The sequence below is a fragment of the Brevibacillus reuszeri genome, assembly GCF_002897295.1.
GTDB classification, from domain to species: domain Bacteria; phylum Bacillota; class Bacilli; order Brevibacillales; family Brevibacillaceae; genus Brevibacillus; species Brevibacillus reuszeri_A.
Genome location: NZ_BEXF01000036.1, coordinates 1 through 41,608 on the forward strand (window position 1 = coordinate 1; position 41,608 = coordinate 41,608).

Sequence of the window (41,608 nt, forward strand, 5' to 3'; positions counted from 1 at the left end):
TTCATTACTATAACTTAATTCGCATTCAAACGAAACTAAACAACCAGTCGCCGATTCAATTTCGGCAACTGGCTGCTTAATTGGCTAAGGTGTTTTGATCCCTGTCCTACAGACGGGGGTCAGTCCCAGGAGCGTTGGCTTGCTTTTATTTCATCATTTTCCCCATACGATACGCTGCCTCCATAATATATGGCGCGTAATCGCTCATTTTTTCTGGAGTGAGACGATTCGATGGCCCCGAAGCAGCAATAGAAGCCACTAATTGTCCATTCCTGTTAAAAATGGGAGCAGCAACTGCCGCCGTCCCCAGCTCCCTCTCTTCTACACTCGTAGCAAAGCCTTGCTGCTTGATTTGAGTCAGCTGCTCGACATAGACTTCTTTATTGACAAAATCCGGCCAGTCCTGATCATTTAGCAGCTCCTGCAAGAAATATGGCTCAGCATACGCTACCAGCACCTTGCTTGATGCCCCTACCGCGAGTGGCATACGCGCACCAATTGGCGCCACCCTGCGAATGGGCTGCTTGCTTTGTACAGCCTGTATACGTATCCGCTCACTTCCATCACGTACATACAGACTAATTGTTTCTTCTACTAAATCCCGTAGCCGCTCCATCTCTGGCAAAAGCAATGTTGCAGGGTCGTCGTTATGAGTTAAATTTGCCGATAGCTCCCATATCCGAAAACCTAAGCGATATTTCTCCGTTTCGATATCCCGGATGAGAAATCCTTTGTTTTCCAACGTTGCCAATAATCGATGCACAGTGCTTTTATGCAGGGAGAGTCGGCTGGAAATCTCACTTAGCCCTAAGTCCGTGGAATCCGTAAAACAGAGCAGGATATCCAAAGCCCGTTCGACGGCTCGAACGTTCGCTTTTTGTTCTTCCATCTGTTATTACACCTGCTTCCTGAATGAATCCGTCTGTTTCATCTGATGAAACAAATATGCTACTTTTCAGTATACGAAAAAATAAAGCATAGTAAAGAGTGAATCCGCAAAGAGAATACAAATCCTACCTATTTTTTTCTGAGGATGACATTCCCACAAGCGCTGAAACGAACAGGACGTACATTAGTAAAAGAGCGTTCTTGTTTCACAACACGATTGGGGGAATGACCTCAAGTGGCTAAAAAAAGTGAATCAAAGCTGACGAAATATGCTGTGTTGCGTAAAAGCTCTGCATTGGCAGGTACTTTGCCAAACACGCGCCGTTTTTCCAAGCGTTCGCTGTACGAATTCCTGGACCGATACAAAAAAGTGATCGCCAAGCCTGCCTCTGGAAGTGGAGGAGCCGGCGTCATCCTGGTTACTGGTCGCAGTCACAGCAAGTACCGCGTCCAAAGAGGGGCCAACCGCCGCACCACACATGGCAAAAAAGAAACCTACCGTTATTTACGCAAAAAAATCAAATCAAGTTACTTGGTGCAACGAGGAATCTCGTTGGCACGCATCAGTGGCTCTCCCTTTGATGTAAGGGTTATGGTACAAAGAAAGCCCGGCGGCGCTTGGGTGGTAACCGGCATGCTCGCAAAGGTAGCAGGCAGGGGCTATATCATCACTAATGTAAAAAGAAGTGGCGGCAGTGTTCTTCCTCTCGCTACCGCCATCCGCCGTTCCACGATCAAAGGCGCCTCGTGGGCAGCCATCATGGCTCGCTTGCGACGGGTCGCCCTGCTTGCAGCACATCGGCTAGCCAGCTATTATACCAAACAACGCGTTTTTGGACTGGATATGGGCATCGATTCAAGTGGCAAGGTTTGGATTATTGAAGCAAACCTGCGGCCAGACATCACGCTCTTTCTCAAGCTGGCTGACAAAGCCATGTATCATACCATCGTCAGCTATCGCAAATAAATGCCTTTGGCAAAACCACACTTCACTCTGTAAAAAAAAGGGTAGCCGTCCAAAGCGGCTTCCCTTTTCCCTTATCTGCTGTTCCTAGAAATCAAAATTGTCCGGGTCTGGTCCAATTCGCTTGTTTTCATTCAAGGCGCTGATTTTCTCTACATCCTCTGCGCTCAGCGTGAAGTCAAACACATCAGCGTTTTGACGAATCCGCTCAGGCGTAATAGATTTTGGAATGGTCACTACCTTATTTTCCAAATCCCAGCGAATGACGATTTGAGCTGGAGACTTGCCATATTTTTGTCCCAATTCCACCAGCAGTGGATGGTCCAGATTTCCTTGCATCAGCGGGCTCCATGCTTCGAGCTGGATTTGACGCTCCTGGCAGTAAGCAAGCAGCTCTTTTTGGGTAAGCATTGGGTGATATTCCACCTGATTGACCACAGGTGTGATTTCGCTGTTCTGGCGCAATTCCTCCAGATGATGGATGTTGAAATTGCTGACGCCGATCGCGCGAACATATCCGTCACGATACAGCTTCTCCATTGCTTTCCATGTATCTACAAACTTGCCTTTTACCGGCCAGTGAACGAGGTACAGGTCCAGCGTATCGAGCCCCAGCTTTTTCATACTGGTATCAAAAGCCTTCAGCGTTGTCTCATAACCTTGATCTGCATTCCACACCTTGGTCGTGATGAACAGCTGATCGCGATCGATTCCGGATTGGCGGATTCCTTCGGCTACACCTTCTTCATTCCCATAGACAGCTGCCGTGTCTACGCTGCGGTAACCTGCTTCAATCGCAGAGCGGACTGCCACTGTTTCATTGCCTTCCTTTGCTTTCCAAACTCCCAGGCCAAGCCACGGCATTTTGACGCCGTTATTCAATACCGAGCTATCTGTGATATGTGTTGCCATCCGATCTCCTCCCGACTAACGCTGATTTTATGTACGTACCAATCAAATTTTAGCATAGATTACCTAGCTTAGAAAACCTGACTATGCCACGTCCTTTGGCACAGCCATTGCTTCCCTTGTATCAAATCTAGTACAGACGGTTCTTGTAGCTATCTTCCAAGCCTTCTGCTACTTCTTTTGCCGTTACTCCAGGCAGCTTCACATGGTCTGCCAAAATTTGCGATACATTCGGAGTAGTTCCTGCTTCTGGCCACGACTCCGGCTTCCAAAGACCCGAGCGCATGAATGCTTTGGCACAATGCATGAAGCATTCTTCGACCTGCACTCCGATTCCGATCGATGGCACCTTCCCTTTTACCGCCATCTTCTCTAGCAGCTCAGCATCGCGAATAATGCAGGCACGTCCATTGATTCGCAATGTTTCTTCTAGTGTCGGAATCATAAAAATGAGACCGATCTGCGGATTGGATAAAATATTGGAAATCGAATCCATGCGTTTGTTTCCTGGACGCTCTGGAATGACGAGATGGTTGTCATCGATGATATGCACAAAGCCCGGAGCATCTCCACGCGGGGAAGCATCACATTTTCCCTCTGCATCCGCCGTTGCGATGATGAGAAAAGGCGCTTGTGCGATAAAGTTACGCACATGACTATCCATTTGTGCAATCGCCTTGTTCTGGACTAACTTGCTTGGTTCTCCATACATTTCTCGAAGCTCGCTCTCAGACGAGATCACTTCGCGGAATATTCCGAAACCAGTCATGGCAGACACCTCGCTTTCTTAAGATCATTGTCTTATGTTCATCATACCATATTTTTAGGCCAGTCACTTCCCATTGTCAGTCCAATGTGCTGGACGAGCAAGTGATAATGGGAGCTTGGTGCTTGCATCTCCTTTTGCTGCATTAAGCTGTGCTTGCGTGAGAAAAAGGCTTCCCATAAGGTCAGCGCCCCTGATATCTGCATCTCGAAAATCTGCCCCGATGAGATCAGCTACGCGCAAATCTGCTCCTCTGAGGTCAGCAGCAATCAAATAGGCGCCTCGTAAATTGGTGTACCGCAGATCTGCCCCTTTGAGCTTGGCTCCGATCAAATCTGCCCCTCGCCCGTAGTTTTTTTGACGTCCGAGCTGACCTTTGTGCTGCCTGCGGGCTTCATCGCGCACGAGCTCGCTGGTCCGCAGCAGTAGGAAATTAACTTCTGCCCGGTGAGCAGCCACGTCAACTTTTAGCAAAGAGTCTGGGGGAAGCTGCGTGTATTGCTCCGTCTTGGCGAGCGCCTGACTCAGCTCACTGTGGATCGGACAGGCTTCTTCTCGCATAAGCGCTTCAGACAAGTACCAAAGCAGTTCATGGAGCTGCCACATGATCGGGAATACCTCGTACATTTGTTTCGCCGATCCTGGTGCCTCCCTCCAGTCCTTCCCCCCGTAAGTTACTTGCGACACCTTTTGTCCCGCTCCAAAGCAATCATAGACCGTACAGCCACGATAGCCGATCTGCCGCAGGGTAGTATGCACACCACAGCGAAAGTCCGCTTGCAAGTTATGACAGGGCTGACCCGCTACTTTGTCTATGGCAAAGTCTACGGAAGCTGCAAACGGCAAGGCCACGCAGCACAAGCCAAAGCACTGCTCGCAATTTCCTCGTAAGTCACGACGACTCTTCTCTATAACAAATCCTTCATTTTCACTATTTTGTTCCATCCTTCGTTCTCCTTTGTTCACGGTTACCTTTTCTTTTCGGATTACCTATTACAATTCCTGTATGGTATTACTGAATATTTTATTTGTCAATCGAATCCGCAGCGAGACAGAAACGACAAAAAAACTGCGTTTTTACGGGCAGTTTTTCAGATTACCAGGTTACTTTTCATGGACGCGCTGGCGATACCCCGTCAAAAAGGAGAGCATGACATGGACAGCAGTCTTGACTGTTGCTTCTCGTTGATCCTTGAACGGGTCGAGGCAGACAATGTCCATCGCTTTTACTTTGGGGTAAAGACCCGCTGTATAAACCGCTTCAAACAATTCATCACTGTGCATCCCGCCAGGCGTAGAAGCAGGGACACCCGGTCCGTAGCTGCTGTCTAGTACATCCATATCAACAGTGAGGTAAATCGTATCTACGTGTTGTCCAAGATGCTGAAGTGCTTCTGCTACGGTTTCACCCACACCCTTTTTTCGTGCCTGGCGAAGGGTTGTATAGCGCACACCTGTTTCATCAGCGTACGTTTTGAGCGAACGGGCATTGAAAAAGCCGTGCAGCCCGATGTTGTGCACATCCTCTGCCCGAATGGTCCCACTCTCAATCAAATTGCGAATGGGAGTCCCATTTGACGGTCCGTTGTCTGCTAAGTCACGCAGGTCAAAATGTGTATCGAGCTGCAGAATTCCGACTCGCTGCTCTGGATGGGCATCCTTGTAGCCTTTGATCAGCATCGCCGTGATGGAATGATCGCCACCCATCATCAGCGGCAGCAACTCAGGATGGTGCGTGCGCATCTGTTCCATCGCTTCGCGGATGTTTCGATGACACTGGGCGATGTCCGTCACATGCTGACGCACATCCCCGAGATCGACTACACGCAGATCAGACAAATCCACATCATAGTCGAGGTTGTACGTGGTGAAGTACTTCCAGGCGCGCCGCATCGCATCCGGATTTTCGCTTGCCGCTGATGCGGAAATGGAGGAGCGGGATAGCGGCACGCCAAGAATCGCCACATCGTATGCGGACCAATCTGTGCTAGCCGCATTGCTGACTTCCAGCGTAGTAATCCATTCGTTTACTTTTGGCTCGGCTGGGGCGTGGCTTCTATCCCAGGCAAAGCTCGGCGGTTTTAGCAGTGGATATGGATAGCCGCTCATGCCAATCTTCCTTCCCTGACTACGACAGCTCCGTTTTTCACTACCGTATCGACATGATTGATGCCATAGCGATATTGCAGCGTCATAAAGTCAGGTACATCAAAGATCGTGATATCGGCTTTTTTACCTGCTTCAATACTGCCTATTTCGTGGGCGCGGCGAATGGCATGAGCCGCATTAATCGTAGCGGCTGTCAGGACCTCTGCAGGTGTCATTCCCATTTTCAGGCAGCCCAAATTCATAATCAGTGGCAGCGATACTGTCGGAGAAGAACCTGGATTGCAATCGGTCGAAATGGCTACCGCTACACCCGTGTCAATCATTTTTCGACCATTTGCTGATTCCGCCATCAGGAAGAAAGCAGTCCCTGGCAGCAGCACAGCAATTACGCCTGCCTCTGCCATCATCTGAATCCCGCGATCTGATGCACGCAACAGATGGTCGGCGGATACAGCCCCAATCGTTGCTGCCATCTCCGCTCCTTCATACGGCTCGATTTCGTCCGCATGTATTTTCGGGAGCAGACCATGCTTTGCCCCTGCTTCGAGAATTCGCTTGGACTGCTCCGGGGTGAATACACCGCGCTCGCAAAAAACGTCATTAAACTCTGCAAGCTGGCGCCTCGCCACCTCCGGAATCATCTCATTGATTACCAGCTGGATAAATGCTTCCGGGTCCTCACGATATTCACGGGGAACGGCATGAGCGCCCATGAAAGTGCTGACAATATCAATTGGATGTGCCTCGTGCAGCTGTTTGGCTACCTCCAGCTGCTTGATTTCATCAGCAAGAGTAAGTCCATACCCGCTTTTTGCCTCGACGGTTGTCACACCATGCAGCAGAAACTGATCCAGTCTGCGCTTGCTCTGTGTAAACAGCTCCTCGTGACTCGCCTCTCTGGTCGCAGCCGTCGTGGAGTGAATCCCTCCGCCGTTGTTCATGATTTCCATATAAGTAGCGCCATTTAGCCGCATATTGAATTCGTTTTGCCTGCTGCCCGCATGCACCAGATGCGTATGCGGATCAACCAGACCGGGAGTGACAAGCTTGCCTGTGGCGTCGATAATTTGTGCCTCATGAGCACGCTGTCGGTACACCTCTTCAAGCTCCTCATCGGTCCCGACTCTCTGGATGACCCCTTCTTCCAGCCAGACGCTACCGTTTTCAATAATAGACAGCTCATTCATCCGCTCACCGACTACAGGTGCCTCTGAACCGCCAGCCAGTGTAGCAAGCTGGCTGGCATGGCGAATCCATACAGGTTTGGTCATGGCTCTTACTCCTTCATCATTGGAATATGAACGCCTTTTTCCTTGGCGGTCTGAATAGCCAGATCGTAGCCGGCATCCACGTGACGAACGATGCCCATTCCTGGATCAGTAGTCAATACGCGCTCCAGGCGACGCGCTGCTTCTGGCGTACCGTCAGCAACGATGACCATCCCTGCATGCAAGGAGTAGCCCATTCCTACACCGCCTCCATGGTGAACAGAAACCCAGCTTGCGCCACCTACTGCATTGACCATTGCATTGAGGATCGGCCAGTCTGCTACTGCATCGCTGCCATCCTTCATCGCTTCTGTCTCGCGATTCGGCGATGCAACCGATCCGGAATCGAGATGATCGCGTCCAATGACAATCGGTGCCTTCAATTCGCCACGTGCCACCATGTCATTGATGATTTGACCAAAACGCGCGCGCTCCCCATAGCCCAGCCAGCAAATGCGCGAAGGCAATCCCTGGAACTGAATGCGTTCTTGTGCCATCCGAATCCAGTTGCACAAATGCGTATTATACGAAAACTCGCGCAGGATGACCTCATCTGTTTTGTAAATATCCTCAGGATCACCGGAGAGCGCTACCCAACGGAATGGCCCCTTGCCCTCGCAAAATTGTGGACGAATATAGGCAGGTACAAAGCCTGGAAAGCGGAATGCTTCCTCTACCCCTTCGTTTTTCGCTACCTGACGGATGTTATTTCCGTAGTCAAATGTGATCGCTCCCTTTTCTTGCAGAGCGAGCATGGCGCGAACGTGCTCGGCGATGCTTGCTTTCGAACGAGCTTCATACTCTTTTGGATCACTGCCCCTCAGCTGCGCTGCTTCCTCCAGGCTCATACCAACCGGGATATAGCCATTCAGAGGATCATGCGAGGAGGTTTGATCTGTCAAAACATCCGGGATAAAATTGCGTGCCAGCATCTCTTTCAATACTTCTGCCGCATTTCCTAAAAGGCCGATGGAGATACCTTTTTTCTCACGCTTCGCCGCTTCTGCCAGACGGATGGCCTCATCCAGACTTTCGGTCATCTCATCCAAATATCTCGTGTCCAATCGACGCTGGATTCGTGTGCGATCTACCTCAATATTGATGCTTACACCGCCATTGAGGGACACTGCAAGCGGCTGTGCTCCGCCCATACCACCCAGACCAGCTGTAACTGTAATCGTCCCTGCAAGCGTTCCCTCAAAATGCTGTCTGGCACATTCTGCAAAAGTCTCATATGTCCCTTGTACAATTCCTTGGCTGCCGATATAAATCCAGCTTCCAGCGGTCATTTGCCCGTACATCATCAGCCCTTTTTTGTCGAGCTCGTGGAAATGCTCCCAATTCGCCCACGCAGGAACGAGATTGGAGTTTGCCAAAAGAACTCGCGGTGCATCTGTATGTGATTTAAATACCGCCACTGGCTTGCCGGATTGGATCAATAACGTCTCATCACTCTCTAAGTTTTTCAATGTTTCGACAATAGCATCGAAGCATTCCCAGTTGCGTGCAGCTTTCCCGATTCCTCCATATACAACCAGGTCATCGGTCCGCTCTGCTACATCAGGATTCAGGTTATTTAACAGCATACGCAGCGCCGCTTCCTGCACCCAGCCCTTTGTATGCAGCTTGGTACCAGAATACGATTGAATCATTTGCTGAATAGTTTGTGTTTTCGTCATAAATTCCACCTGCTTTTCTCCAGATTGAATAGCTTATATCTAGTATAGAAAAGCGAAACGATGCAAAAAAGGCACCACTCTTTCGATTTGGTGCCACTTCTTTCGGTATGAATCGGCTCAGCAGATCACTTTTTAAGAAATTCTCTCTTTTTATTCGATTTCTATCTTTTCTTTTGATTTCGAAACAGACGTGGAGTTGTACCCGTCTTTTCCTTGAATATTTTGCTGAAATAATTGGCGTTTACAAAGCCAGTTTGTTGCGCAATCTCTCCGACAGACAAAGATGTCTCCATCAGCAGGCGACTTGCCTCCTTTACGCGCAGAGTGGTCAGCAGATGCCGAAAGGAAACGCCTTGCTTTTGAGTAAACAGCGTACTGAAATAGGCAGGACTGCGATCGACGTGACGCGCGACATCCTCCAGGCGCAGATCAGAATCGGAATAGCGTCTCTCCATGTACCGAATAGCTTGTTCGATGACATCCAGTCTGACCTCATCTCGCTGATTTTGAACCAGGTCCATCAGTGCTTGAATAAACAACAGGAGCTCCACAACAATCCGGTATAGAATCGGCGAATACAGGATGGTTTCAAATACCTGGTGGTACTCCTGCTCGAGCTCTCCCTGCTCCAGCCCATGAGATTTCATATAGCGTCGCACCTGTGCGAGTATGCTCGTCAAACGAATCCGCAATAGGCCTGGCTCCGGAAAAGGCTCTTCTTTATAGGAAAAGTGCTTATACATCCACTGCTTCAGCTCTTCTGGATCGCCTCCATGCAGCATGTCTACCCACAGGCGTTGTTCCGACGGAGTCAAAAAAGGATCGATCGTCGCCCAATTGACCTGATTCTCCACTACCCAAAGCTGCCTGTACCCTTTAAAAAAGCGGATAGACAAAGCCTCACTCGCTTCTTTATATTTCTCATACAAGCTTTGCTCCGGCTCCTGTGAATCATACACCACCAGAAACAGGGGGGAATCACCCGTTGTCTCCCAATCCATCAATAGTCGCTTAGCTGTTTGCTGCAGAAGGGCCGATGCTTCAGGATCTTCTACAGAAAACACGCCTACGATTACTTCACTTGTCGGAAGCAGGATAGGCTTGTCTCGAAAAGGATAGTCCTCAAAGAAGCGAAGAAGCTCCGGATGACGCTTTGGGTCCTCCAGTTGCGCAAGCATCAACGCATATGTGCTCCCCTGCAAAGGACGAGGAAAAAACAGATCCTGATACGATACCTCTCTGACTCCTCCAGTCGCACCACTCTCCTCCTGATTCAGCTGGTTGTGTCTGCTCCTCTCCTGACAGCAGCGGGTCAAAACACGTCTGATATACTCGGGCGTTTGGGGCTTAATCCATAAATCCCGTGCATTCAGCTCAATTCCTTGCATCGCACGTTCAAAGGTAGCTTCTGCTGTCGTAACCAGTACAGTAGGCTTATACTGCTCCACCAACAGCTTGAGCCGCTCCCATTGACCTTTTCCAATCATGTCCAATTCGAGGCAGATTACATCCGGCGTCTGGGATTCCATCAGTTGAAATACCTCTGCCATCGTCCCCGCAGAGAGTACTTTTTTATACGGAATTGCACAGCTAGATACGAGCCAGCCCATTCCAGTCCGTTCATTCGGATCACGGTCGGCAATCATGATGCTGGGCATGGACAGCCCCTCCTTTGCAATGCCAGAAGATTTAGACGAAATGAGGTACAAAACCCTATTCGTAGAAACAAAGGTTGCCCGCAATTGGACAACCTCGTACGATAGTGGCTTTTTACGATGTAAAAGGATTTTCAATCATTGTTCCCATGATGTGATCAACCGGAATAAATCCGATTTCCCGCGAATCCGTACTGTGATTACGATTATCTCCCATCACGAAGATGTGATTTTCAGGAACAGTCAGCTTGCCGTCTGCGACAAACTGCATCGTTTCCTTAATGTACGGCTCTTCCAAAGCAACGCCGTTGCGGTAAACCTTGTTGTCCTTGAATTCAAGCACGTCTCCTGGTTTTCCGATGACACGTTTGACGTACATAGAGTGATCTTCTTGTGTTCCTGTCAAAAGAGAGACCAGTGGGTGGCTTGTGAGATCGTCCATAAAGGAACGGTCTCTTTGGACACGACTGTCAATAACGACGATATCTCCATAGTTCGGTAAATAGGAAAACGTATGTGAAAGTTTAGACACGTAAATTCGCTGTTGATCCTGCAAGGTAGGGTCCATGGAATGACCATCAACCTTATATGGTTGGAATACAAAGATTCCTAAGACCAGGGCAAAAACTACTGCAAAGGCAATCGAACGAACCCATCCCATAATCTCTTTCACTCTCATTTGACACTCCTCTCATTACCTTCTTCCAAAAACCTTCCCACACATCATACCACAAACGATAGACAGACGCCAAAAAGCCAGCCCCATATAACGGAGCTGACTCTGCCATCCCATCTTATTTGGACAAGCCGTACTCTTTCATTTTGCGGAAAAGACTCGCTCGACTGATTCCAAGCAACTCTGCCGCGTCTTCTTTTCTGCCTTTTCTTTTCTGGACGCGCTGAATTGCCTTCGTAATCGCCATGCGCTCCATTTCCTTTAGCGAAAGCAGTTCGTCCTGTTGTTCCTCGCTTCCCACCGTCCGTGAAGATCGCAACGACTCGCTATTGTTTTTCACTATCGCGCCTGGTAAACTAGCTGGTTGAATCGAGGTATCGACCTCCATGTTGACGGCATACTCCACGACGTTAGCTAGTTCCCTGACATTACCAGGCCAATCATGATGAAACAAAATCGCCTGTGTTTCCTGTGAAAATCCAGAAACAGGCTTGCCTAATCGTGCCGCACATTCTGCCAGACAGCCATTTGCCAAGGTCAGTATATCCTCGCGGCGACTCTTTAGCGAAGGCAAATGTATCGGAATCACATGCAATCGATAAAACAAATCCATGCGAAACAGTCCCTGGTAGACCCGTTCTTGCAAATCCATATGGGTTGCCGCAATGATTCGGGCATGAACAGGAATCACCTTTCCGGCTCCTCCTACCCGCTGAAGCTCTTTTTCTTGAAGTACGCGAAGCAGCTTCGATTGCAGATGAAGCGGCATGTCTCCGATTTCGTCCAAAAAAAGCGTACCTTTTCCAGCCAGTTCAAAAAGACCCGGCTTTCCTCCCTTTCGCGCACCTGTAAAAGAGCCTTCCTCATAACCAAAGAGCTCGCTTTCCAGCAAATGCTCGGGGATCGCAGCGCAATTAATGGAGATAAAAGGCTGCGCATTTCGCCTGCTCGCTTGGTGGATCGCTTTGGCAAACAGCTCCTTGCCTGTCCCGCTCTCTCCCTGGAGCAGTACGGTAGAATCACTGTCTGCGACTCGCCTTGCCATGTCTTTAGCGCGCTGGATGGCAGGACTGCTTCCTAGGATGACCGAAAAAGCATCCTCACGTTCATAGCCGCCTACCTGTCTGGCAATTTCTACGACTTCCCGCACGTCATCAAGGGTAATGACCCATTCACGAATGTCGCCGTCGAGTTCAATCGGCTTCATCGAAAACAAAAACTCCTTCGCTTCCTGTCCGATCACCAGAGTGACCTTTTTCGGAGTGCCCTGCACCTGATCCGCTTCTCTGATCGCCGCAAGCCAAGCTGTTGCATCTATGTCTGCAAAGCTGTCATCAGCCCCGAGCTGTAAAAACTGACGTGCTCTCTGGTTGACCTGAACGATTCGATCGGCCTGATCCACTGTAAGCATCGCTTTGTCCAAATCATCCATTACAACACGAAGCTTGGCTAGCGCGAGCTGCTGCTCGACATACATGTTGTGTTCTTTCAGCTTGATCGAGATCAGCTCAGCCATTTTTTGCAAAAAGTTGAGGATCGAGCTGACATCAGAGAATAACCGCTCTCTTTGCTCCTGATCAAATGCGAGCAAACCGATGACACCAACCTTTTGTCCATCCAGCATAATCGGGCAACAGATTTCACCCGTCTCAGCACAATTGCCAAAGTGGGCACACGGTCGGCAGCGATCATCCTCGCCGGGACGAGTAATTACCACGGGTTGTCCAGCAAACAAGGAGGAGCGATAGACGTGATCATGGCCCGCCATCGTGTGCAATACACCTGCCTGCGTGCGTCCCGTTCCGGCTATCCGCATCAAATCTGTGTCGGCAATTTCTACCTCTACGCGCAGAACGGACGCTACTGCCCAAGCAATTTGCTGAACACTCTCCTGTATCTCACGCAAGGACATGCGGATTCCCCCCTCTGTCGTATCATCTGCCTCTATTATACCGCAGACGTGGGGAGAGCCCAGTTATTATGCATTCGCTTCTTCATCCTCTGCAGATGGCCATCCGCCCCACAGATTGGTGATATGCCCATCCAGATCACGCAGCGTAAAGCTGTAGCCCCCGCTCTTCTTATAGCTCATCTCACTCGTTTCAATCCCTTTGCTGCGCAGCTCTTCATAAACGGCGTGAATTTGATCTACCTGAAGCGAGATGATCGGCTGTTCCTGCCCCGCCATATTGGTGAAGTCGAGGCATGGTACGTTTGGGCTTTGAACCAGACCAAGCCCTACCCCTCCGACATTCAGCCATGCTTCATAATCTCCCGGCGTATACTCAAAGGTAAACGGAATTCCCAGAACATCCCGGTACCACTTCACCGATACCTCCACATTTTTTACTGGCACCTGAATTACTGCAAAATGACGTACGAATGTACTCATAACATTCACTCCTTCTGTAAGATATGGATGAACCACTACTAGCCTTTCATGCTCTTAAACGAGAAGTTGGGTCAAAAAGAAACGGGCATGCTACCATTTTTGAATAAAATGGATCAAATGGCCGTCTGGATCGCGAACCGAAAAATAGAGCTTGTCCGCCTGAACAGTTACCTTCTCTACGCGCACCCCGCGATCCACAAATCGCAAATACGTATCACAAATGGCGTAAGGATCACCTGCACGAAAAGCTGCCAAAAACTGCTCGAAGTCTTCTTTGGTCACCGAAGCAGTGGAAGCCTGTTGTGTGGATGGCTTGTGACGAGCTTCTTCGCTTCCGTCAGCGGCTTGTTTTGCCAGAGAGAGCAGGCGATTCCGCGCCCTTTTTACTCCTTCCTTTACTGCCCCAAGCGTCATATGAAGCAGCCTTGCCGTTTCCGGTGCAGTGAATGAAAAAATATCAATCAAAAGGATCAGCACCATCTGCCGTGCATTCAATCGATTTGCCAATTGCTCAAAATTTTCCCGAATGGTATATGCATCACTAGCTGTAGAGTGTTGCAAATACTGTGCTTCGTCAAATAACTCTTTGGATTCATTTGTTTGTTTTTTCCGACAATGATCAATCCACGCATTGGTCGCAATCTGTCTAAGAAAGGCTTTCGTCAGCTCGCGCTCCGGCTGCTGCTGAATCGATCGATACGCTTTGGCCAATGTTTCTTGCATCAAATCTTCCGCATCCCATTTGTTCTTGGCGAGCTGTAAGCAGTGCTTTTTTACGTCTGATAGAAACGGCTCTAGGCGAGAAAAGGATGCGCTACTCATAAAATCCCTCCGAGGCTCCCTCAAATACACATTTATTGTCAATAATTTACTGGTGGCTGTCAATCCGCAAAAGCGGGCTTTCCTGAAAAGGTACCAGACAAATTTGGTACTGCAATCCTCCGCTCCTAACCGCTACCATGTGGATAGGCAGCAGATGCCAATTCGATAAACTGGCGGCGATTTTATGATGATAGTTTTCTTGCTTGTTCCGACGTTGCTGATTTTCCTCGGCCTGCAAGTCATAGGCAGTGTTCCTGTGACCTTTCTTCTTTTCTACAGCTGGCTTTTGCTCGTTCCTACAGTCGATGGCCTCTTCGTGAAAAAATGTACCCCCAGAGAGACGTTTTCCTCACTTGGCTTTTCCATTCGGCGAAACAATGTTTGGACTGGCCTTTGGACGGGTTTCATTTTTATGTTTGTTATCCTTTGTGGAGGGTACTTCTTTCAATCGTTCCTGTTTGATCGCTCCGACCTCTCCCAACTGCTTGCTCGCTGGAATTTTACTGGCGATTTCACAGGTGGCCTGGTCCTCATCCTGATGCTGATCAATCCGGTATTGGAAGAGATGTATTGGCGCGGCTACATGCATAATAAGCTGACGCGAAAATATAAACCACAGACCGTCATCCTGCTTACGGCACTGTTTTACAGTCTCTATCATTTGCTTTCGGTCATACCGCTCTTTGCATGGCCTTATAATGTCATGATGGTCGTGCCTGTGTTTCTGGCAGGTTTAATCTGGGGGTACATGCGACAACGCCATCACTCGGTTGTCGGCTCGATCATCAGTCATGTGCTGGCTGATGCTGGGATAATGGGTATTTATTTATTGTTCTTGGCGTGAGAAAACCTGCCCTCAGAGGCAGGTTTCTTTAATGGCCCCCTACTGAAACAATCGTGAGAACCAGCTCTGCTTATTCACCTGATGCCATTCATTCAAATAGCCAGCCACGACTACTAGTGCGGCATTGTAATCAATGGCATTTTCATTTGTCGCATACGAGCGGGAATCATCAACATAGCTGCGGGGACCGAGCTTTTTAGGCGCGATCTTGTCGTTTGCGTACGAGTTGGGCCCTCCAACTAATAATCCAGGTATGAGAACGCCGCTTGCCACAACGTAACGGTTATGCGGCTGCATTGGCGAAGAGCTTCCCATCCCGGTGACAAACGATTGAGCCAAAGGGTTGGCTCCGAGCACCCAATCCAGCTGTCTGGAGATCGCATGCGGATAATAAGGCTGCGGGTTAATATAATTAGCTGCCGCGAGATGCAGTCCGTAGCCAAGTGTGGTTTTGGCAGATCCCCAATCGTAATCCGCAGGCTGAAGCACGGTGCCGTAAGCGGAATGATTCAATTTGTTGACCACCAGGTTTGCATGCTGAAGCAGTCTTTGACGCAGCTCATGCGTCAGGTCCCAATCCTGTGGCCCTCCGAGAGCAAGAGTAAGAATGGCCAGAGAGGATGTATTTTGCCAGTACGAGGGCACCATTTTGGCAGGATTGAGCTCTAGCTGCTCGATATGCTGCTCAACGTATTCGCGAAATACAGGATGACCTGTCGTTACATACAACTCTGCTGCTGCCCACACTCGCTTGTCCTTATCGCTGCGCGGACGATACGCCTGCTTGTCCTGAAGCGAGAGTATTTCTTTTGAATTTGCCAAAAAAGCCCACGCCTTCGTCGACGCTTCTAGCAGCCCCCGGGAATAGCTCTCGTCATACGCTTCGTAAACTCTCGCAGCACGTGCCATTGCCGCCGCAAAAATAGCCGTGTCTGGAGTTGAAATATCATAAATATACTGGGTACCAAGATCAGCTTCGGGCATGATCATCCCTGGGAATTTGGTAGTCGCTACACTATGGTAAACGGCCCCATCCTGCCTCTGCATTTTCAGCATCCAATCCAGCTCAACCCGAATAACTGTCAACGCATCCGGATAATCACTGTCTGCCGCAGGCAACTCCAGCCTGGTATCTTCCGCTGTTTGCGGTGCCAGCTCCTGTAAAAGCAGCAGCTGTCCAACCGTAACCCCAGCATTGGACATATATTTGCCAAAATCGCCTGCATCATGCCATCCGCCTACTGTGTCTCTGCTCTGGCTGTTGTCCGTATGCAGCACCGCCGGATTAATATGGCATTCGGCGTGCTGGACATGTGTTAACGGGTCGTCAATCGCAACACCACATCGCTGTAATTCATAGGAGCGCATCGCTTGTTTGTAGACGATTTCATACACACCCGTAGAGATTTGAAAAGGGGCACTGCCCACTCCGTTAGGCAATCGGATTTGGTAGGTACCTGATTTTTTGTAGCTGGAGAAATCAAGTACATACACTTCTCTCCCTGTACTCTCATCGGTGCTACTCATTTTGGGTGCTCCAGTAAATACAGTCTGATTGTCTCTTAGCTGAACAAGCGAGAAGCTTTGAGCAGGCACAGTCGTATAGGCAAATTTGACAGCAGTTGGCGCGTACCCAATCAGATTCACTCCAATGTCAGTGGAGATGGGCGTTAAGACTACCGTTGGCGTATGCTGTCGCTCCCTCCCTATGAAAATAAAGACGACAACTAGCACAAGCAAAATGCCAAGCACCAGCTTCCAACGAAAACGCAAATCAATCACCACCTTTCCAAAGAGAAATTAGGTAATAATTGTAAATTTATAAGTCAGATAGCTCTTGTCTATTTGCAAACTAAATAGTACGCCTGCTGATACAAGCACCTCGCTGTATACATAAAATGAAATTATCCATTCAATTCCATTCAAACGAACGGAGGTCATGAAATCACCTATGAGCAACTACATTTTGTCTGGCCCAATCGATAGGCGCTTTTTCGGCATCCAAATTGAGGAGGTCGCCAATGCTCGTCCACTCGGTTTTGGCCTGCTACGATTAGAGACAAACTGGCGCGAGATCGAAAAAACAAAAGGCAATTTCGATTTCAGCAGAGTAGACCAGTATGTCGCTTTTGCCCTGCAAAACAATCTGGATATCATCATGCTGCTCGGGCAACCACCAGACTGGGCCACAGGCGGAAAATGGTCCTCTGACTACGGATACTACTACAACAGCATCCCGCCCACCAACATCCAGGATTGGCGAAATTACGTCCTCGCTCTCGGGCAGCGCTACAAAGGGAAAATCATGTTTTACGAGGTATGGAACGAACCGAATTTAAGCGGTTTTTATTCGGGCACGCTAGAAAAGCTGGTCGAGCTGACGATGGAAGCCAATAAGGTTTTAAAAGCCGTTGACCCCAACATCAAGATCATCAGCCCCAGCTATACAGGAGCAAGCGGCGTAACTGGCATGGGCGATTTTTTACGCGCTGGCGGGAAAAATTGGATCGATATCGTCGGATTGCATCTGTATGCGTATCCAAAGCCCCCAGAGGCAATGATTGATCTGGCCTATGCCTACCGCAAAACGATCACACAAGCTGGAGCCGGCTCGCTGCCGATCTGGAACACCGAAAGCAGCTGGAACAGCTATTTTTACAAAGGAATTCTTTACGGAAGCGATGAAAACGACTATTCCAATCAAATGCCTGACGATTTGGCTATCGCCTATATTCATCGGATGTTCCTGTGCAACTGGGTTGCCGGAATGAATCGCGCAGTATTCTACGGTATGGACCAGCCTTGGTCACGTATTCGGCTGCTCGACCTCGCTCATCTCCCGAATGTCGCAGTAACCGGACGTGCCTTTCAGCGGATGGTGGACTGGTTGACTGGCGCTACTATTCAGCAGTATATGGTTTCCCATGAAGGTGTACACACCGTCTCACTGACTTTTCCTGACGGCCTAGCTGGCTATATTTTTTGGACAGACGATGATCGCTCTGTCTTGTTTCCACTCTCCTCTGAACTTGCATTCAGCCAAATCCAGGCTGCTGATGGGACGACACTTCCCGCATCGGATGCCATCACGGTGACCAATCTGCCTCTGTATGTAAAGCTGCTCAGCTCTCAAGTGGAAGCGCCTGTGCTTGACCGAAAGGCAGATGCAGATACCGAGCTGTTGTACAATAGTGATTTTAGCTTGAACATCTCCGACACTGCATTTCCTCTAGGATGGGAATCACTAGGCATGACTGTGAGCAAATATACAGGAACCGATGCTCCGGCAGACCAAACAATTGTTACGCTTACTCCTGCAAACCAGTATGGGCAAATCCTCCAGCGATTGAAAAAACCTCTGAAAAAAGGGTACTCCTACAAGCTTGCGATCACCTACAAGCTTCCCTCTGCTACGACACCTGGCAAATGGGGGATCGGGTTTGAGGTAAGCGCTACAGGAACCCCGTTTATTGAAGAAGCCTACCTCTCGCTTACATCCCAAGACGCCTTTTTGACCAAAGATGTATCGTTTTTCTATGATTTTGGAGATCCGGACCCTTCTCCTGACCTCCGCCTTACCCTAGTAAACCTGTCTCCAAATGGACAGCAGCAGACCTTGCATGTGTCCAAAATCTCGTTAACCCAAATAAGCGAAATTGAAAACACCATGCAGCACGCCTACAATATCGTCTATTCTCCTGTAGCACCGTCGACAGGCTCGTACACAAAAGGAGATCAAATTCTTTTCACAGATGCGGATCTTATCGCCTCGGAAGGGATCGGCTGGATCTGTACCACCTCCGGGACATTCGGAACCGCAAAAGCGGTAAACGGCAGCCTGACAAACGGCTCGAATATTTTGGTTGTCAACAAGGCCGCAGCCCTGCGTGTAGGTGATTACGTCAAAGTCGGAAGCGACCCGAATGTATATCTCATCTCGTATCAGCAAAGTCCGACACGCTATGAGCTTGGCTCTACGGCAAAAACGACACAAGTGAATCAGATCGTCTCTTATGCAGCTCCGACATTTGCACAGCTCTCAGCACCTGCAAAAGGAAAGCCGGCCAATCCAACCGTTCCCACCATTGGTCGAAGCCCCTATGTGCTGCAAAACACGAATGCGTATCCGCTCGACGTTTTGATCGCCAAAGGAAGCGTTTCTCTCATTGAGTTTTCCCGCAACGGAACCACCTGGTATGATACGGGACTGGTCTCGGGAATCGTCCGGCTGGCTGCTGGCGACAGAGTCCGAATCACCTACACGTCTGCACCGAAGATTACACTTGTTCCCCAGTAGCAAACTCGCGCCCTTGTGGCGCTTTTTTGTTTAGAGCGGGGTTTTCTTCCTTTGGTAAATCTTTGCCTAGCTTTCCGATCAAATACTCACTGAGCGGTAGCTTTTGCAGCAGGTAGGCTGCCCCCCATGACAGACACACTCCCCCTACAAACAAAGCAGCAAGCAAGAGCACCGGCTGATGCTGTGCGGGAAAAAGCAGCGAAAAAGCTTTGCTGACGCACATCAGGAAAAAAATATGCAGCAAATAGATGCTAAAGGAATACTGGCTGATTGTGACCAGCAGACGTGGTACGCTTTTGATCTGAACCGCCACAGCAAACAGCGAGAAGATCATTCCTATGGCATAGAGCAGAACGTCTATCCGCTTGGAGGACATGATCGTAATGAGACCACTGTGGTGCAAAAAGAGCATCGCACAGGCCAGAAAAGCGGTTCCTGCCCAAATCCAGCGGCGGTAGGAGATTAGAAAGCCTTTCACCTGATCAAAATAGCGACCACAGTAATAGCCTGAGCTAAAGTAAAAAATCCACCCCAAGAACGGAAGCCACCACACCTGATACTCAGAGTTAGGATCATCAAATGTGCGAACGAAGCTGAAATAACCGAGATAAGCAGCATTGATCAATAACGAGGCAGTCAGTACCCACTTCCACGACCATTTTTGACCATACCGTTGGAAGAGAACGTGCAGGAGATAAAATTGAAAAATAATGAGGATAAAGTAACCGTGAAACTTACCAAGAATGAGATTTTGCCACAAATGCTGGCCGAATTCCGACAACGCATGCTTGCCAGTAACCGAGGAGAGCAACGCGTAGAAAACGGCCATCGTAATGAACGGGAGCAAAATATATTTAATCCGCTTCCCCAAAAACGTCTTGGGTGATTTCACAGCCCGGGAGTATGCAATCAAAAATTCGGAGATAAACACAAAAAGCGGAGTAGCGAACATGAGCAGCAATAAAAGGGACGTCCAGATGCCCTTTTCCAGAGAGGCATCTGTCTCTACATACATTTTGTTGATCATAATGCTGGCGGAATGAATCAGTACGACACAGAGGCAAGCAATCGATCGAAGCCAAAAAATCTCTCTGATCATTCCTCATCATGCTCCTTTGTCATGGTCCGAGTGTACTTCTATCCATACGACTCCTCTTTTTCATTGTGTTCCGGCATCAAAACCGGAATCCGTTTCATTCCCAACCTCTCAGCAAACAGGTTGAACAAATAGAGCGGATTTAAAAAGAGGTACCGACGCCAAAGCCGCTTCGGCTCTTGGATCATGCGAAACAGCCATTCCAACCCTCGCTTTTGCATCCATGTAGGAGCTTGCGGCAGGAGGCCAGCGTGAAAATCAAAGGCAGCTCCTACCGCAATTAACGGCATGGGGAGCTTGTTGCGATACTCGTACACCCACGTTTCCTGGCGCGGACAGCCAAGACCGACAAGAACCATTTTGGCTCCGCTCGCCTTGATCTGCGCTACGACTTCCTGCTGCTCAATTGCTGTCAGCCGCCGGAATTTGGATGGCTCCATGCCCGCTATGATCAGCCCCGGATATTTTTCACACAAGCGCTCGGCCAGAAGCTTGATTGTCTTTTCGGTGCTGCCGTATAAAAAGACGGGCAGCTGTTCTTCTGCTGCTGCATTCATCAGCCGCAGCGTCAGCTCTGGGCCGTATACACGATCAGGCAAGCTGATTTTATGCAACAGAGAGAGGCCCCAGCGCACGGGCTGGCCATCAGGGACAACCAAATCCAATCCGTTCAGCCTGCGCTGGTGTACGCTGTCCAAAAAGCCTGTCATAACTCCATGCACAGCCAGCGCCGTCACCGCATACGGCTCACCCTCTTTTGCGTGCGCCACTATCTTTTTCACTGCACAAGCGTAATCGACTGCAGCAATCCTCACCCCGAGAACAGGATGTACACCATAATCAATCATGGCGTCACACTCCAGCGCTCTTTGTTCTCTTGATAAATTTCCTCCAAAATCATCTTAATGGAATATTGAATGCTCCACTGAGGATAATGGGCCATGAACTTTTCCAGGCTACTCACATACCAAATATGATCGCCCGAACGATGCTGCTCACTGTACCCAAAATCAATCGCTCTGCCTGTCTCATCCTCTACCATGCGGATGGCTTCAAGCACGGAAATGTTGGAGTACACGCCACCTCCCAAATTGTACACCTCTCCGGGAGCTGGTGGATGCGTGTATACCGCGTGTATGGCGCGAACAACATCATGCGCATGAATCACATCACGCACCTGCTTTCCCTTGTAGCCAAAGATCGTATAGGGAGTTCCTGTCATGGCACACTTCATCAAGTAATTGATAAATCCATGCAGCGGAACGCCTGCTTGTCTGGAGCCGCTCAACACCCCCCCACGAAAGCAAACGGTCCTGATTCCGAAGTATCGCCCGTATTCTTGTACCAGAATATCCGCGGCCAGCTTGGAAGCCCCAAAGAGGGAGTGCATATTTTGATCCACACTCATGTCTTCTTTGATACCGTTTTGATACGGGTGCTCAGGGGCAATCTCCCAGCGGGTTTCTCGCTCTATCAATGGCAGTCGATTCGGGGCATCACCATATACTTTGTTTGTCGATGTGAAAACGAACACAGCGCCCGGACAATATTTTCGTGTCGCTTCCAGTAAGTGAAGAGTTCCATTGGCGTTCACCCCGAAGTCCGTAATCGGGTCTTTGGCTGCCCAGTCGTGAGAAGGCTGCGCTGCCGTATGCACGATCAGCACAATCTCCTGCCCGTATCGTGCAAAAATGCGTTCCAGCTCATTCGGATTACGAATGTCTGCATCGGAATGCTCATAGTTGCTGCGATATCGCTCAATGAGACGAGAGCGATTCCAAAGCGTGGAGCCTTCCTCTCCAAAAAAGGTTTGCCTCATATTGTTGTCAATCCCGACTACCTGGTAGCCACTTTCAGCGTAATAAGCGGCTGTCTCTGATCCGATCAACCCGGCTGAACCGGTTACGATTACGACTGCCATATTTGCTCCTCCTTAGATACGTGGGGTGTACCGGGATTTCGGATGCCAATCGCCTGACCAATCCCTTGGGCAAACCGCTCTGCCATTTCCTCGATCGTGTAGGTGAGTTTTGCCCTGTGGCAGCCCTCTTGCAATACACGCAGTTTTTGTTTATCTGTCAACAGTTGCACCACGGTTTGTGCATAAGCTTCCAAATCTTCAGGATCATCCTGCATCACACCGTTTTCTCCATTGACGAGATATTCGATTTCCGGACTGTGGTAATCCAGCTTGGTCGTGATGAGCGGAACCCCGAGCGCGAATGTATCCAGTACAGCAAGTCCGACCAGACCTGGCATGAGAAACAGCTTGGATATTTTGAAATAAGGTACCTTTTCGGTTTCAAACTTGGGGCCGATATATTTTATCCATGAATGCTGGCTGGCTGCCTCTTTTACGAGGGAATCGTCCACACCTGCTCCGATAAAAATCATTTGAAAGTCAGGGACTAGCTCGCGTATCCGGCTGCATGCTTTCAATAGAAAGGGAATTCGTTTCTCCGGGTAAATTCCACCCGTGTACAAGCAAACATGATCCCCGGTAATGCCAATTGATTGTTTAAAAGCCGCAAGATCCTCCGGCTTCCACGCTTCGCTCGCCCCCACAAGCTGATGGGTATCGATTGCGTTTTGCACAGAAGTGATTTTCTCTTCTGGAAAGCCTAGCTCCCTGACAATTCTGGCACTTAGATCATTGTAGGCAAACCACCAATGCACGCGCTTTGATAGCCATGCTTTGACCCGCTCTCCAGTCCAGCTCGCATTGTGCGCTTGTAAATTACGCCCGTGGCCCCAAAAAGCAATCCGCCGAATCCCGAGCTGATTCTGGAGCATGAGATAGTAATTGATGAGCAGCTTGCTCGCTTGCTCTACGATCACCAGGTCGGTTTCTTTCAACAGGGAGGTGCATGGCTGCCAGTACAGCTCACGCGAACCGAGCCGGAAAATCTTGTTCTCAATCTTGTGTGCCCAGTCCAGCTCGATCGAATCCTTTTTGACTGCTTCCGAGTGTGCTGGCTGCCCGTAGATTAGAACCAGCTCGATGCCCTGCTCTTCCAGCCGTTCTTTTAACAGCTCATAAAACCTTCGTCGATACTGTGGCAAAGACTTGTACAAAATGGCTACTCGGTGCCGCTTATTCCCCTGCCTCACGTCGTCCCCTCCTTTCGCTTGCGGATACCTTGACCACTGATAGCTTTTAGCATTTGATAGCCATAGTAGAGCGATCCTCGCAATACCTCTTTTCCGCAATGCCTGAGAAATTTGTGTAGCGGCAGAGGATTGATTGGCGCACCCAAGGTTTCTGGCCACATCTGCATGATCATCTTGCGGTACAGATGATTGCGTGTGCCGTAGTCGTGTTCGACTGAAAGCAGTGTCACGAGCAGCTTGCGGTTGTTGAACGGGCTGAATTCTTCAATGGCAATATCTTGTTCAGCAGCGTGAATGGCTCCCCATCTTCCGTATAGCTGCTCCCACTCAAACAACGTAAGCAGCCTGATTCCGAATTTCTCCTCATAGGATCGGATCGGATCGAGCCACTCCTCATAGCATCGGAACGCATAGGCATTCTCCCCCAGCTTGATATTTCGTGATAGGAACCGACCATCTACTCTTCGGTTCGGATGGTAATCGTAATAAACCTCTCGGGCGATCTCGCTGTAGTTTCCGCTGATGTTTATCCGTTCCTCTGTGTGAAGATAGTGCTGGTAAAAAATTTGTGACTTGGGCAAATCGCGCAGCTGAGTGCTCTGTTGATTGATTCGCACGAATTCCTCATCCACTTTGTCTAAGGCCGGGTGGATATGAAATGTTTTCCCTAGTGCTGAAAACAAGGCTGCTGGAACCCTGACATCTGTGGCATTTTCTGACAAGCCGGAATGAAGCGCGATATAATAATGAACCTCATCGCTTACATCTTTGCTGGCGGCGAGCAAAATCCGGCTGTCCAAACCAGCAGTAACCGGAAGCATCACGCGCGTGCGGTTGGCAATGGCACGCAGAGAACCTTTCAATATCTCTACCGCACCTTCGACCGCCTCGTCTACACCGATTGGCTCTAGTTTAGACAGGGGCCAATAGCGTGTGATCGACCCCTTTTTGACATCAAGAAAATGATTGGGGGTCAAATGCTTGATCTTCTTATACATAGAGCCGTCCCCTGGCCACAGCTGCTCCATCTCCCGATATTCTACCGACTGGACAAACGTCTGCAACTCCTCGTTGTCATCCAGTTCGGCTCCTATCAAAGAGGCAAGCGTAGATGCCTGCGATGCGCACCAGACACCATCTGGCTGAATGGAATAAAAGACTTGCCGCATCCCGCATGCATCTGTCAGCAGCTTGATCTGTGTTTCGTCTTGATAGATGAGTATCCACCTGCCACCACAGTGCTCCACCCCCGCCAAGAGCTGGTCAAACGAAGTACATTTTTGATGAATATCGTTCAATATCGCTTCATTCGACCACTCCGCATGATAAGGATCGATCATGTATCCGAGTACGATTAATTGAAAGCCATGACGATAGGATTGAATCACATCCAAATCAGGGTGGACAGAGAGGAACAGCTTCTGATCGAGCTGTATCCGTTGCCATCCGCTACGCTCCATATACCTCGTGCCTATGACAAATTGCCGCCGATACAATAGTCTTTCCATATCCGTTATCATCATTTTTCTCCTTTTACGTCGGCTGGACAAAACGCTCCAACAAATTTGCCGTTACTCCCTGGATGATTTCACTCACACTGCCTCGTTCGTCATTCCACGGATTGGCAAGTCCAAAGCACCAATAAATCGTACCTGCGTCAAACACGATCGCATCTGTCCAGTATTGATAAATCGTCGTATGCGCGACCGCTTCATCCCCTGCTGTATTCACTAGCGGAGAGGCGGCGATGATTTCCAGATTGGATGGGGTAAAAATATGATTTTTCACGGAGTCGTACTCCCACCCGATCAAATGCTTCACCCTATCCCCCTCCTTCACATTCAGCCCTTTATACAGCCAATGTCCCGGCTTGCTTACCACCCAGTCGGGCCCGCTATATACGAGTCCGTCATACATTTGGCCCAGCAGCTGATTTTCGGGTTCATTCAGATTGCGCCACTCCGTCGTGACCAGCTTGCGATGCTGTGTTGGGTCCTCTTGGATAGCCCTATACTTGTAGCAGATTTGAAAGCGCGGCTCCTCGTCATTGGCGAGAATGCTTCCCTTTTCGTCCTCAAAGCGGATTTGCCAAAAAATATTGTTTGCTCCCAAATAAGCCAGGTGTACGCCTTGATCACGCAGGTTCTCCACGTATTGACGCATTTGGCGCGAGTAATACTCGTCATGTCCGAGCGAGACGAATCCCTTGGGCCGCCATTTTACCCGTCCCAAATGTATATCGATATTGGTCACATAGCCGATGTCGTAGCCTTTTGACTCCAGCCAATAGACGCTCGGATACTCCAGATACAAATCGCCGGAGCCGTGATACTGCTCGTACGGCCGGTTGTAGGAGATCGCCACCGCTACGTTTTTTCGATCTGTATCGTAGTCGATATATTCATGCGTCTTTTCGTCGTAGTGTCCGTAGTACCCATATCCACCCCAAGCACTGTATGCATGCCAGGTCGTGACCGCCGACTGCACCATGAAGTCATGTTCATGCTGTTCATCCCGAATCAGAAAGGGAATATAGGACTGAAATCCTTCGGCATCAGTCATCCGGACGATATAAAATCCCGTTACCCAATCCTCTGGAATCTTCAATGAATAGGATGGCTTCCATTCCAGATGCAGCAGCTTCGTTTTTGGGTCAGGCTGTGGCAGTCCGTGCCGCCCTTCCTTTTTAGACCACCATCCCTGTGCCTGTCCGACCAGCTCCGACTTGGTATGGTGCAGTCTCGCACCCTTTCCTTGGTAATATCCGAGCCGGAATACATCCAGTCTGTACCGGATGCCGCTCGTTCTCGTACTGATATAGAAAACAATCGTTTCGCCAGCCACGACACTCGTGGTAGATGCGTATCCGGCAATCGCACCTGCAGCAGGCTTGGTGACTCTCCAGTCTGCGTGTCCTGGCTTTTTGTTTTCATCTGCGATCACCGGCTTTCGCGGAAATGTCTCGTGCTCCCGTAGAGCCAGCGCCGGGGATGCACTGTCCAATTTCCACTGGTTATGCCATAAAGGGATATTTCCGACCGAAAACAGCATGCTCGATAACGCAGCGTACTTCAGAAATTTCCGACGCGTCATTCGCACCTGGTCTTCTTTCATCCCCCCATCACACCATCTCCCGCCAGAGTCAGCGAATTCGTAGCCAAGCCAAGACCCTCATAGGCAAAGCCAATGGCTTTCAGTCTTGCTGAATCGAGATAGTTGCGCGTATCGAGCACATAAGGACGCCGCATCACGGAATACATCGCTGCCCAATCCAGCTCCTGATACTCCTGCCAATGTGTGAGGAGGATGACGGCATCGGCTCTCGTCCCGGTATCAAGCGGCTCGCGGCAATAAACAATCGGCAGATGGCTATTCAGTGATTGAAACATCGCCATCCCTTGAGGATCATGTACGCTTACGCTTGCCCCGAGCTCAACCAATTTTTGAACAATAGCTGCAGCCTGTGTCTTGCGGGCATCATCCGTATCGGGTTTAAACGTGAGTCCCAAAATCCCGATCCGTTTCCCATTTAACGATTGCAGCTGACGAATCACCTTTTCCACCGCGTACAGGTGCATTCTCTCGTTAGACTCGACTGCCGCCTTAACTACCATCATTTCACTGCCGTATTTTTGACTCGTCGCGAGCAGCTCTGCGGTGTCCTTTGGAAAGCAGCTGCCGCTCCAGCCGCTCGATACCTGCAAAAATTTCTTGCCAATTCGCGTATCGAGTCCCATGCCTTCTGCTACAGCAAGCACGTTTCCGCCTAGCACCTCGCACAAGCGCGCCATTTCATTGATGTAACTGATTTTTACCGCCAAAAATGCATTGGCCGCATATTTGATCAATTCAGCGCTTTTGGGATCTGTTTCAAAATATATCGCCTTGGGAGTCTGACGATTGTACAGGAACGGAAGCTGTTCGGATAATTGATCGTACCCCACTCTTTCAATGAGATTGTGATAGAGCTCTCTCATCACCCGAAGGCCCTGTGGCGAAGAAGTACCAACAACGATCCGATCCGGGAAAAAAACATCTTCCAGCGCGTATCCCTCACGCAAAAACTCCGGGTTGCTAACCACTGTAAAATGCTCGTCTGCTACGAAACCAGAAGCTTCCTCGATGAAAGACGCTACGAGCTCGGACGTCCCGACCGGCACCGTCGATTTGTTCACGATGACTGTGAACCGGTCTTTGGATAACTCCCGTCCGATTTTCTGCGCCGCCAGCTTGATATAGCCAAGATCAGCAGTGCCATCCTCCTTGGAAGGGGTTCCAACCGCAATAAAGACGACATGTGCTTCTGCTACAGCCTCAAAGCTTGTGGTCGCAAACAGGTTTTTCCCAATCAGAGTAGGGAGTAATTGCTCCATACCCGGCTCGTAAATGGGGCTCTTCCCCCTGTTTAATTGCTCGATCTTGTTCGGGTCTATATCAATAATGGTCGTTTGGTGACCAATTGCTGCAAAAGCAGTTCCTGTTACGCTGCCAACATATCCAGCCCCAATGCATACCACATTCATTGGCTGCTCCCCCTCCCTTTTTTCGCTGCTCTAGTTTACAATCAGCTGATTTCGATACGCCGCGATCGTTCGACTCAGCCCTTCCTCCAAATTAATCTCTGGCTCCCATGCGAGTAATTGCCTCGCCTTATCAATCACAGGACGCCGTACCTTGGGATCATCAAGCGGCAACGGATGAAACGTAATTCTGCTTGGTGAATGGCTCAGCTGCTTCACCAGACGGGCTACCTCCAGAATGGAGATTTCGTTTGGATTACCAATATTGATGATCTCCCCCGTCGCCGCATCCTTTTCCATCATGAGCTGAAGTCCGCGAATATTATCGTCCACATAGCAGAAGGATCGCGTCTGACCGCCATCGCCATACACCGTAATGTCTTCACCTGTTAATGCCTGGGTGACAAAGTTGGAAATCACTCTACCGTCGTCATTGCGCAATCCTGCCGAGTACGTGTTAAAAATGCGAGCGACCTTTACCTGTACTTCGAAGCGCTGGTAATACTCATAACAAATCACTTCACCCAAACGCTTCGCCTCGTCATAGCAAGCACGCGGTCCCCATGTATTCACATTGCCGTAATACTCCTCGGGCTGTGGATGCAGAGTCGGATCACCGTAGGCCTCACTCGTGCTCGCATACAAAAGCTTGGCCCGATTTCTCCTTGCCAGCTCCAGCATTTGATGCGTACCAACTGTATTGGCTGCTATCGTATCGAATGGTGCATTTTGATAAAAAATCGGCGATGCTGGAGATGCGAGATGATAGATTTCAGCCACTCCCTTTAACTCATCTCTTTCAAGCGTGGATGGATCTGCCACATCGCACTCATAAAACTGAAAAAGGGGATGGCTCAGACACTCCTCGATATTATGCAGCCGCCCCGTCGATAGGTTGTCGATGCCGATCACTTGCTTGCCTTTATCGAGCAGTGATTTGACAAGATGCGAACCGAGAAATCCGGCTGCGCCTGTAATTAGCGTTTTCATATAAGCTCCTCCTGCCTGCTCCAGTCACAATCCCTTATACTGCATGTGTCCGCTGATATTCCTCGTAGCGTCTGCCCATGAGCCCCATAACCATCCCCGCTCCGGAACAAATGCTTTGCAATACTTTGATGAAAGCGATCCGTCCGAATAAAAGCGCTGGCAACGCAAGCACGATTCCGCCCCCTACACGCAGCACTCCTTTGATGGCACGGATGCTGAGATTGGATAGACTGGGTCGGATGTCTCTTTCACAGAGGGTGTAGGTATTCCCAGACCTGTACGCTCGTTGCAGCAGCCAGCTCACTTTTAGCCTGCTCATTGGCAGCCATTCATGTACGATCGCTTCATCTGCCCAAACGATGTCAAAGCCTTGCTCTTTCACCCTCATAAAAAAGTGTGTATCCTCGCCGCCCGACAAGGCGTATCGTTCATCAAAGCCATTTTCACCTCTGGAAAATACTTCTGTATGGATCAGGACATTGCCCGTTCTTGCCAATTCCATCAAATAGCCAGTCGGGTGACGAGTACGCTCATAGCATCCACTTTTTACACTCCATACTGGGGCGTGCTCTGGATACACCGGCAAAACCGGTCCTGTAACGATCGCTGCCTGATACATTTGTTGGACAGCGAGTAGCTCATCCAACCAACTCGGCTCGGGAATTTCATCATCATCGATGAAGGCGATAAAATCATGCCCCTCTCTCGTCAGGGCTACTGCCGCATTGCGGGCGTAAGAGATCCCCCGGCGTTTCTCGTTGTACCATTCCAGCTTCCATGGATAGCTCGCTTTCAGCTTGGAGTAGTCACCAGCTGAGCTAGCGGAGGGATCATTGTCAATCACGATGACCTTCACCTCTGAAGGCTGCGTTTTGGTAAAGCTCAGCCTGGCCAATCCATCCAAAAGCCTCCGCAGACCATCAGGACGCTTATAAGTGAGGACACAAACGGCTACCCTCATCACCTTCCTCCTCTCTCAACGGTTAACGCTGCTTGCTCACGAGCTTTTCCAGCGCCATTTTGACTCGCAAAAGAGAACCCAAAAGAGATGAACAAAATCCAGAAAAAGCTGTTGTGATCCAGTAGCGACGTCTCCGTCAAATTTCCTGCAACCATGTAAATCAGAAAGAGCAGCGGCCAAAAGCTTTCCCAGCTTTGCTTGGTGCGAATGTATCGAAACGCCTTGATAAAGCGGGTAGTAAAGCCGATTAGAATCATGACCAAACCGACCAGCCCAACATCGAGGGCAGCATCGAGAAAGCCGTTGTGTGAGTTGGGGGGATTCCAGTTGGAGACCATCCACAAATACGCGGACTCCCCATCCCATCCGAGCCAAAATCCGCTGTATCCATAGCCGAGCCATGGATGCTCACGAATCATTTCGATGACTGTCGCCCATAGCTCTGTCCTGCCTGTCAGCGTCATATCACGCCCGAAGGATTCGAGCAGTATTTCCGCATTTGGGACCACGCCCAGGGTAAACACCACACCCAGCATAATTGCAGACATCCAGAGCGAAAGCTGCGCGTATACGTTCCAGCGAAAGGAATACAGAAACGGAATACAGCCAAGCAGCACTACAAAAACCACGATCGCCGTTCGGGACTCCGAGAGGATTAACAAGCTGCTGCATAAAGCGAATCCCCCCCAGCCGATCCACCGCGGCCATTGCTTCATCATGATGATCAGGAAGCATACGATAGCTCCCAGACACATGAGTCTTCCTAATTGATTTTTGTGGGAGTATATCCCGCGCCAAGCCATACTTCCCTCGTGCAGCATCTTTCCCACATCAGGCAGCACCAGCGTGACAATCAGACTGCACACCGCGCCACCCAACAGCATCCAGACCACCATCAAAAACTGCTCTCGCAAGGTAAAGCGTGCTGCCATGTAAATCGCGACGAGCGTCGTCCCGAAATAAGCGATGCTGCGCCGTATCGTAATATCAGGAGCTTGCGACCATAGAAACGAGAGCATTATGAGTGCCAGCAGCAGGAGGGAAAGCTTGTCTCGGGTCAATATGGCGAGTACTCGTTTCCTTTGGATCAGGATCAGCACGAAGGCGACACCATAGATGACCTTCCAAAGCAGTTGAAGCAGGGGATTGCCCTCCATGACATTTTCCGGCTGCCCCACTTGAAAAAAGGGGAAGAATGCTTGTGAAAACAGCAGGAGGGAGACGATGATGAACGCTTGTTCAAATCTCACGAAAATTTTGCTTTCGCGATAATGATTTTTCTGGGCAGAGGCTCGTGTCTCTAGGATCACTACATCCTGCAAAACGGTACCTCCTAGTTGGTCAATTGTCCCGTAACCCTCACGATGCGCTCTTTGCGCTGCAGGTACCCGATCACGCCCCAATAACCACAGCACAGCAAGAAATCACCGATGAGGCTGACCACAATTGCTCCCTTCCACAAAAACAGAGGGACGATGAGAATATGCAGCCCGGCAACCAGAATGGCAACAAAGACCTGGATAGCAGAACGCCAGCCTTGAAAGCCTGCACCGGTTAATGCATCTGCGGCGAAAAAGTGCAAGCTTTTCAGAAGCGGAATCACTGCCATCCACTGAACAGCCTCCACTGCAAAGCGGTAGTCCTCTCCCAAAACCCATGGCAATACTGGAGCGATCAAATACAATCCGAGCCACGCAAAGGCTGAATAAACAAGGGAGATCACTAGCAGCTTGTTCGCGTATCGGACACTCGCTCCAATGCCGGATGTCCCCTCCTGAAAAAACCGGGAAAAAGCGGCACTCATCAAGGAGTAAATGGGTGACAGTGTGACATCGACAATTCTGCTGGCTGCTGCATATATTCCAGCGTGCTGCGGGGACGCAAACTTGACCAGAATCGTTTTTCCAATATCCGAGTACACGACGAGGGAAGATTGGCTGATTGAAAAATAGGCTCCACTCCTCCACTCCGCAAACACCTTTTGCAAATGAAGACGGGGTCTACCCAGCTCATAAACGACAAGCACCAACGCAGCAAGAGCCATTACAGCCGTTGTCAAAAAGTAAAGAATCGCCCACTCTGAAACGCTGTGCTGTGCTGCAACCAGCAATAGTGCGAGAGCCCCAACCAGCCTGACTGCGCCCATCAGCATATTCAACTGGGCCGTTCGTTTTAACCGTTCGAATGCCTGGTACGCCTGCCCGCATATTTCAACCACCCTGTACATAATCAGATCTGACAGAGCCACCCACAAAATAATACTCATGCTGATCGACTCGGGGAGAAAGAAACGCCCCAGCATAATCGCGACCACGGTCAGGGCAATACCTGAGACGACTGTCATGAACAAGGCATTCCCGAAGTATTCTCGAAACACTTCTTTGTCTCTGGAAACGTTCATGACCAACAGCTCGCCCCGCCCAAGACTGGAAAATGGGGTCAAAATCGCGACTAAGGTCACGACCCCGATGAACAAGCCGTAGCCACTCGCTCCCAATGTTCTGGCGATGATGACGAAGTACACCATCTGCAGCAGCAGCCGTATCCCGTCCCCCAAAAGCATCCAGAGCGTATTTCGGAAAAGCAGGCCGTTTAAGGAATGTTTCAACAATGGGAGGTGTTTTCCAAGAGAAGTCAGGCGTTCTAGCATGTATTGCTCCTTAAGATGACTCGAATGGTCTTGTATACAATCTTGGCATCGAGTGCAAACGAGAGGTTTTGTATATACAAAAAGTCATGGTGTAGGTTGGCATGAATCGGTTTGTTCCGGTCCGGGCTGATTTGCCAGAGACCCGTTATTCCCGGCTTGACTAGCCAACGCTGTTTTTCATAATACGAGTACACCTGCTCGACAATCGTTTTTTGCTCGGGTCTGGGGCCGACGAAGCTCATTTCGCCACGGAGGATGTTAATCAATTGAGGCAGCTCATCCATACTGGTCCTGCGCAGCAGGCGCCCTAATCGAGTAATGCGCGGGTCCATCGCGGAGGAAGGCGATACTCCCTCCTGTGGAGAGTCAACATACATGGTACGGAACTTGTAGATCGTAAATTCTTTGCCGTACCTGCCTACCCGCTTCTGCCGGAATAAGACGGGACCTTGAGAATCAAGTGAAATCGCGATCGCCACCAAGAGAAAGAGTGGCATCAGGAGCAAGAAAAACAGCAGGGCAAAACTGAAATCTAGCATATTTTTCAAGTAATTGGTATAAAAGGAGCGGCTTGATCTCAGTTTTTTCACTGGGATTAATTCCATATCCTTCACAATCTCCATTACACGGGTAGTTTCCAATCATTCACGAAATAGCGGTTGTTCATTTGAGCTAAATACAGTCCAAATTCCCTGCTTAATTCCTCATTTTTCATGGCAAATTCTATTGTTGCGCGCAGAAATCCGAGCTTGCTGCCCACATCGTAAAGCGTCCCTTCGTACCTGTATGCGAGCAGCTCCTGCTCCTGAGCCAGTATTTGCAAAGCATCCGTGAGCTGAATTTCACCGCCTACCCCTGGCTTGGTACGAGCTAATATGTCAAAGATGCGTGGTTCAAGAATGTATCTGCCGATAATCGCTAGATTCGAGGGGGCGTTGGTCTTAGGCTTTTCGACCAGGTTATGAATGAGGTCCAATCTCTCCCCCACCGAAATACCGTCGATCACCCCGTATTTATCCACTTCGCTCCAATCCATGGCTTCAACTGCGATTACGCTCGTTTGCTCTTGCTGGTATATGTCCATCATCTGCCTCAGACAAGGGACTTCACTGTCAATCACCATGTCTCCAAGCAAAACAGCAAATGGTTCATTCCCGATGAATTTGCGTGCGCACCAGATGGCGTGCCCCAATCCGAGCGCTTCCTTTTGCCGAATGTAATGAATCTCCACTAAATTGGTCAGGCCCTCCACGATTTCGTACAATTCGGTTTTGGCCCGCTCCATCAAATTGATTTCCAGCTCGTAGTTTTTGTCAAAATGATCCTCGATGGCACGCTTGCTGCGCCCTGTTACAATAATGATATCTTCAATGCCGGAGTGCACTGCCTCCTCGACGATGTACTGAATCGTCGGCTTGTCTACAATCGGCAGCATCTCCTTAGGCATTGCTTTTGTAGCAGGTAGAAATCGGGTACCTAGTCCGGCTGCCGGGATTACAGCCTTTTTAATTCTTTTTTTCATGACCCATTCACCTCACGAATAATTGGCTCTTTCCAGCTGCGCAACCTCCACTCGTGCTTTTTTGGGCTTTTTCTGCACAGTGGAAATGGTTTCTATCAAAATGATCAGGAATACAACCATAAATAAACCAGCAAAGAACGCAGCGGCCATATTCAAGTACGGTTTTGGAGATACAGGAAGTGTTCCTTCTTTGTACTCAGCTTCATCTACGATCATGACGTTATCAATGTTCATAAAAAGATTGATGTTTTGTGAAAAGGAGCGAGAGATTTCGTTGACGATTTGGACAGCATGCAGTGGATTGGGATCGGTATACGTGACGGTAATAATGAAGGAGATATTGGATGTTTTTACTTCCAGCTGTTTTAATAGGTCTTCTGGGGTGATGGACAAGTCCAGCTTACGGATGACATCCTGCGCAATTTTTCGAGTTTGGATGAGCCCACTGTAGGTTTTGATCAGCTGCTGGTTGCTGAGGATGCTGTTGTACAAATCCTGTTTGTCCAATTCTTGCGGCTTTACCAGCATTGTTGCAGTCGCTTCGTAAGTGGGAACCATCACGAAATAGCTGATGTACGCTGCACACGCAACACAGAGTAGTGGTATCGTTGTCATCAGAATCCAGCGCGCCCGCATCGCTTGAAGTATTACCATGACGAACTCGAGATTCATAAGGAAAAGGACTCCTTTTCTAATCTTGTCAAACAGATCACCTCTTACTTTTGTGATGTTTGCGCAGGCTTCATTTTTTGGGGGAATAGTCACCCTTTTTAAGAAAATAGGACTATCATTATGGACCTATCGTTTCCTGTCCATTTGCGTTTATATGAAACAATATGAGTGATTCATCATCAATTATTCTCTTTTTAAAATATTTTCCGTGTATCTTTTGACCCCTTAAAATTGAAATAAATAAACCACCCTTTCTCATAGTGGAAAGGGTGGGATAAAAAGCATAGACAAGGCTTATTACTTATCACTAGCAACGACTGCTTCGGAAGTCACAGATTTCTTGAATTCCTCGACTCGTTTTTTTATTCGTAACCGTTCCTCATTGGATACCAGGTAGTAGTAAACGCCGTTTATCTTTCCTCCCTCCCCGCTTACCCTGATCGTTTCTATTTGTTCCAAGGAACTCTTGTAATCAAGCATTAATTCTTTCATGTTTTCAAATGTGAGATTTGTCTTAAAGCTAGTACCTACTACGGATAAAAGATCGTCGAGCTTGTTGACCGTGCTAATTCCTTTTGCCTTATCCATCAAATCCCGGATGACCTGCTGCTGTCTCTTGTTTCGCCCAAAGTCTCCCTCAGGATCATCGTAACGCATACGCACATACGCTAATGCTTTCTGCCCATCCATATGACTGATTCCTTTGGGAAACTGGTAGCCTTCGTAGTCAAAAGCAAAAGCGTTGTCAACAGTAACACCGCCAAGCGAGTCAATGATATTCGAAAACCCCTCCATTTCCACCTTTACATAATAATCAATCGGAATATCCAAAAAGCGCTCAACCGTTCGTACTGTACTAGCAATTCCCCCTGCTTGATACGCATGATTGATCTTGTCGGGCTGTTTCCGGCCCACAATCTGAGTTCGGGTGTCGCGGGGAATGCTCATCATCAAGGTTTGTTTTTTCTCAGGATTGATAGTCAACAAGATGAGCGTGTCGGACCTTCCCTGGTCTCCTTCTCTCTTGTCTACTCCAAACAGTAATAAGGTAAGGGGCTTCTTCTCGCTTTTGGCATGGGCTTCTGGTACAGGCTTTGGAGCAGGAAGCGGCTCAAGTGGCTTGGCTGATGTGGACTCAGGTTCGTGGGTAGTCTCCGGGGGCAGGGGTTCGTAAATCATGCTCGCTGTCTCTTTTACATTTGCATAGAGCTGAAAAAAGAAAATCGTCATTGCACTTATGACAATCAGTACAACGATGAGCAACACGTAGACATACCGTTTCATGAGCCCGCATCTCCTACATTACGTCTTGGACATCCATTACTCATTATTACGATGCTGTCTCATGCTTTACGACTCCTGCCAGCGTAAATAAGGGAGAGATGTTCCGAAAAAGAAAAAATCTCCCTTCTTGGCGGGAGATTTTAATGCGTACGAGCTTGGGTATCTAACTAATTGCTGACTACCTCAATATTCGGATTATATCTTTTCACATACGTGTAAATTTCTTCACCAGAAAGCAGATTTTGTATCAGCTGTACAGGTTGATTCGCCAAGTGAGCCTCCAGCTGTTCTTTTCCTCGACCAATACGTTTCGTGGCAACATCAGGCAATGTCAGAACATGAGGAACCAGGACTTGGAGATACCAGGTACCGTGCTGCTCTTCAGAGACATCAATCTCTAAATCAACGTCATTGCTCTCGAACACGAATAGATGGTTAAACAGCGCTTCTCTCTCTGCTGTCTGTAGATCCCCGATATGTACTTTCAGGACACTCAAGTAATGCTCCTCGTTAAACAGCACGAGCTCTTCGTTAATCGGTTGATACTTTTTCACCAAGAAATCCATGATGCCTCCCTTTAATATGTTTGACATTGTATCTAGCATACTACTTTTCCGAATATTTAGGCAACTATTCATGTACATTGATCGGAATTGTTTATCATTTTTTATTTTCGCAAAAAAGAGCCTCACCACAGTGGTAAGACTCTTTTTTTCATTTCTTATCTGACTCGTTAGACTAAGGTCGAGCCTTCCACTACCGCTCTGGCATCCTCAAGTGAAATCAGTACCGCTCGCGCTTTGCCGCCGCTTTGCCCTGCAACATAGCCGTCTGTTTCCATCATTTCAATCAAACGCGCTGCTCGATTATAACCCACCCGGAAGCGGCGTTGCAGACCAGATGCGGATGCTTGTCCTTGCTCTGCGACAAATACCAGCGCCTCGAAGTAGAGTGGGTCATCTCCCGCGTCGAAGGATTGGACCTGCTGCTCCAAATCCTCTTTGCTGAACAGATACTCTGGCTTGCGTTGCTTTTTAATCATATGTGTAATACGTTCAATCTCATCATCTGAGACAAAATTTCCTTGCAGACGCACTGGCGTTGTACCACTTTCAAGGAAAAGCATATCTCCTCGACCCAGCAATCTCTCCGCCCCGGATTGGTCGAGAATCGTGCGAGAATCGACCTGCGAGAAGACGGCAAATGCCAGGCGAGTCGGAACGTTTGCCTTGATGTTCCCTGTGATGACATCAACAGATGGGCGCTGGGTTGCGAGTAATAAATGAATACCGCAGGCACGGGCCTTTTGCGCAATCCGGATGATACAATCCTCTACATCCTGTGGTGATACCATCATCAAGTCGGCAAGCTCGTCGATCACAATGACGATGAAAGGAAGGGTATCATCGGTCGTTTGATTGTAACGATCGATATCTCGTACTCCCGCATCTACAAAAAGCGCGTACCTCTTCTCCATTTCCTCCACACACCATTTCAGTGCTGCCGTCGCTTGCTTCGCTTCAGTCACGACAGGGGTCACAAGATGTGGCAAATGATTATATGGAGCCAGCTCAACCATTTTCGGGTCAATTAGCAAAAGTCGTACTTGCTCTGGTGTAGCTTTGTACAACAAGCTGACGATAATCGAATTGATACAGACGCTCTTCCCTGATCCTGTCGAGCCCGCAATCAATCCGTGCGGCATTTTCTTAATATCCGCGATAATTGGCTCGCCACCAATGTCCATCCCCAGGGCTACAGCTAACGGGGACGGATGCTGCTGGAACTTTTCGGAGCCAATCATCTTCTCTATCAAGACTGGCTGACTCGCCAGATTAGGTACCTCAATCCCGATCGCATTGCGGCCTGGGATCGGTGCCTCAATCCGAATATCCTTTGCAGCCAAATTCAGCTTGATGTCATCAACCAGACTTGTAATTTTGTTAACCTTGACTCCTGGCGCCGGTTGCAGCTCAAAGCGCGTAACAGAAGGGCCCTTCACAATCCCGACAACGTGTGCACTCACATTGAAATTGGACAGCGTCTCTTCCAACAGGAGCTTTTGCAATTGGGTGTGTTCGTCATCGTCATCGCTTGGCGGCGGACTCGGATTGAGCAGCTCCAACTGCGGTATCACGTATGGCGGTTCTACTATCTTCTCTGGCTCAGGCTCTTGTACAGGCTGCTGTTGCTGCTCACGCTTCGGCTCAGCTGCACGCACTGGTTCACTCATGGATTCCAGTGGTCTGTTCGATTCCTGTACAACATTTTGCTGTTCTAGCCCAGCTCGTTCCAACAATCGATTGACGTCAGCTGCATACGGTGCAGCGGTGTTCACTTCGGCTGCAGAGGTGTCGGATTTTATTGCAAAAGGCTCCGTATGTTCAATGGATGGCACGATGGATGTGACAGCTGGCTCGATTTCTTCAATCTCTTCTGCCGGCTCGATGTGAGCTACTTGCTCGACTTCTTCGATCTCTACCGTCGGCTCGATGTGAGCCACTGGCTCGACTTCTTCGATCTCTTCTGCCGCTTCGAGATGATCTAGTGTCTCGACTACTTCGATCTCTTCCGTCGGCTCAATGTGAGCTACTGGCTCGACTTCTTCGATCTCTTCCGTCGGCTCGATATGAGCTACTGGCTCGACTTCTTCGATCTCTTCCGTCGGCTCGATATGAGCTACTGGCTCGACTTCTTCGATCTCTTCTGCCGGCTCGATATGAGCTACTGGCTCGACTTCTTCGATCTCTTCTGCCGGCTCAATGTGAACTACTGGCTCGACTTCTTCGATCTCTTCCGTCGGCTCGATATGAGCTACTGGCTCGACTTCTTCGATTTCTTTTGGCTCAACCGCCGACTCGAGATGAGCGGCCGGTTCAGCTTCATTGACTTCCATATCCCCTGTTTGCTGCACACTTACCTCAATAGACCCTACTGCAATCGGCGGCTCGTCCGCTTCTCTCTCACGTATCTCATCGGACACTTGTCCCAGAGCAGCAAGAGGAGCATCATGCAGCTGTGCACTTACCTCCAGCGTTTCTCCCACTGCTTCCGTTGCTGCTACAGCCACTGTCAGCTCCACCGCAGCCGCAGATGCTGTTGCCACTTCGTCTGCTGCTTGCAAAGCTTCTTTCCGCGCTTCTTCACCCAAATCGGGGAGCAGTCTGTCCTGGTCAGGCTTCGAGTCATTTTCCTCATGGTCTTCAGGGAAGTAGCGCTCGCTGATTTCCTTTTCCCATTGCTTTATCTGATTCAGTTGCTCCTCCTGCTCCAAACGAGGATACACGATACCCGAGGTCGTATGTATGCGATGCTCAACCTCACGCGTAGCCGGTGTAATCTTTCCATAAACAGGCGAAATAATATCGGATGGCGTATACGAACGCTTTTCCTCCGCTGAAAGTGTAGAACGAGCGACTTTTTCACTCGGTCTTTCCGGTTTATCTGGTCGTTCTTGTCTTTCCGGTCTCTGGTGGATTGGCTCCCGATTCGTTTCATAGCGAGCAGGAGACTGCTTCTCTATTTTTCGCTCTACCTTTGGTACAACAGGTGTCTCTCGTTTCTCACGCGCCTCTCTGTTACCGCGGGGCGTTTCCCGCGTCTGTACTGTTCTTTCCTGCTCATAGGAAGCTTGCTCACGCGTCCCTGCCGTATACCCTTTTTGCATTTCCTTATTTTTGCGCTTTGGCAGCTGATATTCATCTGGAACTACTGGAAAACGGAATTGACGTTCCTTGCTTGATCTGAAGTCGTCCGTATCACGATTGTTTGCCCGCTCTTTGGGGTAAATGTTTTTTGTCTTTGCCTTGAGCTGACGGGGAGCGGGATTTACCGGAGTACGAATCTCTTCCTCCACTCTTTGTTCTGCTTCACCCTGAAAATAACTCATCAGCTTTTGAAGCCACAACCACATGGTACAAACGCCCTTTCTTTTCTAAACCATCTTTTCCCTTTCATCTTACCACGAAAATGGGGCTTATTTTGTCCGAATGGCGATTTTTTTCCTTATTTGCGAAACCTTTTCTCATCTCGGACGTACTACATTGTGGGAACTAAAACAAATATTACATAGGGGAGGAACACAACATGTGGAAAAAGGGAAGTGCAATACTTCTTGCCGGTATGCTCGTGCTTACAGGTTGTGCCAATGAAGCATCTTTGGTGCGTGATTCCATCGTCGCATCCATAGATAAGCCAAACTACGATTTCCAAGGGACTTTGAAGCTGACAGGTGATGTAGAAAAATTGCCAGCAGCATTCGGGGAAACTGCAGTAGATAAAGAGGGACAGGCATTTCTGGCAGCTTTGAAGGCTGGTGTGACAGCCAAAGGCTCTCAGCAAGATCTGAAGAACGCAAAATTCCAGCTTGAAGTAAACGACGACAAGCTGCTGCGCGACAACAAGCTCTGGACTGGTGATAAAAAAGCGTCCGTTGAGATGATTGCGGCAGACAATAAAGTATATGTAAAATCTCCACTCGACTCCAAGTACTTGGTCATTGATGCTACTGCCTCCAATCCATTCGGCGGCATCGATAGCACAGAGGGAGTAGACCCTGCCAAGCTGAAAGCGTTCCAGGACAAAATGAACGATCTCACGTTGAACTTCATCAAAAAATACGTAAGCAAATACGGCTACAAGCTGGCTGACGCGAAAAATCTTGGCGTAGAGAAAGTAACTCTGCCAAACGGCGACAAGGTAGATGCGACACACGTAGCGATCAAAATCGACGCCAAAGAACTGGTTAAAATGTTCTTCTTCACTGCAAATGATGCTGTAGCTAGCCAAGACGTGAAAGCATTTGCCATCGATTTTATGGTTCTGACCAACACTTTCGCTGAAGAAATCGATCCAGAAATGGGTAAGACAACCGAGGCTGAAAAACGTGCACTGGCAGAAGCAACTATCTCTGAAGGCATGAAGTCCGCGAAGCAATGGCTCGACGAAACAGGCAAAATTTATACGCCTGAAAAAGTCGTAGAAGAAATGAAAAAAGAAGGCTTCCAAAACCTGGCTTGGAACCTCGACTTCTATGTAGACAGTGCAAAAATGCCTGTTCACCAAAAGAGCTCTCTGAATGTAACGTTCCAAACAAAAGACATGAAGCAAGCTCTGACAATTGGATTGGAAGCAGATCAATACGCATATAACTTCGGTAAAGCTACCAAGTTCAGTGTTCCTGCAAAAGATGCTGGTGTGACTGTTGAACAGCTGTACAAGGATGAGAAAGCGATCAACAGCTTTAGCGACAAAGGCTTCATGCGTCCTTTCGCACAAAGCATGCTGGAGCAATACAAATGGCAAAAAGAATTGGAAGCAGAATGGGCAGAATATGAGGCAGAGGCTGCAGAACCTGCAACAGTAACGCCTTAAATTCTAAACATACACAAAAAGCACGGCGCACCCTGATATTATCCCCTTTGAGTAGACAGTGTAAAAAGCCCGCCCACCTAACGGTGGGTGGTACACTCTACTTGGAGGGGATTTTTCCATGGCTAAAAAAGGTCAAACATTCAAGCGATATTCCGAGGAG

The 41,608-nt window shown here is 49.1% G+C and carries 35 protein-coding genes; 5 read left to right on the forward strand and 30 right to left on the reverse strand.

Annotation, left to right across the window (positions count from 1 at the left end):
* Nucleotides 1-80 (forward strand): IS3 family transposase (locus C3B52_RS38310; protein WP_373419749.1); only part of this gene is annotated, 80 nt, incomplete at its 5' end.
* A gap of 65 nt (nt 81-145) precedes the next feature.
* Here C3B52_RS38310 and C3B52_RS31975 read toward each other — a convergent pair.
* Nucleotides 146-889 (reverse strand): IclR family transcriptional regulator, encoded by a 744-nt coding sequence (locus C3B52_RS31975; protein WP_103110385.1) that lies wholly within the window; start codon nt 887-889, stop codon nt 146-148.
* A gap of 234 nt (nt 890-1,123) precedes the next feature.
* On the opposite strand from C3B52_RS31975, the gene C3B52_RS31980 reads away from it, so the two are divergent.
* Nucleotides 1,124-1,855, forward strand: a complete 732-nt coding sequence (locus C3B52_RS31980) for a YheC/YheD family protein (protein WP_103110386.1) — start codon at nt 1,124-1,126, stop codon at nt 1,853-1,855.
* An 84-nt stretch (nt 1,856-1,939) separates the two neighbouring features.
* Here the strand turns inward: C3B52_RS31980 and C3B52_RS31985 are convergent, their stop codons facing one another.
* The 11 genes from C3B52_RS31985 to C3B52_RS32035 all read right to left on the reverse strand — a co-directional run bounded on the left by C3B52_RS31985 (nt 1,940) and on the right by C3B52_RS32035 (nt 14,128).
* On the reverse strand, nt 1,940-2,764 hold the full coding sequence (locus tag C3B52_RS31985) for an aldo/keto reductase (protein WP_103110387.1): 825 nt from the start codon (nt 2,762-2,764) through the stop codon (nt 1,940-1,942).
* A gap of 127 nt (nt 2,765-2,891) precedes the next feature.
* Complete coding sequence (locus tag C3B52_RS31990) at nt 2,892-3,530, reverse strand: pyridoxamine 5'-phosphate oxidase family protein (protein ID WP_103110388.1); 639 nt, start codon at nt 3,528-3,530, stop codon at nt 2,892-2,894.
* 63 nt (nt 3,531-3,593) lie between these two features.
* Nucleotides 3,594-4,472, reverse strand: a complete 879-nt coding sequence (locus tag C3B52_RS31995; protein ID WP_103110389.1) for a pentapeptide repeat-containing protein — start codon at nt 4,470-4,472, stop codon at nt 3,594-3,596.
* A 159-nt stretch (nt 4,473-4,631) separates the two neighbouring features.
* Nucleotides 4,632-5,636 (reverse strand): agmatinase family protein, encoded by a 1,005-nt coding sequence (locus C3B52_RS32000; RefSeq protein WP_103110390.1) that lies wholly within the window; start codon nt 5,634-5,636, stop codon nt 4,632-4,634.
* Nucleotides 5,633-6,907, reverse strand: coding sequence for an imidazolonepropionase (hutI, locus tag C3B52_RS32005; RefSeq protein WP_103110391.1), 1,275 nt, complete (start codon nt 6,905-6,907; stop codon nt 5,633-5,635). The genes C3B52_RS32000 and hutI overlap by 4 nt, the downstream gene beginning before the upstream one ends.
* A gap of 5 nt (nt 6,908-6,912) precedes the next feature.
* Complete coding sequence (hutU, locus tag C3B52_RS32010) at nt 6,913-8,583, reverse strand: urocanate hydratase (protein ID WP_103110392.1); 1,671 nt, start codon at nt 8,581-8,583, stop codon at nt 6,913-6,915.
* Between the two features lie 161 nt (nt 8,584-8,744).
* The gene (locus C3B52_RS32015) at nt 8,745-10,241 is read right to left on the reverse strand and encodes a helix-turn-helix domain-containing protein (protein WP_103110393.1); all 1,497 of its coding nucleotides are present in this window, start codon (nt 10,239-10,241) and stop codon (nt 8,745-8,747) included.
* A gap of 112 nt (nt 10,242-10,353) precedes the next feature.
* The gene (lepB, locus tag C3B52_RS32020; protein ID WP_103110417.1) at nt 10,354-10,911 is read right to left on the reverse strand and encodes a signal peptidase I; all 558 of its coding nucleotides are present in this window, start codon (nt 10,909-10,911) and stop codon (nt 10,354-10,356) included.
* Nucleotides 10,912-11,032: 121 nt separating this feature from the next.
* Nucleotides 11,033-12,826 carry a sigma-54-dependent Fis family transcriptional regulator gene (locus C3B52_RS32025; protein ID WP_103110394.1) on the reverse strand — a complete coding sequence of 598 codons (1,794 nt, stop codon included), beginning with the start codon at nt 12,824-12,826 and terminating at the stop codon, nt 11,033-11,035.
* Between the two features lie 66 nt (nt 12,827-12,892).
* A complete protein-coding gene (locus C3B52_RS32030) occupies nt 12,893-13,306 on the reverse strand; it encodes a VOC family protein (RefSeq protein ID WP_103110395.1) in 414 nt (137 codons plus the stop codon).
* A gap of 90 nt (nt 13,307-13,396) precedes the next feature.
* Nucleotides 13,397-14,128: a sigma-70 family RNA polymerase sigma factor gene (locus tag C3B52_RS32035; RefSeq protein ID WP_103110396.1), complete on the reverse strand. Its 732-nt coding sequence runs from the start codon at nt 14,126-14,128 to the stop codon at nt 13,397-13,399.
* A 184-nt stretch (nt 14,129-14,312) separates the two neighbouring features.
* Here C3B52_RS32035 and C3B52_RS32040 point away from each other — a divergent pair, with 184 nt between their 5' ends.
* Complete coding sequence (locus C3B52_RS32040; RefSeq protein WP_235615923.1) at nt 14,313-14,972, forward strand: CPBP family intramembrane glutamic endopeptidase; 660 nt, start codon at nt 14,313-14,315, stop codon at nt 14,970-14,972.
* A gap of 39 nt (nt 14,973-15,011) precedes the next feature.
* Here the strand turns inward: C3B52_RS32040 and C3B52_RS32045 are convergent, their stop codons facing one another.
* Nucleotides 15,012-16,745 (reverse strand): glycoside hydrolase family 9 protein, encoded by a 1,734-nt coding sequence (locus C3B52_RS32045; protein ID WP_164685011.1) that lies wholly within the window; start codon nt 16,743-16,745, stop codon nt 15,012-15,014.
* Between the two features lie 178 nt (nt 16,746-16,923).
* On the opposite strand from C3B52_RS32045, the gene C3B52_RS32050 reads away from it, so the two are divergent.
* The gene (locus tag C3B52_RS32050; protein WP_103110398.1) at nt 16,924-19,269 is read left to right on the forward strand and encodes a GH39 family glycosyl hydrolase; all 2,346 of its coding nucleotides are present in this window, start codon (nt 16,924-16,926) and stop codon (nt 19,267-19,269) included.
* On the opposite strand, the gene C3B52_RS32055 is transcribed toward C3B52_RS32050, so the two are convergent.
* The 17 genes from C3B52_RS32055 to C3B52_RS32135 form a co-directional block, all read right to left on the reverse strand.
* Nucleotides 19,250-20,368 carry an acyltransferase family protein gene (locus tag C3B52_RS32055; protein ID WP_103110399.1) on the reverse strand — a complete coding sequence of 373 codons (1,119 nt, stop codon included), beginning with the start codon at nt 20,366-20,368 and terminating at the stop codon, nt 19,250-19,252. The two genes, C3B52_RS32050 and C3B52_RS32055, sit on opposite strands and share 20 nt — an antisense overlap.
* 38 nt (nt 20,369-20,406) lie before the next feature.
* Nucleotides 20,407-21,213, reverse strand: a complete 807-nt coding sequence (locus tag C3B52_RS32060) for a WecB/TagA/CpsF family glycosyltransferase (RefSeq protein WP_103110400.1) — start codon at nt 21,211-21,213, stop codon at nt 20,407-20,409.
* Nucleotides 21,210-22,286, reverse strand: coding sequence for an NAD-dependent epimerase/dehydratase family protein (locus C3B52_RS32065; protein ID WP_103110401.1), 1,077 nt, complete (start codon nt 22,284-22,286; stop codon nt 21,210-21,212). The genes C3B52_RS32060 and C3B52_RS32065 overlap by 4 nt, the downstream gene beginning before the upstream one ends.
* Nucleotides 22,274-23,476, reverse strand: coding sequence for a glycosyltransferase family 4 protein (locus C3B52_RS32070; RefSeq protein ID WP_103110402.1), 1,203 nt, complete (start codon nt 23,474-23,476; stop codon nt 22,274-22,276). The genes C3B52_RS32065 and C3B52_RS32070 overlap by 13 nt, the downstream gene beginning before the upstream one ends.
* The gene (locus C3B52_RS32075; RefSeq protein ID WP_103110403.1) at nt 23,473-24,996 is read right to left on the reverse strand and encodes a hypothetical protein; all 1,524 of its coding nucleotides are present in this window, start codon (nt 24,994-24,996) and stop codon (nt 23,473-23,475) included. The genes C3B52_RS32070 and C3B52_RS32075 overlap by 4 nt, the downstream gene beginning before the upstream one ends.
* Before the next feature lie 13 nt (nt 24,997-25,009).
* A complete protein-coding gene (locus tag C3B52_RS32080; RefSeq protein WP_164685012.1) occupies nt 25,010-26,569 on the reverse strand; it encodes a N,N-dimethylformamidase beta subunit family domain-containing protein in 1,560 nt (519 codons plus the stop codon).
* A gap of 17 nt (nt 26,570-26,586) precedes the next feature.
* A complete protein-coding gene (locus C3B52_RS32085; RefSeq protein ID WP_103110405.1) occupies nt 26,587-27,999 on the reverse strand; it encodes a UDP-glucose dehydrogenase family protein in 1,413 nt (470 codons plus the stop codon).
* 30 nt (nt 28,000-28,029) lie between these two features.
* A complete protein-coding gene (locus C3B52_RS32090) occupies nt 28,030-28,986 on the reverse strand; it encodes an NAD-dependent epimerase/dehydratase family protein (RefSeq protein WP_103110406.1) in 957 nt (318 codons plus the stop codon).
* Nucleotides 28,987-29,020: 34 nt separating this feature from the next.
* Nucleotides 29,021-29,947, reverse strand: a complete 927-nt coding sequence (locus C3B52_RS32095; RefSeq protein ID WP_103110407.1) for a glycosyltransferase family 2 protein — start codon at nt 29,945-29,947, stop codon at nt 29,021-29,023.
* A complete protein-coding gene (locus C3B52_RS32100; protein ID WP_164685013.1) occupies nt 29,947-31,362 on the reverse strand; it encodes an O-antigen ligase family protein in 1,416 nt (471 codons plus the stop codon). Before C3B52_RS32100 ends, C3B52_RS32095 begins: the two co-directional genes overlap by 1 nt.
* Nucleotides 31,281-32,555 (reverse strand): lipopolysaccharide biosynthesis protein, encoded by a 1,275-nt coding sequence (locus tag C3B52_RS32105; protein WP_164685014.1) that lies wholly within the window; start codon nt 32,553-32,555, stop codon nt 31,281-31,283. Before C3B52_RS32105 ends, C3B52_RS32100 begins: the two co-directional genes overlap by 82 nt.
* A gap of 35 nt (nt 32,556-32,590) precedes the next feature.
* Nucleotides 32,591-33,220 carry a sugar transferase gene (locus C3B52_RS32110; RefSeq protein ID WP_103110410.1) on the reverse strand — a complete coding sequence of 210 codons (630 nt, stop codon included), beginning with the start codon at nt 33,218-33,220 and terminating at the stop codon, nt 32,591-32,593.
* Complete coding sequence (gene galU, locus C3B52_RS32115) at nt 33,220-34,119, reverse strand: UTP--glucose-1-phosphate uridylyltransferase GalU (RefSeq protein ID WP_103110411.1); 900 nt, start codon at nt 34,117-34,119, stop codon at nt 33,220-33,222. Before galU ends, C3B52_RS32110 begins: the two co-directional genes overlap by 1 nt.
* A 12-nt stretch (nt 34,120-34,131) precedes the next feature.
* Nucleotides 34,132-34,773: a YveK family protein gene (locus tag C3B52_RS32120; protein ID WP_164685015.1), complete on the reverse strand. Its 642-nt coding sequence runs from the start codon at nt 34,771-34,773 to the stop codon at nt 34,132-34,134.
* A gap of 315 nt (nt 34,774-35,088) precedes the next feature.
* Nucleotides 35,089-36,075: an LCP family glycopolymer transferase gene (locus C3B52_RS32125; protein WP_103110413.1), complete on the reverse strand. Its 987-nt coding sequence runs from the start codon at nt 36,073-36,075 to the stop codon at nt 35,089-35,091.
* Nucleotides 36,076-36,242: 167 nt separating this feature from the next.
* Nucleotides 36,243-36,641: a hypothetical protein gene (locus C3B52_RS32130; RefSeq protein ID WP_103110414.1), complete on the reverse strand. Its 399-nt coding sequence runs from the start codon at nt 36,639-36,641 to the stop codon at nt 36,243-36,245.
* Between the two features lie 167 nt (nt 36,642-36,808).
* Nucleotides 36,809-39,988 carry a DNA translocase FtsK gene (locus tag C3B52_RS32135; RefSeq protein ID WP_103110415.1) on the reverse strand — a complete coding sequence of 1,060 codons (3,180 nt, stop codon included), beginning with the start codon at nt 39,986-39,988 and terminating at the stop codon, nt 36,809-36,811.
* 173 nt (nt 39,989-40,161) lie between these two features.
* Between C3B52_RS32135 and C3B52_RS32140 the strand changes: the two genes are divergently transcribed.
* On the forward strand, nt 40,162-41,448 hold the full coding sequence (locus C3B52_RS32140; protein WP_103110416.1) for a hypothetical protein: 1,287 nt from the start codon (nt 40,162-40,164) through the stop codon (nt 41,446-41,448).
* Nucleotides 41,449-41,608: the final 160 nt, after the last annotated feature.

Bases quoted from the DNA above. Each gene is read 5' to 3' on its own strand.
- C3B52_RS31975 (WP_103110385.1), bottom strand. From the start codon at position 889: ATGGAAGAACAAAAAGCGAACGTTCGAGCCGTCGAACGGGCTTTGGAT.
- C3B52_RS31985 (WP_103110387.1), bottom strand. From the start codon at position 2,764: ATGGCAACACATATCACAGATAGCTCGGTATTGAATAACGGCGTCAAA.
- C3B52_RS31990 (WP_103110388.1), bottom strand. From the start codon at position 3,530: ATGACTGGTTTCGGAATATTCCGCGAAGTGATCTCGTCTGAGAGCGAG.
- C3B52_RS31995 (WP_103110389.1), bottom strand. From the start codon at position 4,472: ATGGAACAAAATAGTGAAAATGAAGGATTTGTTATAGAGAAGAGTCGT.
- C3B52_RS32000 (WP_103110390.1), bottom strand. From the start codon at position 5,636: ATGAGCGGCTATCCATATCCACTGCTAAAACCGCCGAGCTTTGCCTGG.
- hutI (WP_103110391.1), bottom strand. From the start codon at position 6,907: ATGACCAAACCTGTATGGATTCGCCATGCCAGCCAGCTTGCTACACTG.
- hutU (WP_103110392.1), bottom strand. From the start codon at position 8,583: ATGACGAAAACACAAACTATTCAGCAAATGATTCAATCGTATTCTGGT.
- C3B52_RS32015 (WP_103110393.1), bottom strand. From the start codon at position 10,241: ATGCCCAGCATCATGATTGCCGACCGTGATCCGAATGAACGGACTGGA.
- C3B52_RS32025 (WP_103110394.1), bottom strand. From the start codon at position 12,826: ATGTCCTTGCGTGAGATACAGGAGAGTGTTCAGCAAATTGCTTGGGCA.
- C3B52_RS32030 (WP_103110395.1), bottom strand. From the start codon at position 13,306: ATGAGTACATTCGTACGTCATTTTGCAGTAATTCAGGTGCCAGTAAAA.
- C3B52_RS32035 (WP_103110396.1), bottom strand. From the start codon at position 14,128: ATGAGTAGCGCATCCTTTTCTCGCCTAGAGCCGTTTCTATCAGACGTA.
- C3B52_RS32040 (WP_235615923.1), top strand. From the start codon at position 14,313: ATGATGATAGTTTTCTTGCTTGTTCCGACGTTGCTGATTTTCCTCGGC.
- C3B52_RS32050 (WP_103110398.1), top strand. From the start codon at position 16,924: ATGAGCAACTACATTTTGTCTGGCCCAATCGATAGGCGCTTTTTCGGC.
- C3B52_RS32055 (WP_103110399.1), bottom strand. From the start codon at position 20,368: ATGATCAGAGAGATTTTTTGGCTTCGATCGATTGCTTGCCTCTGTGTC.
- C3B52_RS32060 (WP_103110400.1), bottom strand. From the start codon at position 21,213: ATGATTGATTATGGTGTACATCCTGTTCTCGGGGTGAGGATTGCTGCA.
- C3B52_RS32065 (WP_103110401.1), bottom strand. From the start codon at position 22,286: ATGGCAGTCGTAATCGTAACCGGTTCAGCCGGGTTGATCGGATCAGAG.
- C3B52_RS32075 (WP_103110403.1), bottom strand. From the start codon at position 24,996: ATGATAACGGATATGGAAAGACTATTGTATCGGCGGCAATTTGTCATA.
- C3B52_RS32080 (WP_164685012.1), bottom strand. From the start codon at position 26,569: ATGACGCGTCGGAAATTTCTGAAGTACGCTGCGTTATCGAGCATGCTG.
- C3B52_RS32085 (WP_103110405.1), bottom strand. From the start codon at position 27,999: ATGAATGTGGTATGCATTGGGGCTGGATATGTTGGCAGCGTAACAGGA.
- C3B52_RS32090 (WP_103110406.1), bottom strand. From the start codon at position 28,986: ATGAAAACGCTAATTACAGGCGCAGCCGGATTTCTCGGTTCGCATCTT.
- C3B52_RS32095 (WP_103110407.1), bottom strand. From the start codon at position 29,947: ATGAGGGTAGCCGTTTGTGTCCTCACTTATAAGCGTCCTGATGGTCTG.
- C3B52_RS32110 (WP_103110410.1), bottom strand. From the start codon at position 33,220: ATGGAGATTGTGAAGGATATGGAATTAATCCCAGTGAAAAAACTGAGA.
- galU (WP_103110411.1), bottom strand. From the start codon at position 34,119: ATGAAAAAAAGAATTAAAAAGGCTGTAATCCCGGCAGCCGGACTAGGT.
- C3B52_RS32120 (WP_164685015.1), bottom strand. From the start codon at position 34,773: ATGGTAATACTTCAAGCGATGCGGGCGCGCTGGATTCTGATGACAACG.
- C3B52_RS32125 (WP_103110413.1), bottom strand. From the start codon at position 36,075: ATGAAACGGTATGTCTACGTGTTGCTCATCGTTGTACTGATTGTCATA.
- C3B52_RS32130 (WP_103110414.1), bottom strand. From the start codon at position 36,641: ATGGATTTCTTGGTGAAAAAGTATCAACCGATTAACGAAGAGCTCGTG.
- C3B52_RS32135 (WP_103110415.1), bottom strand. From the start codon at position 39,988: ATGTGGTTGTGGCTTCAAAAGCTGATGAGTTATTTTCAGGGTGAAGCA.
- C3B52_RS32140 (WP_103110416.1), top strand. From the start codon at position 40,162: ATGTGGAAAAAGGGAAGTGCAATACTTCTTGCCGGTATGCTCGTGCTT.